Below are 40,652 nucleotides of genomic sequence, written 5' to 3' on the forward strand. Positions count from 1 at the left end.
TAAAACTACACTCGCTGCGTTGCTCTGTCAGCGAGGTGCGCATTCTACAGGGGTTAACCAAATGGTCAAGCCAGAAGCGCCACTGTTACAAAATAATTACATTTGCAAACTTACGCTTACCTACTTGCGCCACTACTGTTAGCCCTTTGGACAACTGTAAGTTTCTATCTGTCACTTTATCGCTATTCAATTTCACGCCGCCTTGCTCAATGGCACGATAGGCTTCTGAGGTGCTTTCTACCAAACCAGCAAGTTTGAGTAGCTGCGCAATGCCGACATTTTCACCTTCTATGTTGATAGAAACTTCTGGTACGTCATCTGGGATTCCGCCTTTGGCACGCGTTTGAAAATCAGCCAAGGCTTTTTCTGCGTCCGCTTTACTATGGAAGCGTGCGACGATTTCTTGCGCAAAACCTACTTTAATATTGCGTGGATTTTCACCCGCAGCCACCTGAGCTTTCCATTGTGCAATGGTTTCCAAGCTCTCAAATGAAAGCAACTCAATATAACGCCACATCAATTCGTCTGATATAGACATGATTTTTGCGAAGATAACTTCGGGCGCTTCGGCGATACCTATATAGTTGCCAAGTGACTTGGACATTTTATTGACGCCATCTAAACCCTCTAACAAGGGCATGGTCAGCACGCACTGTTGAGACATACCCGCTTGCTTTTGTAGCTCACGGCCCATTAAGAGATTGAATTTTTGGTCGGTACCGCCCAGTTCAACATCCGCCTTCAGTGCCACGGAGTCATAGCCTTGTAATAGTGGATACATAAACTCATGTATCGCAATCGGCTGATTGCTTTTGAAGCGCTTAGTAAAATCATCACGCTCCAACATACGCGCTACGGTGTGACTAGCGGCAAGCTTCAACATGCCTGCTGCACCTAGCTCATTGAGCCATTTAGAGTTAAAAACCACTTCGGTTTGTTCTGGTTTAAGTATCTTAAACACTTGTGCGGCGTATGACTTAGCATTCTCTTGCACTTGCTCTGCAGTTAAGGGTGGGCGCGTAGTACTTTTGCCTGTTGGGTCGCCTATCATGCCAGTGAAATCGCCAATCAAGAATAAGACTTGATGACCAAGCTCTTGAAATTGACGTAGCTTATTAATGAGTACGGTATGACCCAAATGCAAATCAGGCGCTGTAGGGTCAAATCCTGCTTTAATTCTAAGCGGCTGACCTTTTTTTAGCTTTTCTATTAGCTCAGCTTCTATTAACAACTCATCCGCACCACGTTTAATCACGGCTAGCTGTTTTTGTATATCTGCACTTACGGTGTCTATAGTCACTTAAATTACGTCCTTAATCTTTACTGTAAGCGATTAACATTTACAGTTCATTTACTTGTTCTAATTGAGTTTTCTGTTATTATCCAAAGTCGTATTAACCCTTTTAAAGGTCAGCCCGTGGATATTAACGAGCCTAATCAACATCACGCTGAATTTAATTATTCAACCAAACAGAATTTAATACCAGCTTATGAGCAAAGCGCTATTTTAGCGCAAATCGCCGATAAAGCTGAGCGCAAGCTTAAATTGCGCTGGATTTTAGCTATTTCTTGTCTACCATTATTTGGCATTTACGCTGCTTTTGGTATTGCGCCACAAACGATGACCAGCACTATCGCGACAGCGACCGTGGTTGAAGAGATTGCCCTGCCTGATGTAGCAAACACTCAAGCAAGTATTGCTGAACAACATTTTTGGTATAAAGATCATGTACGCCGCGATGATACATTGAACAATCTATTGTCTCGCTTAAACGTTCATAACCGAGATGCAATTAACTTTATACGTAGCGATGCTGTTGCCAGCGAAATCACCTCTGCTTTAAAACCTAGCCATAACATGGAAGCACAAACGGATGGTGATGGTAATTTGATTTCATTGGAGTATCAATTAGATACTGACCAGTTTATTAATGTGACTCAAACACCTTCTGGCTATAGCGCCAGCAAAGTCACTCACAAGCTAGAAAGTCGCCCAATTTTAAAATCAGCAAAAATCAAAAGCTCCTTGTTTGGCGCAACTGATGACGCCAACATTCCGGATAGCGTAGCGATACAAGTAGCTGAAATGTTTGAAAGCCAAATTGACTTTAATACAGATTTGCGTCGTGGTGATCACTTCAACGTAATTTACGAAGGTAGCTACGATGAAGGTGAGCTGGTAAAAACTGGTGATGTGTTGGCCGCTGAATTTGTGAACAATGGTAAGACATACCAAGCCGTTGGTTATCGTGATGCAACAGGTGAAATGCAATATTACACACCTGATGGCAAAAGCCTGCATAAATCGTTTTTACGTTCACCGTTAGAGTTTACGCGCGTCAGCTCCAGCTTCAGTACGGGTCGTTTTCACCCGATTTTGCAACGCATCAAAGCACATCAAGGTGTTGATTTAGCTGCACCTACAGGCACTCGCGTTAAAGCTTCTGGAGATGCTATTGTTGATTTCGTTGGTCAAAAAGGCGGCTATGGCAACGTCATTGTCCTGAAACATGAAAATGGCGTCAGCACAGTGTATGGTCATTTATCACGCTTTGCTGATGGTTTACACAGAGGCGAAAAAGTTGCACAAGGCGATGTGATTGGCTTTGTGGGAATGACGGGCTTAGCCACTGGGCCTCATCTACATTATGAGTTTATGGTCAATGGTGAACATAGAGACCCTATGACAGTGGCTTTACCTAAGGCTGACCCAATTACAGGTCAGAATAAAGTTGCATTTGATGCCATTAGCCGTGAATTAACTGCGCAAATAGATTTGCTTGGAAACAGCAATATTGCCGCACTAGAATAATCAAGCTTAATAACTCACTCTAAATATCATGGCTGGCGCACTTTTCATTGGGCTGATGTCTGGCACCAGCCTTGATGGGGTAGATGTTGCGCTAGTCGAATTTCAAAGCACAGTCCAGCCCAATGTGTTGCAAACACACTTTTTAGCCTACCCTCCTGAACTTCGCACGCAAGTTTTAGCACTACAACACCCAACAGAAAATGAACTAGAAGCTACCGCGCTACTGGCGAATACATTAGCCACGCTCTATGCTGATGCGGTCAATCAATTGTTAACTATCGCAACACTCTCTTCCGATAGGATTTCTGCTATAGGCTGTCATGGACAAACCATACGACACAGACCAGAGCTGGGATTTACCCTACAAATTGGCAATCCAGCGCTGCTTGCCGAACTAACAGGTATCACTGTAGTTGCCGACTTTAGAAGTCGAGACATTGCCGCTGGCGGCCAAGGCGCGCCTTTAGTGCCCGCCTTTCATCAAGCAATATTTGCACATCCCCAACTCAACCGCGCAATTATCAATATCGGTGGTATTGCCAATATCACCTACCTTGCCAGCAACAGCGACCTAATCGGCTTTGATTCTGGCCCAGGCAATATGCTGCTTGATGCGTGGATTAAGCAGCATAAAAACTTAAACTATGATGCCAATGGCGCATGGGCTAGTACGGGAAAGCTAATCGCTCCCTTATTATCAGACATGCTCGCCGAGCCTTACCTAGCATTAACGCCACCTAAAAGTACAGGACGAGACTTGTTTAACGATGCATGGCTTGCTGAACATTTGGTAGATAAGCACTATTCCCCTGAAGATGTTGCATTTACTTTAGTCTCGTTTACAGCTCACACTATTCATCATGCACTTTTACAGCACTGTCGCGACGTTGATGAAGTTTATATATGCGGTGGCGGTGCGCACAATGCATTGTTAATACAGCAATTACAAAGCTTATTAGGTGAGATAAAAATAGAAACTACGAATGCACTTGGTATCGGGGTAGATTGGGTAGAGGCAATTGCCTTCGCATGGTTAGCTAAACTCTGCCTTAACCAGCAAACAGCCAGCTTGCCCAAAGTGACTGGCGCAAAAGGTGCGCGGATATTGGGTGCTATCTATCAGCACTAATTAGCGATTAAGATTTAATTTACGTCAATCTTCTTGTAATTTAGCTAGGTTTGATTAAGCAATTATGCAACGCTATAAAGTATAATTAATTTAACTCTAAACTAACCTACAAGGCGCGCCAACATGACGAAACCGACCAAAGCCACCCTTACATTTAATAACGGTTCACCCCCTATAGAATTGCCAATTCTGTCTGGCACTCTTGGTAACGATGTTATCGATATTCGCAGCCTAGGTAAACACGGTGTATTCACATATGACCCTGGCTTTTTGTCTACCGCTGCCTGCAACTCAAACATTACTTTTATTGATGGTGAAGAAGGTCTACTTTACTATCGCGGCTATCCGATTGAGCAGTTAGCCGAACATTGCAACTTCATGGAAGTTTCATACCTGCTACTTCACGGCGAGCTTCCAAATGCTACACAAACAAAAGAGTTTACTGACACAATCAGTGGCAGCACCATGCTACATGATCAGCTAAGTAATATCTTTCGTGGCTTCAGGCGAGACGCTCACCCAATGGCGGTCATGGTTGGTGTAGTAGGCTCGCTCTCTGCTTTCTATTTTGATGCAATGGATATTCGTGACGCGAAACATCGTGAGATTTCTGCGCATAGATTATTGGCAAAAGTACCAACTATTGCGGCTTGGAGCTATAAATACAACCTTGGCCAGCCTTTTATGTACCCGCAAAATCATCTTAACTATGCTGAAAACTTCATGCATATGATGTTTGCCACGCCATGTGAAACCTATGTCCCTAACCCTGTGCTAGCCAAAGCATTTGAGCGTATTTTAATTCTGCATGCTGACCATGAACAAAATGCCTCCACCTCAACAGTAAGGTTGGTTGGCTCAAGCGGCGCCAATCCATTCGCCTGTATTTCTGCGGGAATTGCCTCGCTATGGGGCCCGGCTCATGGTGGCGCAAACGAAGCCACACTCAAAATGCTAGAGGAAATTGGAGATGTTTCACGTATAGGCGAGTTTATTAAACGTGCCAAAGACAAAACTGACACCTTCCGCTTAATGGGCTTTGGACATCGTGTTTATCGCAATATGGACCCACGCGCAAAAATTATGCGCACCACTTGCCATGAAGTGCTGGATGAGCTTGGCTTGCACGATGACCCTATGTTTAAATTGGCGATGGAACTAGAGAAAATTGCACTCGAAGATGAATACTTCGTTTCACGCAAACTTTATCCAAATGTGGACTTCTATAGCGGTATTGTGATGCGTGCGATGGGAATTCCTAATTCTATGTTCACTGCGATTTTTGCTTTAGCCAGAACTGCAGGCTGGATTGCGCAATGGTCTGAGATGATTTCAGATGATGAACACAAAATCGGCAGACCGCGTCAGCTCTACAAAGGAAGTTTACGTAGAGATTTAGTCCCTATGGACAAACGTTAATCCATACTTTGACATGGCGACTGTAAGCAAACACTTGTAGTCGCTATGTCTTAACTAAATTGAACCTTTAATTTTCTTTAACTATCCTACATTGCATGTTAAAACGTTTTTCACATATTGCTATTTACCTACTACTGGTTTTAATACCATTACAAAGCATCGCTGCGGCAAACATGCTTGTATGTAATAGCATGATGACTATGGATAAAGTCGGTGAGAAATCGCAAATGATGCCGTGCCATGAACAAATGAACAGCACAGCATCAAATAATACAAATCAAAAACATGACAGCGATGCCAGCAGTAAATATAAAGATGCCTGCAAAGCCAACTGCTCTCAATGCGCTAGTATGTGTGCAATGGCTGCTTTGCCTAGCCATTTGGAATCTACCGCTTTAGAAACCTCATCACAAACGTTTAGCTTGGCGCACCAAGCTTACGCCTCAATCACGCTCCCCAACCTGCAACGCCCGCCCATACGCCTTTCTTAGATGACGCCTTGTCACGCCTGTAGCATTGTTATAGGCGTGATTTTTTAGCTATTCGTAAGAAAGGACAATCATGTTTGTCAAACCATTAAGCGTAATAATGCCTTGCTTGGCAATTTTACTGAGCTATCAATCCACCGAAGCTGCACCTATGGGATTTAGTGAATCCACCATGGCAATGGGTGATTTTAATAATAACTGGCGTGAAGCATTTATCAACTATGCCATTACGCCACGTGATGCATTTGGCGTGAGCGCGACCTATATGCGCGCTGATGACAAGACCAAAACGCGCACTTTAGAAGAGCTTACTTATACGCGCTTACTGAAACGCTGGAATATGCCGCATGCCCAAGCCAACCTATGGTTCATGGGTGGGCTTGGTATGCTACAAGGTGAGGACAAACAAGCAGGTAACGACCAAAGTTTTGACGAAATAATGGTCACCCCTGGGGTGCAGTTTGATTATGAAACCACTCGCGTTTACCTTGCCGCAACGCATCGATTCTATCGTGCATCAGACATTAACCATGATTACAGCGCGGTACGTGCTGGTTTTTCATTTTATGAGACTGAGTATGACAGAACCCAGCCTTGGTTCATTGTGGAAGCGCGCAATATGAACGGCCTATCTGAGAAAATTGAAATCACACCCATGCTGCGTTTCATTAACAAAAACTTCTTTATTGAGGCTGGCGTGAATAACTCGCGCGAACCACGATTTAACTTTATGTATATTTTTTAAAACATTCAAAACAACTAGTTAAGGATTTTTATCATGAAAAAACTATTATTCACTTCACTCATTTTATCAACGTTATTAAGTAATGTCGCTTTTGCTACACAAACCATTAAAGCCAATGTTAACGGAATGGTGTGTGCGTTCTGTGCGCAAGGGATTGAGAAAAAAATGCGCGCACTTTCGCAAACTAAAGATGTGTATGTTAATTTAAAACAGCGTGTTGTTGCAGTGGAGCTTAAGGACGGCCAAACCTTATCTAATGACACCGTAAAAGATTTGATTAAAGATGCGGGCTATGAAGTCACTTCTATCGAAGTTAGTGAGCATCCTATCGCGCAGATTAAAGCGGGCTATGAAACCATGGAAAAGGAGAAAAAGTAAATGGGAGTAAATAGCGCAGATGAAATGAACAGCCTCAAACAAAGTAAAGCGGCATCTGTATTATCACTATTTACTAGTGGTGGTACCTTGATATGCTGCGCACTACCTGCCTTACTGGTTGGCATAGGCGCTGGCGCAGCAATGTCAACCTTGGTATCGAACATACCGCAGCTTGTTTGGTTTTCAGAACATAAGCTCGGTGTATTTACCTTTGCTGCATTGATGTTAATTATTTCAGGCATCATGCAGTGGCGAGCAAGAAGCTTGCCTTGTCCAGTAGATCCAGCATTAGCTGCAACTTGTATAGCAACACGTAAAACTTCGTTTAGAGTTTACTTATTCTCTGTATTGATATTTTTAGTAGGTGGATTCTTTGCATTTATTGCACCGCTGATTTTTTAAATACGCTGATTATGGCAACAAAAAAGCCAAGCATCCGCTTGGCTTTTTTATTAACAACTACAACTTATCATTAAACTGAGAATGATGATCCACAACCGCAAGTTGTCGTCGCCTGTGGGTTACGAATGACAAATTGTGAACCCTGTAAGCTATCTTGATAGTCAATTTCAGCACCCATCAAATACTGCAGGCTCATTGGATCAATCAATAGTGTCACGGTGTCTTTTTGCACTTGTGTATCATCGTCATTCACTTCTTCTTCAAAAGTAAATCCGTATTGAAAACCTGAACAGCCGCCGCCACTCACGAATACGCGCAGTTTAAGATCTGGAGAACCCTCTTCTTCAATCAGCTCTTTCACTTTTTTCGCAGCATTGTCAGTAAACACTAGTGGTGCTGGCATTTCACCTAAGTCTAAATTTTGTACATCAGTTACTGTATTCATTACGTACTCCTAAATTTCTTAATAAAATCATTTATAGATCTATAGTGCTACTGTGCGGTAGCAAGGTCAATCAATATTTAAAATCAATCTTAACTCACACTGGCATCTTGCTCTTGGGCACTCTCACCTAAATAGACTAACTTACCTTCAATCACCGCACCTGTGTGCATTTCTAAGGATTTATAGTAAACGTCGCCAGTAATATGCGCTTTGGGTTGCAGCTCAATAAACTGGCCAGATCTTACTGGCCCAGTCACTTTGCCATTGATTACAATTTTAGAGGCGCTTACCGCACCTTCAATAGTGCCATGCTCACTGAGTATTAGTGTACTCGGACTAGCAATTGGTTCACTGACCTTACCGCGAATCACACCATCAATACGCAAGCCGCCAGAAAAATGAATGTCACCTTCTATACGTGTATCCGCACCAATAAGGGTATCTATGCTATTTTGAATGCGATTGCTTTTTTTAAAAAACATTTAATTTCCTATTTTAATTCAATAGCTTGATCCTAATCTTGCCAAGTCAACTAGGTGTTTATTTTTTACCCAACATATTCTTATAGAACAACAAATCTTCTTTAAGTTTGATGTTTTCATCATGCACAAGCTTAAGCTCTTCATTAAGATTCTTTTGTGAGGCTTGCTCAATTTTAATTTGCTGCTCCACTTGTATAATCTTGGTCTGAAACCCCTGATTTTCAAGTATAGCCTGATTTAACTTTACAGTTAAATTTTCACCGCCAGTAAACTGCCAATAGGCGGCAACATAACCTATAAGGACAAACAGCGTGGCCACAACCCACTGAAAATACCAAGGTCGCTGTGAGCGCACAGCCACCTGCTTGGCGGTCAAACCAAAGTGTCGACGAATTCTTCTTCTAACAGGCTTCATTGGCTATTATGACAACGCTTATGGTAAAAGTGGCACAACTTCTAAGCCAGTATTTTCAGCTAGATTAAACATAATATTCATATTTTGTATAGCCTGACCAGCAGCGCCCTTCACTAAATTATCCTGCACCACAACGAGTGTTAAATAGTCTGTTCCGACTTGCCTGTGCAGCGCGATACGAATCTGATTAGAGCCACGTACTGAACGTGTTTCAGGCAAAGCGCGAGCTGGCATCACATCGACAAAACGCTCATGCTGATACCGTTGCTCAAACAGTGCCTGAAGATCGAGTGTTTTTGCCTTTTCTGACAGTTTAACGTAAATGGTAGAAAGCATACCGCGTATCATCGGGATCAAATGCGGCACAAAAATAAATGGTACATTTTCACCCGCCAATTGCGTAAGTTGCGCGTGAATTTCTGGGTGATGCCTATGTCCACTTACACCATAAGCTTTCATATTATCGCTAGATTCGGCAAACAAAGTCGCCACTTCAGCTTTTCTACCCGCACCAGAAACACCAGATTTCGAGTCAGCAATAATTGGTGCAGTAAAATCTATCAAGCCTTGCTCTAACAAGGGCGCCAAGCCTAATAGTACAGTCGTCGGATAACAACCTGGATTGCCTATCACATGCGCTGATTTAATCTGCTCACGATACAACTCTGGGACTCCATACACGGCTTTTTTAAGTATATCAGGGCAGCTATGTGGCATTTTGTACCACTTTTCAAAAGTGGCTGTGTCTTGCAAACGAAAATCTGCCGCTAAATCAATCACCTTCACATTCGCTTCTAATAACGCTTGAGCTTGGCTCATCGCCACGCCGTGCGGTGTTGCAAAGAACACCACATCACATTCGGCTAAATTTGATTGTGCCGGGTCTGTAAATTTTAAATCTACATAACCACGCAAGCTAGGAAACATATCAGCGACAGGCAAGCCAGCCTCCCCGCGTGAGGTGATGGCAACTAACTCAACATGCGGATGAATGCTTAATAGACGCAACAACTCAACGCCTGTATATCCAGTGCCGCCAACAATACCAACTTTTAATTTTTTATTCGTCAATTTTTTATCACTCATTAGAGCATCATAATAAACTTAGCATAACAAAACTGCACGTAAACACCAAAACAAAAAAGGCCGCAATAGCGACCTTTTCGTACCTCAACCGCCCAAAACTTATTAAAAGCTTAGCGTTTAGAGAATTGTTTACGACGACGCGCTTTACGGAAACCAACTTTTTTACGTTCAACTTCACGAGCATCACGTGTTACGAAACCAGCATGTGACAATGCACTTTTCAAATTAGCATCAAAGTCAATCAAAGCACGTGTAATACCATGACGTACTGCACCAGCTTGGCCAGATTCACCACCACCGATAACGTTTACCATAATATCAAAACTAGTTAGGTTATTAGTCAATTCAAGTGGTTGACGTAAAATCATACGTGCAGTTACACGTGAGAAGTATTCATCAACAGGCTTATCGTTAACAACGATATTACCTTTACCAACTTTCATAAACACGCGCGCTACTGAACTCTTGCGGCGGCCTGTACCATAATTATATTTACCGATCATCTTTATATACCCTTAGATTTTCAATGTTTGCGGTTGTTGCGCCGCATGTTCATGCTTGTCGCCAGCATAAACTTTCATTTTTTTGATCATTGCATAACCTAAAGGACCTTTAGGTAACATACCTTTTACTGCTTTTTCTAAAGCGCGACCTGGAAACTTGTCTTGCATTTTAGAGAAAGTTGTTGTGCTGATACCACCAGGATAACCTGAGTGACTGTGGTAAAGCTTACCGTCAGCTTTGTTACCAGTCACTTTTAATTTATCGGCGTTAATAACGACAATATAATCACCTGTATCAACGTGAGGTGTGTAAATAGTTTTATGTTTACCGCGTAAACGGTGTGCAACCGCGCTAGCTAAACGGCCTAGAACTAGGTCTGTGGCATCAACCACAAACCAATCGCGCTTCACTTCATGTGATTTTGCTGAAAAGGTTTTCATCGTGTTACCAATACTGTGAGCTAAAAAAATTAAGAGGCGGATTTTATGCTGAAGCCTAGTGCTTTGTCAAACAATATGTTCAGTAAATGAATAAAATTTATTAAATACTTTAGATTTAACGAGATTTGTAACGTGAAGTTAAGTCTCATTTGTGGAATTAATGAGTAACTACTTTTTCACTGGAAAATTTCACTAAAATGATCAGTGAATTTCATTCAAAAAAGTATAACCCTTTTGGGTGTTTTAGCCAGCATTATTATATTGTTTTACGTGACTTATGCTAGGATATTAAAATAATATTTAAGTTTGTAGGTAAAGTAATTCTTTATACTCATCTTTAATCTAAGTAATACACACTTTTGGAAGCATACTTAAAATTGAGATTTTTCACGCTTTTATCATTATTTTGTTTTGCAAACCTGAGTTTCGCCTTAGGTTTGGGTGACGCTGAACTTAAATCTAACTTAGGTGAAAAATTTTTAGCACGAGTAAATGTAACAGATATTGAATCCGCACCTGATTCTATCTGCTTTAGTGCAACCGATCTTGGTGAGGTTCCGGCTTTCAAAAGAGCATCAGTCAATCTGAGGGAAATCAATGGCAATTATCAGCTGATGATTAGCAGTAATGATGTCATAACAGAGCCGATTGTAAATTTACGCGTGTCATTTCATTGCGAGCCTAATGTAAATCGTGAGTATGTGTTACTTCTCGATCCAGCGCCAATCTCAGCTGCAGAGAAAGTGAACATCAGTGATGACAGCGCTAATATTGAACCAAGCGCTAGTGATACAAAAAAGTCGAGTCGCAAATCACCTCAAAGTAGTAACAAAAAATTACACGCCTCCGAAGTCGCAGAACAAGCTGACGAAGCCACACCAGAGCAAGCTACAGTAAAAAAATCGCCTAAGAATAAGAAACCCAAGAAGTTCAGTTCAGTTGATGAAAAACTTAACGAAGCTTATATAGGCAAACAAAATACCAGTCCAACCCCTCAATCTAGCTCAAGCGCGGAAAGTAAAGTCAATGCTGATGTGCGTGAGCACAAGCCCTCAGCCGATAAACCATTTTTGGTGATTTCTGCGGGCAACACCAATGCAGCTGAAGTAAACGAAAAACCAGGCTTATCACTTAGATTAGCCACTGAAATTGATGTGGCTAGGCCAGATGAAGTGGCAGCCACGCAAACTGCCACTGATACGATGGATGAAGTGACAGTCATGTCCAATCGTTTAGCGCACTTAGAAAAACAAATTGCTAGTTTGCAATCACGCAATGCTCAACTGGTAACAGAAGCTCAAAAATCTAAAGAGGAAAGTGAGCGTTTTGACTGGTTAAAATTCTTGAAAATAGCGCTTGGAATACTAGTTGCTATAGCCCTTCTTGAACTACTGCGTCGCAAATTTACTAATCGAGAAACTTACGTTAAAGATACTTGGTTTGACGATGAAGATCCCGATGATACTGATCATAAAGTAGGTGCGAACTCTGCGAACGAGTTTAATGCGCAGCATGCAAATACTCCGTCTTTCGACGAACCTAATTTTAATCAAACGCCAATGCATCACCTGAATGCTACTGACGCCCAAGCAATGGGTATCGCAGAAAAAGAAGAACACAGTAGCATCATTGAAGACGCAGACGTATTTATTGAACATGGGCGGCCTGCACTAGCTATTCAACTACTACAAAACTATTTGACCAATTCACCTGCAGACTCACCGGCAGTTTGGCTAAAACTGCTTAATTTGCTGTCTAAAGAAGATTCAGAAACTGAATATGACTCAGCGGTCATTGAATGTAACAAACATTTTAATATTAAGGCCGCCAATTTTGGTGATGACTTAGCTGCAGACGATTCATCGATAGAGGACTACCCACACATTGTCACGCGCTTAGAAGGCGTTTGGGGTTCTCCTTATGCAGTTGGGTTTTTAAATGACCTCATTTTCAATAAACGTTCACAGCCTAGAGAAGGCCTCAATCAAGGTGCATTTAATGACCTTTTCTTCTTGAAAAATATCGCTAAAAACTTGGAGTACGCTAATCCTACGATATTTAAAGCTAGCTCAGATCAGCCAGATTCGAATCAACTTAAATTAAATCAGCCAAGCGTAGCTGCTATTAATATTGCAAATACTAGCTTTAATGATGCATTGTTTACGGATATTGAACCACTGACAGATGTCAGCGCTGATTCTAAAAACGCGCTTAACGACACACAGCTTGGCACTAAATCTAACTTTAGCTCATTCAATGATGAAACATCGTACGAAGTGAATATGATACCGCATGATGAACCATCGCCAACTCTCAGCACCAAAGATGATGCATTGGAATTTGAAATGCCTGAGAGAACTGCTATCTCTAAAGATGATGAGTCATTGTTTTCGGCGGAAGAAATTAACTTTAGCTTACCTACAGAAAAAGTTGAATATGCGACAGAGCATAAGGCCAATATGTTCAACGAAGAGATTGTATTAGACGATAGCGAAAAAGTGGTTACTGATAAAAACAGTCTCTTAGATTTTTCTTTAGAGTTTCCAAGTGAAGATAAACCGAAAATCAAGAGCAAAGCCAAAGCTAGCGCTGCTGAAAATCAATCTGAAGCAAACGAGATTGAATGGGACTTACCAACAATTGAGCCAGAATTAAAGCCTAAGAAATAAAACCTAAGTCTGATCAGTCATTATTTTAATAAATACTGCAAACCAAAACCTGCAAACACCGCAAAACCTAACCAATTGTTATGTAAAAAAGCTTTAAAGCAATTAGATTTTTCACGTGTTCTTATCAAATAGTAATGGTAAACCGCAATTGCCGCCGCGGTTATTAGGCCAAGATAATAGGCATACCCCATGACTAGCCAAACCCCACACATTGCAAGTATGAGCAATGTAATCGCATAGCAAATCATCACGATGACTACGTCAAACTGACCAAAGGTAATAGCAGAAGATTTAATGCCAATTTTTAAATCATCATCCCTATCCACCATGGCATATTCAGTATCATAAGCCACCGCCCAAAAAACATTAGCTAATAGTAACAGCCATGCCACTGGGGGCACGTAGCCCAAAATAGCAGCGAACGCCATTGGGACTCCCGCGCCAAAAGCGATGCCCAAATATGCCTGTGGAATCGCAAAAAATCGCTTGGTAAAAGGGTAGCTTGCGGCCAACAACAAAGCCAAAAATGACAGCTTAACTGTCAATGCATTAAGCATACACACCAAACCGAACGCAACCAGACTTAAGCCAGCTGCCAATAGATAGGCCTCTTTCTTGCTCACTTCATTATTCACTAAAGGTCGATGCCGCGTGCGTTCTACCAAGCCATCGTATTGACTATCCGCAATATCATTCATCACACAACCGGCGCTACGCATCAGCACGGTGCCTGTGAAAAATATCATCACTATTATCCAGTCAGGCTTGCCATGCCCAGCAATCAGCAGCGCCCAAAGCGTTGGCCATAGCAGTAATAAAATACCAATAGGCTTATCTAAACGCATTAAGCGTTCATAGACGTCTAGTTTTTTGATAATAGTTTGTAGGTTCATGTTGAGGTTATTTAGCGTTCCGGTTTAAGTGAAAGTTCAAGCTTGTCGACGATTTTAATTAAACACGCTTAGTAACAAGCAACTGAGGTAGAAAGACTTCAGTGACCATAATATTAGCGCAACTTAAACTAAAAATAGAACGTCGCGCCCACAAGTAACTGGGTTTTCGCACCTCAGGCTTTTGCGTTAAATGTCGGGTTGCATGTTGGTAAAGTGCGTGGTTTGGTGTGAGTTTTTTGTAGCTCAAAGTCGTGCGCTTCACTTTTGGATTAGCAAACAAAGTCGCTCCTAGTGGCTTATTGCCTAGCCTGCCAAGTCCATGCCACGCGCCTTGCAGGCTAGTTCTTGGTAGTATGCTATGCGCAAAGACTACTGGCTGTTGATCGCTAATAAGTAATACCTCGCGTATTAACGAAATTTGGTAATTTGGTTGGTGCAATAAAGCAGCTTCATCTTGAATTAATTTGCCATATTTTACGACGGTAGGCTCCACTGCAAAGGTACTGAAATGCTGCTGCAAACGCGCGGTAAGAGAGCCATTATCGATTAACCAAGGTTGCAGCTTATTAGCCTGCATAGGCTTGTTAAGCCAGCGCTGGCGGGTACTAGCAAGATTTTTTTGAATTTTCACGAGAGGAATTATCGCATAAATGAGAAGTCATGCGAGCCAATACCCACACGGTTCGCTGGACCTGTGTTTTTCAGCTTAAACCTTAACCAATTCATCTGCTCGACCCATCCATCTTTCTAAATGCTTTTCTACAGCAGACGGATGCTCCTTAATTAAGCGATCAGCTATATTTTTAGCGGCATTTAATAATTCTACATCACGATTCAGATCGGCTATTTTCAACATAGGCACGCCACTCTGACGTGTGCCTAAATACTCACCTGGGCCACGTAAATTAAGATCAGCTTGGGCGATGGCAAATCCATCACTGCTTTCATAAATCACTTTTAACCTGGCACGCGCTGTCTCAGAAAGTTTATTTTGATAAAGCAAGATACAAGCACTTTTTGCGGCGCCACGACCGACGCGACCACGCAGTTGATGCAACTGACTCAAACCCATACGTTCAGCGTGTTCTATGACCATTAAACTAGCATTAGGGACATCTACGCCAACCTCAATCACTGTAGTTGCTACTAGCAATTGCGTTTCGCCTGCGCTGAAGGCGGCCATCACGGCTTGTTTTTCTACGGGCTTCATACGACCATGCACTAGCCCGACTCTTAATTCTGGAAATTCGTTTTGCATTAACGCGTACGTGTCGTTGGCTGTTACCAGTTGCAAAGCTTCAGACTCTTCAATCAGCGGACATACCCAATAGGCTTGATTGCCTTGTGTGCAGGCTTCGCGCACACGCTGCAGAATTTCATCTCGACGCACATCAGATACCAGCTTAGTGGCAATGGGTGTGCGGCCTGGTGGCAACTCATCAATCACCGACACATCTAAATCTGCGTAGTAACTCATGGATAAAGTGCGTGGAATTGGCGTGGCAGTCATCATCAACTGATGTGGCTCTGGTTGACCTTTTTGTCGCAAAGCCAAACGTTGATGTACACCAAAGCGATGCTGCTCATCAATAATTGCTAAACCTAACTTTTTAAACCGCACCGCTTCTTGAAACAGTGCATGCGTGCCAATCACTAACTGCGCGCTGCCATCGGCAATGATTTGCATCGCAGCGTCGCGGTCTTTTTTAGACTGACTACCAGTGAGCCATGCGATTTTTATATTTAATGGCGTGAGCCAGCCTATCATTTTGCGAAAATGTTGCTCTGCCAAAATTTCCGTTGGCGCCATTAGCGCCACTTGCCAACCGCTTTCTATACTCTGCAATGCCGCCATACACGCAACAATGGTTTTACCGCTACCTACATCGCCCTGCAATAAACGCTGCATCGGGTGCGGCTGCGTTAAATCGTTCTGAATTTCTACCGCCACTTTTTGCTGGGCTTGCGTTAAGGCAAATGGCAAGCTTTTAAGCAAAGCCGAAACCAATTGCTTGGATTGTTTAAACTGTGGCGCATCCACACTGCGACGACGCGCATAATGTTTACGCATAGAAAGCTGCTGCGCCAGTAGTTCATCAAAAGCAAGGCGTTGCCATTCTGGGGTAGTTTTTTCTTCTAATCCCTGTAAATCAGCATCTGGCGGTGGATTATGTAAAGCTTTTAAACTTGCAGAAAAACTTGGAAATTGAAATGGCTGGTACACACCCATTGGCAAAGTTTCGGCTAATGGATTTTGTTTTGAAGTGTCTAGCTCCTTCCCCATTTCAGGGAGAAGGTTGGGATGGGGGTAAGAGTTTTGACTGACGCGAGATTCTACCCCCACCCTGGCCCTCCCCCTACCTGGGGGAGGGAAAATGTTACTTAAGTTTAATGCAGTGGCAATCGCCTTGCGCAAATTGCCCTGCGTCAGCCCAGCCACCGTTGGGTAGACAGGCGTTAAGGTTTCAGCCACAGTGGTTTTTTCGCCAACGGCTTTACAAGTGGGATGCACCATCTCATACCCAAAAAAACCACTACGTACTTCGCCATACACCCGCAATTTATTCCCCACTTTAAGCATGGAAATTTGGCTAGGATAAAAATGTAGGAAACGTAAAGTGAGTTGCCCGCTCGCATCTTCCAGCCTTGCGATTAAAGCTTTACGCGGCTTATAGGTCACTTCCGTATGAACAATTTCACCTTCAACCTGCGATGGTTCGCCAACCCGTAAATCACGCACACTAGTCATGTGCGTTTCATCAATGTAGCGCAAAGGTAAGTGTAACAATAAAGCTTGAATAGTATGGATGCCAAGCTTATTCAGATTGGCCACTAGCGGCTTGCTAAAGGTTTTTATTTCAGACAGATTGGTCAAAACAGAAACTATAGCTGGATAAACCAAGCATTATTGAGAAGATTTTTTTGCACCATTGCCAGCAGCATTACCCTTAGTTCGGTTAATGCGCACCACATCAGGTATTTTGCGTAAGCTACGCATCAGCTCAGCTAAATGAATACGGTCTTTCACTTGCACAGTGAAATACAGATTAGCATAAGCGCTGCCATCCTCTTCTTCAACACTCACGTTATCAATGTTAGAGCCAGCTTCGGCAATGCCTGAAGCGATTTTTGCTAACATACCAGGCTGATTTGCTACAGTTAGATTCAGGTTGGTTTTGTATAGACGCTGACTTTCTGGCTCCCACTCCACATCTAGCCACTTATCTGGATCTAAACGGAATTTACGTATCGCCGGACAATCGTGCGTGTGTACCACCAAACCTTTATCTTTATTAATGAAGCCTAGAATTGGGTCGCCAGGTATCGGTCTGCAGCATTGCGCAAACTGTACCGCCATCCCTTCTGAACCACGTATGGTAATGGTATCTAATGGCTTAACCGTTTTACCGAAAATTTTGTCGAAGAACTTACCGCCCAAGAACTTACCTATAGCGCCCTCTTCTGGCTCCTCTGGTGCGCCAAGCATCGCTAGCAATTGGTGCGCCACCATGACGTTTTGGCGTTTACCTAAGCCGATTTCAGTCAATATTTGTGATTTCTTTTTCAACCCATAATCACGTATCAGCTTTTGCCAATGCTCTTCAGTGATTTGGCTAGGCTCAACATGTAAAGCACGCAACGCTTGATTAAGCATGCGCTCGCCAAGGTGGGCTGACTCAGTAGATTGTTGCGATTTTAAAAAGTGCCTAATATGTGCGCGTGCTCGGCCTGTCACCACATAGTTCAGCCAAGCAGGGTTAGGTTTAGCGAGTGAACCCGTAATAATTTCCACGTGATCGCCATTATGTAACTCTGTGCGCAGTGGCGCCAATTCTTGATTAATCCGCACCGCTACGCAACTATTACCAATGTCTGAATGAACAGCGTAGGCAAAATCAACTGCTGTTGCACCCTTGGGCAAAGCAAAAATCTTACCTTTAGGTGTAAATACATACACTTCATCTGGGAACAGATCAATTTTAAGATGCTCAAGAAAATCGAGTGAATCCACACTTTCACTTTGAATCTCTAATAAACGCTGTAACCACTGATGGGTTTGCTGCTGCAATGCGGTTAACTGCGCATCACTAGCTTTATACAGCCAATGCGCAGCCACGCCTGCATCAGCAATGTTATGCATCTCAGTACTGCGAATCTGCACCTCGATAGGCGTACCAAATGGGCCAAATAAAGTGGTATGTAGCGACTGATAGCCATTAGCTTTTGGAATCGCGATATAGTCTTTGAATTTACTGGGGATAGGTTTGTATAAAGCGTGCAAAGCGCCTAAGGCTAGATAACAACTCGATAAATCTTTGACAACGACTCTAAAACCATAAATGTCGTAAATTTGCGAGAACGCCGTGGTTTTACCCGACATCTTCTTATAAATGCTGTAAAGATGCTTTTCTCTTCCTGATACCTCCGCATCAATATTCAACGTAATCAGTTGCTGCTTAATGGACTCTAATATCTTACTAACAACTTCTTTACGGTTACCGCGTGCCGCTAAAATGGCTTTTGAAATTGCCCTGAACCGCATTGGGTAAAGGTACTGAAAACTTAAATCTTCAAGCGCTTGGTATATATCATTCAAACCAAGACGATTGGCAATAGGCGCGTAAATTTCTAGTGTTTCTTTAGCGATAAGCTTTTGCTTTTCAGGTCGCATGGCTTCCAAAGTTTGCATATTGTGCAAACGATCAGCCAGTTTTACCAAAATAACTCGCACATCTTGCGACATGGCGAGCAGCATTTTTCTGAAATTCTCTGCCTGTGCGACACTCGCGCTTTGAAACTCGATTTTATCTAGCTTGGTTACACCATCAACCAATTCGGCCACCTGCAGGCCAAATTTTTCTTTAATGTCGTGGGTAGAAATATCAGTATCTTCGACTACATCATGCAATAAGGCCGCGAGCAGTGTGGGTACGTCTAAGTGCAAGTCAGCCAAAATACAAGCAACCGAAACGGGGTGCGTGATATAAGGCTCACCCGTTTTGCGCACCACACCGTCATGTGCCTGATAGGCATAGCGATACGCCTCCCAAACTAGGGCAATATCTTGTGGTTTTAAATATTCTTTAAGACGTAAACTAAGCGCCGAATCCTCACTGTCCGCAGGCAGCAAGGGGGCTGAAGCTAGTGCTGAACTAGGCTTGAACAACTCCGCGTTTTGATTGGTTGCGGTTTTTGACATACCACTTTCACTAGGCTTTTTCTAAGAAATTAGATAGATAGTATTCTAAGATAAGCCAAATATTAAGGATGAATGCGTGCAAGAAGCTCTACGCCAATTTTACCAGCAGCGATTTCACGCAGCGCTAATACAGTTGTTTTATCACGCAAACCTTGTGTGTTAATCAACGGCTCTGCGCCATTGTGTAGTTGACGTGCGCGGTACGCAGCCACTAAAGTCAATTGAAAACGATTTGGAATTTGGTCTAAGCAATCATCTACTGTAATACGTGCCATGATGGTGTTTCCTAATTAATAATGAGAAATAAAGCTTCTAAATTGAAGAATCTAATGCGCTTCAATCTAGAGTCTTATGTAAGTGTTTGAATTAAATCCGCATAACGTTGTAGTTGAACTGAGCCTAAAAGCCGTTGTGCTCGAATGATTGCGGTAATGTCTTGTAGTGCAACATCAAAATCATCATTGATTGTAACATAATCGAACTCGCTCACGTGGCGCATTTCAGTACGCGCAGCAGCTACACGCTTAGCAATGACCTCTGCACTATCTTGACCGCGGCCATTCAGCCTGCGTTCCAACGCCTCGATGGACGGCGGCAACACAAAAATACTCACAGCATGCGGGTACAAACGACGTACTTGCTCTGCACCTTGCCAGTCAATTTCTAAAATAATATCAAAGCCCGCCGCTAGTGGTGCCTCTATAGCCGACTGTGAAGTGCCATAACGCGCATCATGCACTTCTGCACTTTCTAAAAATTGCGCCTCACCCAGCATACGCAAAAATGTCACATCATCCACAAAGTGATAATCCACGCCATTCGCCTCGCTAGGACGCGGCTTGCGTGTAGTGTGAGAGATTGAAAGTTTCAAATGCTCGTCTTTGACCAGCAAAGCTTTAATCAAGCTAGTTTTGCCAGCGCCAGAAGCTGCAGTGATAATAAAAAGATTGCCTATAGTCATATTTGTATTTTATTCTAAATTTAACTGAATCATCTATTTTGCTTATTCAATATTTTGAATTTGCTCGCGCATTTGCTCAATAAGTACTTTCAACTCCATGGATACTTGGGTGGTTTGTACTGAAACAGACTTTGAACCCAAGGTATTCGCTTCACGATTAAGTTCTTGCATCAAAAAGTCTAGACGTTTTCCTGCAGGTGCCTCGCTACTCAAAATCCGTTTCACTTCAGAAATATGGGCAGTTAATCTGGTAAGCTCTTCATCAACATCAATACGCTGTGCAAACATCACCAGTTCTTGCGCGACACGCTCTTGGTCGATATTTTTTAAGTTTTCTTGCAGCTTATTTTCGAGTTTAGCTTGATACTCTTTGGTCAGCGCAGGTAATAACGGTTTGACTTTGACCACTAAAGATTCAATTTGGCTTAATCGTTCTAGCACCAGCGCTTTTAATTTTTCGCCTTCACGAGCGCGAGATGCATTCAAGTCTTGCAAACCTGCTTGCATTAAGTTTTTCACATCTTCCAATAGTGAATCTTGGCTCAAAGAATCATTGAGCACTACGCCTGGCCAGCGCAAAATATCCGCCACACTGAGCGGGCGGCTCTGTGGGAAATACTGCTGTGCTTTTACTTGCATCGCAGCCAATTGCTGCATTAACGCATCATCCAACTGGGTTGCATGCCCTGCTTGAGTACGCTGAATTAAATTAACTTTACATTCAATTTTACCGCGACTTAGTTTTGCACTAATCAGTTCGCGAATAGCTGGCTCAAAGCTTCTTAAATTTTCATCCAGCTTAAAATGTAGATCTAAATAGCGGCTATTTACCGCGCGCAGCTCCAGTATTAAAGTTGCATTATCTATAGGTGAATTGATGGATTGCTCAAGAGCTGCAAAGCCCGTCATACTGAAAGTCATAATGAAAATTCCTGAAACTACGTTAGCTAAAACTAATAAATTAACAGCATGTTATCAAATACAAGCCAATAGATGCCAAAATAAACCACTAAATAACTTTAAGTACAATCAATTACGCGTTATATTGCTGAATATACTCTAAGTCTAAATGCATTATTTAAATTAATTTACCCTTAATAAAACAAGTAAATAGAAAAAATATATAGTGTCATCTACTGAAAATTTAGCGTTACCTACTGGCTACCAGTTACAAGATTACGAAATTCGAAAAGTCTTGAGCTCTGGTGGGTTTAGCTTCGTCTATTTGGCACGCGATAAAGATAAAAACACGGTCGCCATTAAAGAGTATTTACCTACCTCAATTGCCTTGCGCACCGACAGTGCAACAGTTCAACCTAATGCTGACGACGTCGCCTTATTTAGACGCGGCTTAAAATGCTTTTTTGATGAAGGTTTATCGCTCGCTAAAATTGACCATAAGAATATCGTTCGAGTGCTTAATTTCTTCCGCGCCAATGAAACTGTTTACATGGTGATGCAGTATGAACGTGGGAAATCATTACAAGAATATATTTTAGGGCAGCAAAACTTAGTTTCTGAGCAATTTATCAGGCGTGTTTTTGGTGAGCTCTCCAATGGTTTAAGAGAGGTGCATACTCAAAAGCTTTTGCATTTAGATATTAAACCAGCCAATATTTATATTCGGCTAGATGGTTCGCCTGTGCTACTAGATTTTGGCTCAGCAAGACAAGCTTTGAGTGAGAATTTAGCAAAATTCTCACCTAGTTACACACCGGGCTTCGCTTCACCTGAGCAATATTACGATAGAAAACTACTTGGGCCTTGGAGCGACATTTACAGCATAGGGGCCACCATGTATTCATGCTTAACACGCACTTCGCCGCCCGCTGCTAATCAACGGATTAAAAATGATTTGCTCGTTCCAGCAGTCAAATTGGGTAAAGACCATTACTCGCAAAGCTTGCTTGAAATTATCGACAGCTGCTTGAGTTTAGATTATCTTGAGCGCCCACAAAGCGTGTTTTCGCTGCAAAAGGCTTTGCTCGAATCTAAGCCGCTTCCTAAGAAAAAATCTAGCTTGGTCAATAAAATAGTGCTTGCGCTCAATAAACCTATTTTGATGAAAAAAACACCCCCTCAAAAAGCACCTATTACGCACACAACCACTAATTAACGCGCATCAACCATCATGAAATTTACTATTTTTCAAAATAGCCGTCAGGGTCCACGGCAATATAATCAAGACAGACTTGCGTACTCTTACAGTAAAGATGCGTTATTGCTGGTGGTAGCTGATGGCATGGGTGGTCATCGCCATGGCGAAATAGCCGCACAATTAGCAGTGACTACGATGACAGATGCTTTTCAACGGCTAGCAGTGCCTACACTTCCTAGCCCAGCTAAGTTCTTAATTGACCATATGCAACAGATTCACGACATGATAGACCAGCTCACGCAAGAGCGAGAGTTGATGGAAGCGCCCCGCACTACTATTGTTGCGGCGGTCGTGCAACGCGGTGTATTGTATTGCGCTCATGTCGGCGATTCACGCCTTTATCATTTTAGAGATGGGCATTTGCTATACCGCACCGAAGACCATTCGATTGTTCAATCTCTTTATTCAAAAGGGATGATCAATAAAGATGAGATGTCTACGCACCCTTATCGACACAAAGTTTACAGCTGTTTAGGCGGCGATGTCCCCCCGAAAATCGACCTTTCTGATCGACAGGAATTGGCTGAAGGCGATACCATTTTATTGTGTACTGACGGTGTTTGGGGTGCGGTAACAGACGAGCAAATTAAACGCGTACTCAATAGCCCATCTATCACTGACGGAGTGACTACCTTGTTAGATGTCGCAGAGAATACTAGCCAAGAGCAAGGCGATAATATGAGTGCTATCGGCTTGCAATGGGGTGATAAACAAAGCAATGGTCTTGCCGTTTCAACTATCTCTATGGCGATGGGTTTGACAACTACTATCATGAATCCAACGACCTACCCTAGCGGGCAAGATGCGGCATTGGATGGCGATTTTACTGACGATGAAATTGAAAATACCATCGCAGAAATTCAACAAGCTTTGCTTAAATCTAAACGAATATCAAACTAAACGTATAATAACTAGCTCAAAAGATTAATCAGGATTTATCAAGCATGCAATCAAGCAATTCAAGACCCAGCCAACGCGCTAATAATCAGTTACGTAATGTCGAGATTATTCGCCATTACACCAAGCATGCTGAAGGTTCAGTATTGGTAAAGTTTGGTGATACACACGTGCTATGTACAGCCAGTGTAGAAGAAAAAGTACCTGGCTTTTTAAAAGGCAAAGGTCAGGGTTGGGTGACTGCTGAGTACGGTATGTTGCCACGTTCTACTGGCAGCCGTATGGATAGAGAAGCTGCAAAAGGCAAGCAATCTGGTCGTACGCAAGAAATTCAGCGTTTAATCGGTCGCTCATTACGTGCCATTATTGATTTAGAAAAGCTAGGCGAACGCAGCATTCATATGGATTGTGATGTGATTCAAGCCGATGGTGGCACGCGTACTGCCAGCATCACTGGCGCTTTTGTGGCCTTACATGATGCCATTTCAACCTTACTAAAAAACGGCAAGCTCACTGAAAGCCCGTTAAAGCAAGGCGTGGCAGCAATTTCAGTAGGCGTTTATAAAGGTATACCAGTACTTGATTTAGACTATATTGAAGATTCAGACTGCGATACCGACATGAACGTCGTCATGACAACCGATGGCGGTTTTGTGGAGATTCAAGGCACAGCTGAAGGCGAGCCATTCAGCCGTGATGCCATGAATGCCATGCTAGATTTAGCCGCGCACGGCATCAATCAACTCATTATCAAACAGAATGAGGCATTAGGTGTTTAGCAAGCTCGTCATCGCATCAGGCAATAAAGGCAAGTTGCGCGAAATTGAGCACATACTTGCGCCACTAAAAATTGAAATTATCCCGCAAAGTACGCTTAACGTACCTGAGTGTGAAGAGCCATTTTGCACTTTTATTGAAAATGCGCTTGCCAAAGCACGCCACGCCAGTAAACACACAGGCTTGCCCGCTCTGGCAGATGATTCTGGCTTATGCGTAGACGCGCTACAGGGCGCACCCGGTGTGTTATCTGCAAGATATGCAGGTGAGCCCAGCCTTCCAAAAGAGAAACAGGATGACGCTAACAATCAAAAATTGTTAGAAGTGCTTAAGGGTGAAAAAAATCGCCATGCGCATTTTTACTGTGTAATGGTGCTAGTGCGCCATGAGCATGATCCAGAACCTATCATTGCAGAAGGCCAATGGGTAGGCGAAATATTAAGCGAATATCGTGGCAATGATGGCTTTGGTTACGATCCTTTATTTTTAGATGCTAACACAGGTAAAACTGTAGCCGAATTATCAATGGAAATTAAAAGTCGCATCAGCCACCGTGGGCACGCGATGGCAAAGTTATTGCAAAAAATAGAGCGATTAAACGCATGAGTAAAGACGAAAAAGAAGCATGGCCAAAATGGGTGCGTGACGACAATAGCGTTGTTGCATGCACAGAAAAAGTCAAAGTCATGACTGAAAACTTTGATGAAATTAAACAAATCGCCCAAGATGCATTTGAAGATGGCTTGCTAATGGAAGTCTCTGAAGAGCAGATGCGCGAAGCATTGCATCGTCTTGTTAAGATGCTGGTGAATCCTTATCAAAAAAATCATTGAAATAAAACCTGCGGCATCGTTTTATCCAAAGCCGATTAACACCATTGCACCACTAGCAGGCGAGGCAACATTATCTGGTCTAACCAACCCGCCGCCGCTGTCTTTATATATCCATATTCCTTGGTGCGTTAAAAAATGTCCCTATTGCGACTTTAACTCGCATGAGAGTCGACATAAAGATGGCGAAATTCCCGAAAGTGCCTATGTCGATGCCTTAATCGCGGATTTGGAGCTTGCCACGCCGAAAGTGTGGGGGCGGAAAATCAAAAGTGTATTCTTTGGCGGTGGCACACCAAGCTTGTTTTCTGCGGAATCGATAGACCGAATTTTAAGCCATGTGCGCATGCTTACGCCGTTAGAGGTTGACGCCGAAATTACGCTAGAAGCCAACCCTGGCACTGTAGATACTGCTAATTTTGTCGGTTACAAGCAGGCTGGCGTGACTCGGCTGTCACTTGGTATACAAAGTTTTAATAGCGATTATTTAAAAGCTTTAGGACGTATTCACGATAGTGAGCAAGCGTTTGCAGCAGTTGAGCTTGCAATGAAAACCTTCGAGCAGGTCAATTGCGACATTATGTATGGCTTGCCCAAGCAAAGCTTGGAAGATGCCATGCAAGACGCACAAACCGCAATGCGTTTAAGCCCTTCACATCTATCGTTTTACCATTTAACCTTAGAACCGAATACACCGTTTTACCGCACGCCGCCTAGTCTGCCAGATGATGATACGAGTAGCGATATGCAAATTGCCATTGAAGCACTATTAGCTGAAAATGGTTATGAGCATTACGAAACGTCTGCTTTTGCCAAAAAAGGTAAGCAGGCTAAACATAACCTTAACTATTGGCAATTCGGTGATTATTTAGGTATAGGCGCAGGTGCGCACAGCAAGCTCAGTTATCACGATAAAATCACCCGCGAAGTTCGCCCCAAGCATCCCAAAGCTTATATGGAGCAAGCGTTACAAGGCAAGGCTGTTGAGCGTGAGTGGCTGATACCGCAAGATGAGCTTGGTTTTGAGTTTATGATGAATGCGCTAAGGCTGATGGATGGCGTGCCTGTGGATTTATTTCAGCAACGCACTGGTTTAAATATTCGCACGCTAGAAGCCGCGATTAAAACCGCGCAAAGCAAGGGATTGCTAATCATTGAATCTGGCAATATGCGGCCTACTTTATTAGGACAGCGCTTTTTGAATGAGCTTTTAGAACTGTTTCTGCCTTAATTAAAGTTTAAATTAAGCACTATTCTTGATGAGAAAATTTGTCGCGAAGATCCAAAATATCACGCAAAAGCTTAATTTCTAACAGCACTTCTAAACCAAAACCGCCACGCTCACTGTCACGATTATCTGTTAGTAGATTATCTAAATAAATCTTTGTTTCTACCAGTTTTTCTAAGCTCTTATCGCACTCAGCCCAAAGCCTCATCAAAGGCTCAATAATATGCGGGAACTCTAACAAACTGGTCGCAATGACCATCGGTAGCGGTAAATTATCCCAGGTGGGCTGAATCACATTAAAGGTTTGATGTAATTGGTGTGCGCTTTCTAAAAACTCTTCTTTTTGCTTGGTTTTTCTGTATATATCTAACAACGCCAGCCAGTGATCTAGTGACGCTTTAGGCGCAGATTGAATTTGCGCTTTCAAGATTAGAATCGCTTCTTTTTCACGGTCAATATTGACGTAAATTCTAGCTTGCTCAAGCACCAAATCACCCTCTTCTTTGTTTTTCAAAGACATGATGGCATCTAAGTCGTTATCTGAAATACTACCTGAGAACTCACTGGAGCTTAAAGAAAAATCTACTGTAGAGGGTGAATCATCCACTTCATCCAGAGCACTTATGAATTCTTTTTTATCCATAGGTTCAAGTTTATCTGCGGTGAAATAACTAAAAGCTTCTGTTTGCTTACGTCTATATCGATAGGCTGCAAATATTGAACCTAACACAAATAAGGCTAAAAGAATTTGTAAGCCATATTGAGAAGTAATGGATTCTTGCTCTGTAATTGATGCAGTTGTTGGGCTAGCAGGTGTTTGCACAACTGGCGATACCATGTGTTTAATGGCTCGAGGCTTTGCAGGTTCTGGCACGTTTGCAACAGCTACGGGCACAGGGGCAACAACCTGCGGGTCTGTTGGTGTTGGTGTTGGTGTTGGTGTTGGTGTTGGTGTTGGTAATACGTTAACGGTTTGAGGTGCAGCTGGCAAGCTTTGCACACGTTTAGCTTCTACGTTAAGCGCCAACATGACTTCTTGCAAATGCGCCAACTTTGCATTGAGCTTTTCTAAATCTTGCTTAAGCTGCTCATTTCTTTTCACCAAATCTTCATATTTGGTCTGCATTTCAGGAGTGAGCGCAAATTGACTAGCATCTTTCAGCCCATAACTCATGTGCAATTCTGGTTGAGTGGCTGGCTTACTGTGATGCACTATTTTTTTAGAGGCATGCCTAATTTTGCCGCTATGCTTAGCCAAATATTTAATATTTGGAATAATAATCAGACTTGCTTGATTGGTCTTGGTATAAGCTGTTAAATTAGGGCGAATTTCTTGGCTTAAATGCAGTGTTCTCTGAATAAATAAACGCTGCATTCTTTTGTTTTTTGGGTAAAACAAAGTTGATAAACTTTGTACACTTTCACCAGATAACAATGGCCAAGTAATGGTCGTCGATTCACGGTCATCTGTTTGCAAGGCGCTATCTTGCTCTGCAGATACTTCTTGAGGTATGTCTTGTGCCAGCAAAAAATTAGTATGCATTGCGACTAATAAAGCCAATGCAAAGTTAGTTTTTTTAAATTTTTTTTCGCTAAAAATCAATTCACACCTTTAATTTTACAATCTTTTAACTCATTGATTTTCTAACGCGAGCAATGGCTGCTTTAACTTGCACAGGGGCAGTGCCACCAATATGGTTGCGGCTGTTTAATGATCCTTCTAAAGTTAGCACAGCATAAACATCTTCACTGATTTCAACTGCAAATTCTTGTAAAGTTGTCAGTGGTAAATCACTTAAATCTACTTTCTTATCTACTGCATAACGCACTGCCAAAGCAACAGCCTCGTGCGCATCTCTAAACGGCATGCCTTTTTTAGCTAAATAGTCAGCTAAATCTGTAGCAGTCGCATAGCCTTCAAAGGCAGCTTGGCGCATATTGTCTTTATTGACAATAAAGCCTTTTTTAACCACCACTCCGTTTTCTATTACTGGCAAACGCAACATATCTGCGTAAATTTGTAAGGTAACTAATAAGGTATCAGCTGTATCAAATAGCGGCTCTTTGTCTTCTTGATTATCTTTGTTGTAGGCTAGTGGCTGGCCTTTCATCAAAGTGAGCAGTGCGGTTAAATGCCCGTAAACTCTACCCGTTTTTCCACGTACCAACTCTGGTACGTCTGGGTTCTTCTTTTGCGGCATGATAGATGAGCCTGTGCAAAATCTATCGGCAATATCAATAAAGGCGAACCTTGGAGAACTCCACAAAATCAGCTCTTCGGATAATCGTGATAAATGCGTCATGACCAATGAAGCGGCAAAGGTAAATTCAATGGCAAAGTCACGGTCAGAAACCGCATCTAGTGAATTCTCACAAACGCCATCAAAACCCAATTTTTTTGCAACTAACTCTCTATCAATCGGGTAGCTTGTACCCGCTAATGCCGCGGCGCCCAAAGGTAATTTATTGATGCGCTTTCTGCAATCAATGAAACGTCCAGTATCGCGTGTAAGCATTTCAACATAAGCCATTAAATGGTGACCAAAGGTGACTGGTTGCGCTACTTGCAGGTGTGTAAAACCTGGCATGACTGTATCAAAATGCGCTTCGGCTAAATCTAGCAGACTCAGTTGCAGGCCTTTTAAACCTGCGATGACATCATCTGTGGTTGCTCGCAACCACAACCTGACATCGGTTGCTACTTGGTCGTTACGGCTTCTGCCAGTATGTAAGCGCTTACCTGCGTCACCTATTTTATCGGTTAAACGCTTTTCAATGTTTAAATGCACGTCTTCGAGATCTAACAACCATTCAAATTGGCCGCTCTCGATTTCTTGCAAGATTTCAGCTAAGCCTGTTTCGATTGATTTAACATCATCCAAACTAATAATTTTTTGTGCACCCAGCATTTGGGCGTGAGCAATAGAGCCTTGAATATCAAATGCCGCCAAGCGTTGATCAAAGCTAACAGAGGCGGTGTATTTCTTGACTAACTCAGCGACAGGCTCGTTAAATCTTCCTGACCAACTGGTATTTTTTTTGTTTAATGCGCTTGTCTTTTTTGTCACTTTTACTTTTTCTTTCTTATCGTACGGCTTTAATATCTATTCAATATTTAGGATTAAATTTTAGAAAAGAATGGGTCACACCACTTTTAATCACTACTTTGACTTTCTATATCAATTATTGCTTAATAATAATACACTTATGTGATTAGTATAATGCATATACAAAGATTACGATTTAACTAATGCTCAAAAAAGACCAAACAACACAATCGTATGAGCATGAATCATGCCATGAGAAAAAGTAACCGCCTACCTAACTTGCGTAACCTAGGCGTAGCGTTACGTATTCTAGTGATTACCAATGCATTATTGGCACTCATTGCAATCATTTTAAGTACCAATGCTGCTGAGTTTGTATCACTTGTGACAAACATCTCAGCAATTGCGCAACCTATGTTGTTATTAAGCTTGTTATTGTTATACGCAAGCTACCCACTACTCAAAAAACTACGTTACTGGCACGGCATCATCGCCATCTTTGGCATCGTTTTACTCACTTGTTTTGGTTTACATTGGCTACTGACACAAGCCTTAATATTCGACAATCTATTATCGACTAAACGTACAGTTTTTTATGCATTTATTGTGTGCACTATCACCTTGTATTATTTCAACCTTCAAGAGCGCGCCTATTCACCAGCGGTTGATGAAGCAAGATTACAAGCCCTGCAGGCACGTATTCGCCCACACTTTTTGTTTAACTGTATTAATGCAGTGTTATCGCTGATTCGTAGCCAACCAAAACGTGCTGAAACAGCACTGGAAGATATGGCGGATTTATTTCGTGTGCTGATGGCAGATAATCGTGATTTAGTTCCATTGGCACAGGAAATCGCTTTATGTAGACAATATTTAGCCTTAGAAAAGCTACGTTTAGAAGAGCGACTGATCATTGAGTGGAAAGTGGATGACATGCCGCCTGACGCCCTTATACCGCCATTACTATTGCAGCCACTGATTGAAAATGCCGTCTATCACGGCATAGAACCATTAGCCACTGGTGGCAAAATTACCATTCAAATCTACACCAAACGTAATGAAGTTCACTTAGTACTCAGTAATCCTTACAGCATCAAAAACACTAGACATATTGGCAACCAAATGGCGCTTAATAACATTAAGGAGCGCTTAACTTTGCATTTTGACCTTGAGGCATCCTTGAAAAGTAGCTTGTCAAATGGTGAATATCAAGTCCATATTACTTTGCCACATACGACTAAATGACCGACACATTAAAAATATTAATCGCAGATGACGAAGCGCCAGCTCGTAACCGTTTACGTGAGCTTTTGAACGACATGAGCAATATTAATATTGTTGCTGAAGCTAAAAATGGACAAGAAGCGCTCAATTTAGCCAACACACATCAGCCTGACATAGTTTTACTCGACATTCGTATGCCAGGCGTAGACGGTATTGAAGCTGCCCAACACTTGCAAAAAATGGCTAAGCCACCAGCCATAATTTTTACCACCGCTTTTGATAGTTACGCCATGCAGGCTTTCGATATGAGCGCGGTAGATTATTTATTGAAGCCCATTCGTTTGGAGCGCCTGCAAACCGCCATACAAAAAGCGCGCGCTTTATTACCCAGTCAGCTTGAGGCAATCGCGCCGCTGAGTCAGCAGAAAACACATTTCAGTATTTCTGAGCGTGGTCGAATTTTATTGATTCCCGTGGCCGATGTGATTTACTTACGAGCTGAACTTAAATATATCACCGTGCGCACGGCAGAAAAAGAATACCTTCTTGAAGAGTCTCTGAATAATTTAGAGCAGGAGTTTTCTAATACTTTTATTCGTTTACATCGTAATTGTTTAGTGGCAAAAGCCTATATTTTGGGCTATGAAAAACGCCATCAAGAGTTCGATGAAGATGGTAATAAAAGCAGTGAAAAGCACTGGGTCGCCTTATTAAAAAACACCGATGAGACGATTGCCGTCAGCCGTCGTCAACAGCATCTCATCCGCGCAAACTAAAGCGATAGTGCTGCTTGTGTTAAAATAGAAACCACCATTTAAACTGCCTAATATAAGCTTATGAACACTTCTAGTCCTACTTCCATTCAAGCACCTGATATTCAACCCCCAATTAAACTTGTGATTGCCTCACGCGAAAGTCCATTGGCAATGTGGCAAGCCTTGCATATTCAAAGCCGTTTGCAGGCGCTTTACCCTTCTACTATTGTAGAAATTTTGGGTATGACCACCACTGGTGATCAAATTTTAGATACGCCTTTGGCAAAAGTCGGCGGCAAAGGTTTGTTTGTAAAAGAGTTAGAAACTGCGTTGGAAGATGGCCGTGCCGACTTGGCTGTCCATAGCATGAAAGATGTGCCGATGAACCTGCCAGAAGGCTTTATGATGGCCGCCACTGGCGAACGCGAAGATCCTCGTGATGCTTTTGTTTCAAATGATTTTGACTCACTTGAAGACTTGCCTGAAGGTAGTATTGTTGGTACTTCTAGCTTGCGCCGTCAAAGCCAATTGCAAGCACGTTTACCGCATTTAAAAATAGAATCTTTGCGCGGTAATTTGCAAACGCGTCTTCGTAAACTCGATGAAGGTCAATATGCTGCCATTATCCTCGCTGCTGCTGGTTTGATTCGTTTAGGACTTAACGCCAGAATTCGCAATGTAATTTCACCTGAGTTGAGCATTCCTGCGGTTGGGCAAGGGGCTTTAGGCATTGAAATCAATGCGAATCGCCCAGATTTACTCGCTGTTTTAGCGCCGTTAAATCACCCAGATACGCAAGTGTGTGTGGAGGCAGAACGTGCCATGAGCCGTGCGCTTGCAGGCAGCTGTACCGTGCCACTTGGCGCTTATGCGACATGTAAAGGCGAGGATATTCACATGACTGGCTTTGTAGCGAGTGTAGATGGCAAACAAATGCTAATAGAAACAGCCAGCGGCAATAGAAACCAAGCGGATGCTTTAGGTAAAACGTTAGCTAATCAGTTGTTGGCGAAAGGTGCTAACGACATTCTCTCTGCGCTTGATGGTCATAAGTAATTAACGAAAGTAGTCATTATTCATGATGGCAGATAATTTACTAAAAGGTTTGCATGTAGCGGTCACCAGACCTGTGGATCAAGCTGAGAGCATCTGCGAGGCGATTCATCATCATGGTGGTGTTGCGATTTTATTTCCACTGCTCGCCATTTCACCATTAGATGATTATCATGCATTTGAAAGTGTAATTGCCGACCTTGAGCGAGCTGACTGGGCAATTTTCATCAGCACCAATGCGGTTGATCATTCATTACCGAGAATTCTCAAAAGATTTGGCAATGCGCCTGAAAATCTGAAATTTGCCGCCATTGGTCATCAAACGGCAAAAGAGCTCAGTCTGTACGGGGTTCACCAGGTGCTAATACCGCACACCCGTTTTGACAGTGAATCCTTATTGGCACTTGCTGAAATGCACGATGTTGAGAATAAAAACATCGTCATCTTTCGTGGGGTTGGTGGGCGCGATGTATTGGCAGAGATGCTTAAATCTCGGGGTGCAAATGTCGCATTTGCAGAAAGTTACCGTCGAATTAACCCGCAAATAGACACACAATTTCTAAATGGTGAATGGCAGCAAGGTCATCTGAATGCCGTCATCGTGACGAGTAGCGAAGCCATGCGCAATTTGCTAGACATGGCTGGCGAGTCAGAATGGCTGCGTCATGTCACACTGTGCGTTAATCATGCCAGAATTGCCGAATTGCCTCGGCAGTTTGGCTTTAAAGTATTGGTTGCTGAAGCGCCAGGTGATGATGCGATGATTAAATGCTTGTCGCAATTAGCTTTACCTCAAGTAGTGAATTAAACAAGTGATTAATTAAAATGGCTGACACTTCAAACATACCAACTTCAGACAGACGTAAGCCCTCACTCTTCGCCAATACCGCGTTGATACTGGTTGTCATCGCTTTACTGACACTAGCTTGGCAATGGTTGAATACACGCCATCGATTTAACGAAGTGGAAAAATCACTCAGCCAAAAACTTGAAGCTTACCAAGCCAACAATCAACAAAGCTTGGCACTTGCTAAACAAGCAGAGGAACGAAGCACTGAGGCCAACGCACGCACGGTGATTTTGGAGCAAAAGTTAGAGGAATCGCGTGACCAGCAAGATGTATTGCAAACACTTTATGACCAGCTCGCTGAGAGCCGCGAAGCCACAGCTGTGGCTGAAGTGGAGCAGTTATTAACTATTGCTAACCAACAGTTACAACTTGTAGGTAATGTTAAAACCGCTCTATTAGCTTTACAAGCCGCCGATAAACGCTTGGAGCCGCTCAATTTACCGCGCGCGAATCAATTGCGAGAAACGCTTGTGCTTGAAATTGAAAATCTACGAAAATTACCGCAAGTTGATGTAGTCGGCATGAGCGCTCAGCTAGATACATTGGCCGATTTGTGTGCAACCATACCGTTAATCAGTGAGCGCCAGCCTACACTCAATGCAAAAGCTGCTCAACAAAATGAGGCTAAAACTACGCACCTAAGCGCCTTGCAAAAAGTCACTTACCCCATTTGGAATGATATTAAAAATTTAGTCACGCTAGAGCGCATTGATAAACCCGAGCCGCCACTATTATCAACCGACCACGCATTTTATCTGCGCGAGAACCTAAAACTGCGACTGCTCACAGCCAGAATTGCTTTATTGCAGCATGACGAAGTCAGCTATAAAGCGGATCTTGCTACCGTTACAGCATGGATCAATCAATATTTTGATGCTAAACATCCAAATGCCATACTAGCGTTTAAGCAATTAAAAAAACTATCTGGCAACAACATTGATATTCAGTTGCCACAGCTGACCGAAAGCATTGCGGCAGTTAACCGTTACAAACTCAGCCTAGAAAAAACAGATTAAATCAGCCAACTATCATGATAAAACGCAAAATATTTTGGTGGTTACTCATGGCGTTACTGCTAGTGATCGTGGTGTGGGCAGCCAGTAACAATCAAGGCTACGTGCTGATTGTACGCCCACCCTATCGGCTGCAATTTTCATTTAATTTTTTACTGATGTTGATTGTATTAAGCTTTTTACTACTACATTACTTTTTAAGATTTGTGCATTTTCTACGATTCTTACCCGCCAATAGACGCAACAAACAAGAAGCGCAACGCCTAAAAGCCAGTAACGACTGGCTGCTTGAAGGCATGCATGCCCTCGCAGAAGGTGATTTTGAAAGTGCTGAAACTGCCATTACAAATGCACATGATTTAATTCAAAATGCCGACCATGAAAAGTTACTGGCTGCGCTAGCTTTAGAAAAAAATAAGCAAGGATTTTTATTTAAGTAGCTGAGTAGAAAATTGAAGGTCATAGGTAATGACAAACATCGCGACTTAGGTTTTAGCAGCCAGTAGTTACAACAATGTTTATCTTACTAGAAGCGATGCTCTTCAAAACAGATGGGATGTCGAGTGTTTAGTAAATAGCTTTGCTTTCAAGTAACTAACCATTATTGAAAGTCCTAACTTAATCAAATTAAGGTTCTCTCCGAAATATTTTGTAGAGTTCAAACCACAAAACACTTGTTAAACCCACAAAGAAACTTAAAGCGAATGCTTGAATGGTGATAGGTGCAAAATGAAAAACATCGCGCAAAATTGGTAGCAATAGCGCCAGTATTAGAAAGATGAAGGCGCCTATGATGACCCACCATAATGCTGGATTTCGAATACCCAAAGTACGTATTACTGAATGTCGCCATGAACGGTTGACTAGTATTAAACCTAAGTTCCCAGTGACCAGTGTGGTAAAAGTCATCGCTCTGGCTGCGTCTGCTGAAGCCCCATGATTTAAAGCATAGCCCATCACAATCAATGACGGCACTAAAAGTGAAATTCCTTGTAGCAAGCTAATGAAAAAAACATGTTTGCTAAATAATAACTCTTTAGAAGAGCGTGGTGGGCGCTGCATGATATTTGATTCTGCGGGCTCCGCCTCAAAGGCGATTGAACAGGCTGGATTAATTATCATTTCTAAAAATACAATATGAACTGGCGCAAACATTGCGGGCCAGCCGAGTATTAAGGGCACAAGCGATAACCCAATAATAGGAAAATGTACCGCGAATATATAGGCCATGCCTTTGCGCAGATTATCGAAAATGCCACGACCTAAGCGCACGGCGTGCACGATGGAGGCGAAATCATCATCAAGCAACACCAGCGCTGCCGCTTCGCGCGCGACATCGGTGCCTCGCCCACCCATAGCAATGCCAATGTGTGAAGCTTTAAGCGCTGGTGCGTCATTCACACCGTCGCCAGTCATTGCAACGATTTCGCCATTCGCTTTTAATGCATTCACTAAACGCAGTTTTTGCTCTGGCACCATCCGTGCAAAGATGTTGCTGTGGCGAATCCGTTCACGCAGGGTTGGTTCATCCATCTGAACGAGCTCAGCCCCTGTGATTATGCCTCCACTTCCTACAGGAAGCCCTATCTGATCAGCAATTGCAGCAGCAGTAACTGGGTAATCTCCTGTAATCATCACAACGCGAATACCTGCGGCATGACATTCCTTTAGCGCTGGCGCCACGTTGGGACGCACAGGGTCAGCAAGCCCAATCAACCCAAGAAATACAAAATCAAAATCATGCTGAATATCTGGCCACTCGCTGCCTGAGTGTTTGGCTCTTGCCACACCAAGAACGCGCATGCCTTGTTCTGCTAGTCTATTTATTTGTTTTGATAATGTTTCAATTTGCTGTTGATCAAGATGACATAAATCAGCAATAGCTTCTGGTGCGCCTTTGGCTGCCACCACATATTCATCACGGTCTAACGCTTTCCATACATTTGATAAGGCAAGCAACTCTGGAGACAAGGAGTATCCATGCGCTAGCTGCCAATCGCCATGCAAATGTTCAGTATCAACCAAATACTGTTGACCCATTTCATGAATGGCTTTTTCCATCGGATCAAAAGGTGTTGTCTCACTAGCAAGAATGGCAAATTCTAGGACTTCGTGAAAATTTTCAGGTAATAAATTATTGATAGGGTCATGCTTCGATTTGCTAGAATGAGCTGCACTGAACACAAGGTTATGAGCCACTAATTGCTGCACAGCCATACGGTTAAAAGTGAGCGTACCTGTTTTATCAACACACATGACAGTGGCTGAACCAAGTGCTTCAACAGTATGCGCACGTCTTGTCAGTACTCGATGTTTAGAAATTCGCCATGCGCCCATTGCCATAAATACTGTCAAAACCACTGGATACTCTTCTGGCAGAATCGACATTGCTAATGTGATTCCAGACAATAAACCATGTAACCAATCGCCATGCGTGAGCCCATAAATCACAAATAACAATAGGCTTAAAAGCGTGCCTATAATGGCAAGATTACGCACCAGCAAGCGAATCTCTTGCTGCAAGGGCGTAATCTCAACATCTAAGCCCTGCAAAGCTTTACCGATTTTGCCAATCTTGCTTCGTAGCCCTGTTGCCAGCACCTGCGCCACTCCACGACCTTGCACCACTAATGAACCTGCGTAAACAAATGACAAACCATCACCACCAGGAGGCGTAATTTCAATATCAGGTAGCGTTTCAGACTCAACTTGTGCAATCTTACGCACAGCAACGGACTCTCCCGTAAGCAGTGATTCATCAACAGCAAAATGATTGCAAGAAATCAGCACCGCATCCGCTGGAACGCGATCACCTTCTGATAGCATGAGCAAGTCACCTCGCACCACTTCACGCCCTGCAATGCGTTGCTCTATGCCACCACGAATAACTAAAGCACGTGGGCTGGTTAAATCGCGCAGAGCTTCTAGTACTCGCTCAGTTTTATTTTCTTGATAGATAGTGATTGCCATCACAACACAGACAAAACCTAGCAACATCAGCGCATCGCTCACATCACCCAGTATCAAGTAGATTGCACCTGCCGCCACTAAAAGAAGAAACATCGGCTCGCGTATGACCTCTAGTGCGATCCCAAATAAATTCCGGTGGCCAGAAGCTGGGAGTTCATTCATACCATCAGACTCAAGCCTTTTTAACGCTTCTGCATGAGTCAAGCCAATTTGATTTTTTACATCAATCACAAAAGTTACCATAGTTAAAACTCGGTAAGCAAATGCTCACCACCATCAGATTTTGCATCTATACTAAGTAATGGGCCAAATCACTTGCACCAACAAACCCTCACCTTTCTCGTTGCTGCTTAGCTCCAATCGTGCACCATGCAAATCTGCAATGCGCTTTACTATAGACAGTCCGAGTCCACTACCCTCTTCCCCACTACCCGTAATGCGGTAGAAACGTTGCAGCACTTGGTCGCGCTCTATTTCTGCAATTCCAGGACCTGTATCACGTATCTTTAAGTGCATGCCGTTAAGATCACTCACGCTGACTGAGACGAGACCACCAGCAGGTGTGTAACGGATAGCGTTATCTAACAAATTACGTAGGAGCAAGACTAATTGAGAGTCATCGCCAAGTACATTAGCAGCTTGGCCTTCCTCCAAAAACAACTCTATCTGTTTTGTATGAGCTAGAGGCTCTAGATCAGCCATTACGGATGCGGCTAAAGCTCGTAAGTTCACCTGTTTAAAGCTATCCACTGCTGTTTCTGGATCAACTCTCGCCAAAGTTAGCAACTGCTGCACAAGCCTAGCGGCACGATCTACACCGCGCAAAACATTCTCCAAAGCTGTATTGCGTTCTGCTCTGTCGCTAGAACGCATTGCTACTTGCGCTTGAATCTTAAGCGCTGCCAAGGGTGTGCGCAGCTCGTGTGCTGCATCGGCAGTGAAGCGGCGCTCACTTTCAAATGCACTATCCAAGCGCGCAAATAATTCATTTAAAGCTTTGACTAAAGGCACCACCTCTTCTGGTACACCTTGCATTGCAAGAGGAACTAGCTGGTTCGCAGTACGTTGTTTTACCTCTTGCTTGAGTTGTTTCAGAGGTCGCAAGCCTGCACCAATGCCTAGCCATATCAGCAATGCGAATACAGGCAAAGCAATGAAGCTGGGAATAAGCATTTTGAGCGTAATATGTCGCGCCAATGATTCGCGTTTAGCTAAAGGCTCAGCAACTTGAATCATAAAATCGTGACGCGCGTCCCAACGCGTGAGCACACGCAGCGCTTCGCCATTGATGGTTGTTTCGCTATAGCCTTCTTTATCACTTGCCATCGCTTTGGTTGGTGCAATCGCTGAGCGAAGTAGTAACGCTTCACCACTCCAAATCTGAAAGGCCAGTTTTTGCTCATACTCATGAGAAACTGAAACTTCATTATCTCCATGCTCCATCTGCTCATGTAATTGATGCGGTACGGTCTCCAGCAATACTTGCGCGGACTGCGCTAACTGCGCATCAAAAAGCTGATTAATCTCTTCTTGTGATTCAATATGAGTAAACCATGCCGCCACAAGCCAAGCAGCGCCAAGGCTAAGAGATAACCACAATACTAAGCGTAAGCGTAAAGAATTCATCACCGAGTATTTTCTTTATCGATCACATAACCGACGCCTCGCAAGGTTCGAATCAACTCAGCACCAAGTTTTTTACGTAAATGATGTATGTGCACTTCCACTGAGTTGCTCTCCACTTCTTCGCCCCAGCCATATAAATTCTGTTCTAACTGCTCGCGTGATTGCACACGGCCGACATGCAATAGAAGCTCATGCAACAAAGTAAATTCGCGAGCCGAAAGCTCTACCGTTTGCCCACTTTTACTCACATGATGCGTAGAAGGTGTTAATTCAATATCCCCATGTTGCAATGTAAGCGTCACTTTTCCTGCGCTGCGGCGCAATAAAGCATTCAGTCGAGCAATCAGTTCATCTAAGTCGAATGGCTTAATAAGGTAGTCATCGGCGCCAGCATTCAAGCCACCTATACGGTCAGCTACTGTATCACGAGCGGTGAGAATTAAAACTGGAATGGTTGAGACTTGCGTACGTAGCCATTTGAGTAAGTCTGTACCACTTAATTTTGGTAAGCCTAAATCTAAAACTACAAGTGCATATTCTTCAGTTTCTAAGGCGAGTTTAGCTGCTTGGCCATCTTGCACCCAATCCACAGCAAACCCCGCCTGTTTGAGACCAGCTCGTACGCCATCACCCAGGAGGGTATCATCTTCAACCAGTAGAACTCTCATACCTGAATACTAACGTGGAATCTTCACTTGCGACTCAGAAAAGTCAGCTTTTTCTGCACCCTTATGACAGGCGACGCAATTCGATGCACTGCCAACGCTTTTACGTTTAAAAGTATTTGGTGAAACCTCATCGTGCTTAGAAGTGAAATAGCGCGTTTCGCTGATGCGGATTGGCGTTTCATTTGCTGGAATCGACTGATTAATGCGGCTTGATCGACGATTATTTTGTTTATCCGCGCTATTTGCAGCCAAAAATTGAGTAATTTCATCATGCGTAGCTGCATCTAAACTGGCATTCTCGCCAAAGTGTTTATCCAAGCCTGTCATTACTTTTTTCCATGAACGCTCTGGCAATAAACTTGGGTGATAAACCATATGGCAACTACCACACTCTGTCTTCCATTTTGCATTGGTAACAGCTGGCATAGTACTAACACCATCGCCTCCTTCACCAAATCCACCACTCGCCAATAGAGTACTAGCGGATGTAATGCTGGTGATTAATACTAAAATTTGCATCCATTTTTTCATCATATTTTCCTTAAGGGTGCTTCTATAAATTCAAGTTTCTAAGCTAAACAAGGCGCGAACAAAAAATTGCGCCGCCGCATATAGTTGATATGTAAGAAGTAATTTTTTGTGAGCAACGCAGTGTGGCAACGAAAATTGGATTTATAGAAGTGCCATTAACACTGAGCGTGCTATTTCACGCTGATTAAATACTGTATGTAATCGCCTTTTTCTTGCGCGGTACAAACGCGTTCCAACACGTCTTTACAATTGCGACCAAACCATTTTTCTACCTTAGCTGCATCAGTAAACCTTTGAGGATTGGCAATGGTCGCCATCGGCTCAATTAACTTATTCGCCCGAGTTTTGCCTTGGTTGCGTGGGTCTGAAGTGTGACAAGTTGCACAACTCACTTTTTTGCCATTGCTATGCATATGTTCTGCTTTAAAAAAGTTAGCGCCTCGTTCAGCAGAAAATCCCGCAAACGCTGCATTCTCCTGCTTAGCTTGCGCCTCATATTGCTTAAGGGCATCTCTAAAAATCCACCATAATTTTGCAAACTGAGACTATGTGTGGCT

41 protein-coding genes are annotated in these 40,652 nt (G+C 42.9%); 20 read left to right on the top strand and 21 right to left on the bottom strand.

The window, feature by feature from the left end:
- Nucleotides 1–85: 85 nt before the first annotated feature.
- Complete coding sequence (tyrS, locus tag PSU78_RS03725) at nt 86–1,300, bottom strand: tyrosine--tRNA ligase (protein WP_300384466.1); 1,215 nt, start codon at nt 1,298–1,300, stop codon at nt 86–88.
- 117 nt (nt 1,301–1,417) lie between these two features.
- On the opposite strand from tyrS, the gene PSU78_RS03730 reads away from it, so the two are divergent.
- The 7 genes from PSU78_RS03730 (at nt 1,418) to PSU78_RS03760 (ending at nt 7,373) form a co-directional block, all read left to right on the top strand.
- Nucleotides 1,418–2,812, top strand: coding sequence for a M23 family metallopeptidase (locus PSU78_RS03730; protein WP_300384469.1), 1,395 nt, complete (start codon nt 1,418–1,420; stop codon nt 2,810–2,812).
- A 28-nt stretch (nt 2,813–2,840) separates the two neighbouring features.
- The gene (locus tag PSU78_RS03735; RefSeq protein ID WP_300384472.1) at nt 2,841–3,941 is read left to right on the top strand and encodes an anhydro-N-acetylmuramic acid kinase; all 1,101 of its coding nucleotides are present in this window, start codon (nt 2,841–2,843) and stop codon (nt 3,939–3,941) included.
- A gap of 123 nt (nt 3,942–4,064) precedes the next feature.
- Nucleotides 4,065–5,360, top strand: a complete 1,296-nt coding sequence (gene gltA / locus PSU78_RS03740; RefSeq protein ID WP_300384474.1) for a citrate synthase — start codon at nt 4,065–4,067, stop codon at nt 5,358–5,360.
- A gap of 95 nt (nt 5,361–5,455) precedes the next feature.
- A complete protein-coding gene (locus PSU78_RS03745; RefSeq protein ID WP_300384477.1) occupies nt 5,456–5,851 on the top strand; it encodes a CopL family metal-binding regulatory protein in 396 nt (131 codons plus the stop codon).
- Nucleotides 5,852–5,921: 70 nt separating this feature from the next.
- Entirely contained in the window at nt 5,922–6,593 is a 672-nt protein-coding gene (locus tag PSU78_RS03750; RefSeq protein WP_300384480.1) for a hypothetical protein, read from the top strand.
- Nucleotides 6,594–6,626: 33 nt separating this feature from the next.
- Nucleotides 6,627–6,971 carry a heavy metal-associated domain-containing protein gene (locus PSU78_RS03755; protein ID WP_300384483.1) on the top strand — a complete coding sequence of 115 codons (345 nt, stop codon included), beginning with the start codon at nt 6,627–6,629 and terminating at the stop codon, nt 6,969–6,971.
- Complete coding sequence (locus tag PSU78_RS03760) at nt 6,972–7,373, top strand: hypothetical protein (protein WP_300384486.1); 402 nt, start codon at nt 6,972–6,974, stop codon at nt 7,371–7,373.
- 70 nt (nt 7,374–7,443) lie between these two features.
- On the opposite strand, the gene erpA is transcribed toward PSU78_RS03760, so the two are convergent.
- From erpA to rplM, 6 genes are all read right to left on the bottom strand, one after another.
- Nucleotides 7,444–7,818 (bottom strand): iron-sulfur cluster insertion protein ErpA, encoded by a 375-nt coding sequence (gene erpA, locus PSU78_RS03765; protein WP_013146802.1) that lies wholly within the window; start codon nt 7,816–7,818, stop codon nt 7,444–7,446.
- An 89-nt stretch (nt 7,819–7,907) separates the two neighbouring features.
- Entirely contained in the window at nt 7,908–8,300 is a 393-nt protein-coding gene (locus PSU78_RS03770) for a polymer-forming cytoskeletal protein (protein ID WP_300384492.1), read from the bottom strand.
- Between the two features lie 58 nt (nt 8,301–8,358).
- The gene (locus PSU78_RS03775; protein ID WP_300384495.1) at nt 8,359–8,715 is read right to left on the bottom strand and encodes a hypothetical protein; all 357 of its coding nucleotides are present in this window, start codon (nt 8,713–8,715) and stop codon (nt 8,359–8,361) included.
- Nucleotides 8,716–8,733: 18 nt separating this feature from the next.
- A complete protein-coding gene (argC, locus tag PSU78_RS03780; protein ID WP_300384498.1) occupies nt 8,734–9,801 on the bottom strand; it encodes an N-acetyl-gamma-glutamyl-phosphate reductase in 1,068 nt (355 codons plus the stop codon).
- Nucleotides 9,802–9,911: 110 nt separating this feature from the next.
- Nucleotides 9,912–10,304, bottom strand: coding sequence for a 30S ribosomal protein S9 (gene rpsI / locus PSU78_RS03785; protein WP_300384501.1), 393 nt, complete (start codon nt 10,302–10,304; stop codon nt 9,912–9,914).
- A 12-nt stretch (nt 10,305–10,316) separates the two neighbouring features.
- A complete protein-coding gene (gene rplM, locus PSU78_RS03790) occupies nt 10,317–10,745 on the bottom strand; it encodes a 50S ribosomal protein L13 (protein WP_300384504.1) in 429 nt (142 codons plus the stop codon).
- A gap of 377 nt (nt 10,746–11,122) precedes the next feature.
- Between rplM and PSU78_RS03795 the strand changes: the two genes are divergently transcribed.
- Entirely contained in the window at nt 11,123–13,414 is a 2,292-nt protein-coding gene (locus PSU78_RS03795; protein WP_300384507.1) for a hypothetical protein, read from the top strand.
- Nucleotides 13,415–13,434: 20 nt separating this feature from the next.
- Here PSU78_RS03795 and ubiA read toward each other — a convergent pair whose 3' ends face one another.
- The 7 genes from ubiA to PSU78_RS03830 form a co-directional block, all read right to left on the bottom strand.
- The gene (gene ubiA / locus PSU78_RS03800; protein ID WP_300384510.1) at nt 13,435–14,307 is read right to left on the bottom strand and encodes a 4-hydroxybenzoate octaprenyltransferase; all 873 of its coding nucleotides are present in this window, start codon (nt 14,305–14,307) and stop codon (nt 13,435–13,437) included.
- 58 nt (nt 14,308–14,365) lie between these two features.
- Nucleotides 14,366–14,938, bottom strand: a complete 573-nt coding sequence (locus PSU78_RS03805) for a chorismate lyase (protein WP_300384512.1) — start codon at nt 14,936–14,938, stop codon at nt 14,366–14,368.
- A gap of 75 nt (nt 14,939–15,013) precedes the next feature.
- The gene (recG, locus tag PSU78_RS03810) at nt 15,014–17,182 is read right to left on the bottom strand and encodes an ATP-dependent DNA helicase RecG (protein ID WP_300384515.1); all 2,169 of its coding nucleotides are present in this window, start codon (nt 17,180–17,182) and stop codon (nt 15,014–15,016) included.
- A 30-nt stretch (nt 17,183–17,212) separates the two neighbouring features.
- A complete protein-coding gene (locus PSU78_RS03815; protein WP_300384518.1) occupies nt 17,213–19,507 on the bottom strand; it encodes a bifunctional (p)ppGpp synthetase/guanosine-3',5'-bis(diphosphate) 3'-pyrophosphohydrolase in 2,295 nt (764 codons plus the stop codon).
- 62 nt (nt 19,508–19,569) lie between these two features.
- Complete coding sequence (gene rpoZ, locus PSU78_RS03820) at nt 19,570–19,782, bottom strand: DNA-directed RNA polymerase subunit omega (RefSeq protein ID WP_300384521.1); 213 nt, start codon at nt 19,780–19,782, stop codon at nt 19,570–19,572.
- 74 nt (nt 19,783–19,856) lie between these two features.
- The gene (gene gmk / locus PSU78_RS03825) at nt 19,857–20,468 is read right to left on the bottom strand and encodes a guanylate kinase (protein WP_300384524.1); all 612 of its coding nucleotides are present in this window, start codon (nt 20,466–20,468) and stop codon (nt 19,857–19,859) included.
- Between the two features lie 42 nt (nt 20,469–20,510).
- A complete protein-coding gene (locus PSU78_RS03830; protein ID WP_300384527.1) occupies nt 20,511–21,389 on the bottom strand; it encodes a YicC/YloC family endoribonuclease in 879 nt (292 codons plus the stop codon).
- Nucleotides 21,390–21,594: 205 nt separating this feature from the next.
- On the opposite strand from PSU78_RS03830, the gene PSU78_RS03835 reads away from it, so the two are divergent.
- Genes PSU78_RS03835 through hemW form a run of 6 tightly spaced genes read left to right on the top strand, consistent with a single transcriptional unit; the run spans nt 21,595 to nt 26,361 of the window.
- Nucleotides 21,595–22,584, top strand: coding sequence for a serine/threonine-protein kinase (locus PSU78_RS03835; protein WP_300384530.1), 990 nt, complete (start codon nt 21,595–21,597; stop codon nt 22,582–22,584).
- Nucleotides 22,585–22,599: 15 nt separating this feature from the next.
- The gene (locus tag PSU78_RS03840; protein WP_300384533.1) at nt 22,600–23,526 is read left to right on the top strand and encodes a protein phosphatase 2C domain-containing protein; all 927 of its coding nucleotides are present in this window, start codon (nt 22,600–22,602) and stop codon (nt 23,524–23,526) included.
- 44 nt (nt 23,527–23,570) lie between these two features.
- Nucleotides 23,571–24,302 (top strand): ribonuclease PH, encoded by a 732-nt coding sequence (rph, locus tag PSU78_RS03845; protein WP_300384536.1) that lies wholly within the window; start codon nt 23,571–23,573, stop codon nt 24,300–24,302.
- Complete coding sequence (gene rdgB, locus PSU78_RS03850) at nt 24,295–24,906, top strand: RdgB/HAM1 family non-canonical purine NTP pyrophosphatase (protein WP_300384539.1); 612 nt, start codon at nt 24,295–24,297, stop codon at nt 24,904–24,906. Before rph ends, rdgB begins: the two co-directional genes overlap by 8 nt.
- A complete protein-coding gene (locus tag PSU78_RS03855) occupies nt 24,903–25,133 on the top strand; it encodes a hypothetical protein (protein WP_300384542.1) in 231 nt (76 codons plus the stop codon). Before rdgB ends, PSU78_RS03855 begins: the two co-directional genes overlap by 4 nt.
- A gap of 34 nt (nt 25,134–25,167) precedes the next feature.
- A complete protein-coding gene (hemW, locus tag PSU78_RS03860) occupies nt 25,168–26,361 on the top strand; it encodes a radical SAM family heme chaperone HemW (protein WP_300384578.1) in 1,194 nt (397 codons plus the stop codon).
- 19 nt (nt 26,362–26,380) lie between these two features.
- Here hemW and PSU78_RS03865 read toward each other — a convergent pair whose 3' ends face one another.
- Both PSU78_RS03865 and argH read right to left on the bottom strand, forming a co-directional pair.
- Complete coding sequence (locus PSU78_RS03865; protein WP_300384545.1) at nt 26,381–27,901, bottom strand: hypothetical protein; 1,521 nt, start codon at nt 27,899–27,901, stop codon at nt 26,381–26,383.
- Between the two features lie 85 nt (nt 27,902–27,986).
- Complete coding sequence (gene argH / locus PSU78_RS03870; RefSeq protein WP_300384548.1) at nt 27,987–29,426, bottom strand: argininosuccinate lyase; 1,440 nt, start codon at nt 29,424–29,426, stop codon at nt 27,987–27,989.
- Between the two features lie 231 nt (nt 29,427–29,657).
- On the opposite strand from argH, the gene PSU78_RS03875 reads away from it, so the two are divergent.
- From PSU78_RS03875 to PSU78_RS03900, 6 genes are read left to right on the top strand one after another with little or no spacing between them, the layout of a single operon-like run.
- Nucleotides 29,658–30,650: a sensor histidine kinase gene (locus PSU78_RS03875; protein WP_300384550.1), complete on the top strand. Its 993-nt coding sequence runs from the start codon at nt 29,658–29,660 to the stop codon at nt 30,648–30,650.
- The gene (locus PSU78_RS03880; protein WP_300384554.1) at nt 30,647–31,405 is read left to right on the top strand and encodes a LytTR family DNA-binding domain-containing protein; all 759 of its coding nucleotides are present in this window, start codon (nt 30,647–30,649) and stop codon (nt 31,403–31,405) included. The genes PSU78_RS03875 and PSU78_RS03880 overlap by 4 nt, the downstream gene beginning before the upstream one ends.
- 60 nt (nt 31,406–31,465) lie before the next feature.
- A complete protein-coding gene (hemC, locus tag PSU78_RS03885; protein ID WP_300384557.1) occupies nt 31,466–32,440 on the top strand; it encodes a hydroxymethylbilane synthase in 975 nt (324 codons plus the stop codon).
- 22 nt (nt 32,441–32,462) lie between these two features.
- Entirely contained in the window at nt 32,463–33,245 is a 783-nt protein-coding gene (locus tag PSU78_RS03890; RefSeq protein WP_300384560.1) for a uroporphyrinogen-III synthase, read from the top strand.
- A gap of 17 nt (nt 33,246–33,262) precedes the next feature.
- The gene (locus PSU78_RS03895; RefSeq protein ID WP_300384563.1) at nt 33,263–34,303 is read left to right on the top strand and encodes a uroporphyrinogen-III C-methyltransferase; all 1,041 of its coding nucleotides are present in this window, start codon (nt 33,263–33,265) and stop codon (nt 34,301–34,303) included.
- Nucleotides 34,304–34,317: 14 nt separating this feature from the next.
- Entirely contained in the window at nt 34,318–34,740 is a 423-nt protein-coding gene (locus tag PSU78_RS03900; protein ID WP_300384566.1) for a heme biosynthesis HemY N-terminal domain-containing protein, read from the top strand.
- Between the two features lie 187 nt (nt 34,741–34,927).
- On the opposite strand, the gene PSU78_RS03905 is transcribed toward PSU78_RS03900, so the two are convergent.
- The 5 genes from PSU78_RS03905 to PSU78_RS03925 form a co-directional block, all read right to left on the bottom strand.
- Nucleotides 34,928–37,501, bottom strand: a complete 2,574-nt coding sequence (locus PSU78_RS03905) for a cation-translocating P-type ATPase (RefSeq protein WP_300384568.1) — start codon at nt 37,499–37,501, stop codon at nt 34,928–34,930.
- Between the two features lie 63 nt (nt 37,502–37,564).
- Nucleotides 37,565–38,896: an ATP-binding protein gene (locus PSU78_RS03910; RefSeq protein WP_300384581.1), complete on the bottom strand. Its 1,332-nt coding sequence runs from the start codon at nt 38,894–38,896 to the stop codon at nt 37,565–37,567.
- Nucleotides 38,896–39,564 (bottom strand): response regulator, encoded by a 669-nt coding sequence (locus PSU78_RS03915; RefSeq protein WP_300384572.1) that lies wholly within the window; start codon nt 39,562–39,564, stop codon nt 38,896–38,898. Before PSU78_RS03915 ends, PSU78_RS03910 begins: the two co-directional genes overlap by 1 nt.
- A gap of 9 nt (nt 39,565–39,573) precedes the next feature.
- Nucleotides 39,574–40,098: a diheme cytochrome c gene (locus PSU78_RS03920; RefSeq protein ID WP_300384575.1), complete on the bottom strand. Its 525-nt coding sequence runs from the start codon at nt 40,096–40,098 to the stop codon at nt 39,574–39,576.
- Between the two features lie 167 nt (nt 40,099–40,265).
- On the bottom strand, nt 40,266–40,616 hold the full coding sequence (locus PSU78_RS03925) for a DUF1924 domain-containing protein (protein WP_300384584.1): 351 nt from the start codon (nt 40,614–40,616) through the stop codon (nt 40,266–40,268).
- Nucleotides 40,617–40,652 lie beyond the last annotated feature (36 nt).

It is taken from the genome of Methylotenera sp. (genome assembly GCF_029945705.1).
Classification (GTDB): domain Bacteria; phylum Pseudomonadota; class Gammaproteobacteria; order Burkholderiales; family Methylophilaceae; genus Methylotenera.

Excerpts from the sequence above, each read along its gene's own strand:
- PSU78_RS03735 (WP_300384472.1), top strand. The coding sequence starts at position 2,841 with ATGGCTGGCGCACTTTTCATTGGGCTGATGTCTGGCACCAGCCTTGAT.
- gltA (WP_300384474.1), top strand. The coding sequence starts at position 4,065 with ATGACGAAACCGACCAAAGCCACCCTTACATTTAATAACGGTTCACCC.
- PSU78_RS03745 (WP_300384477.1), top strand. The coding sequence starts at position 5,456 with ATGTTAAAACGTTTTTCACATATTGCTATTTACCTACTACTGGTTTTA.
- PSU78_RS03750 (WP_300384480.1), top strand. The coding sequence starts at position 5,922 with ATGTTTGTCAAACCATTAAGCGTAATAATGCCTTGCTTGGCAATTTTA.
- PSU78_RS03755 (WP_300384483.1), top strand. The coding sequence starts at position 6,627 with ATGAAAAAACTATTATTCACTTCACTCATTTTATCAACGTTATTAAGT.
- PSU78_RS03760 (WP_300384486.1), top strand. The coding sequence starts at position 6,972 with ATGGGAGTAAATAGCGCAGATGAAATGAACAGCCTCAAACAAAGTAAA.
- erpA (WP_013146802.1), bottom strand. The coding sequence starts at position 7,818 with ATGAATACAGTAACTGATGTACAAAATTTAGACTTAGGTGAAATGCCA.
- PSU78_RS03770 (WP_300384492.1), bottom strand. The coding sequence starts at position 8,300 with ATGTTTTTTAAAAAAAGCAATCGCATTCAAAATAGCATAGATACCCTT.
- PSU78_RS03775 (WP_300384495.1), bottom strand. The coding sequence starts at position 8,715 with ATGAAGCCTGTTAGAAGAAGAATTCGTCGACACTTTGGTTTGACCGCC.
- argC (WP_300384498.1), bottom strand. The coding sequence starts at position 9,801 with ATGAGTGATAAAAAATTGACGAATAAAAAATTAAAAGTTGGTATTGTT.
- rpsI (WP_300384501.1), bottom strand. The coding sequence starts at position 10,304 with ATGATCGGTAAATATAATTATGGTACAGGCCGCCGCAAGAGTTCAGTA.
- rplM (WP_300384504.1), bottom strand. The coding sequence starts at position 10,745 with ATGAAAACCTTTTCAGCAAAATCACATGAAGTGAAGCGCGATTGGTTT.
- ubiA (WP_300384510.1), bottom strand. The coding sequence starts at position 14,307 with ATGAACCTACAAACTATTATCAAAAAACTAGACGTCTATGAACGCTTA.
- PSU78_RS03815 (WP_300384518.1), bottom strand. The coding sequence starts at position 19,507 with ATGTCAAAAACCGCAACCAATCAAAACGCGGAGTTGTTCAAGCCTAGT.
- rpoZ (WP_300384521.1), bottom strand. The coding sequence starts at position 19,782 with ATGGCACGTATTACAGTAGATGATTGCTTAGACCAAATTCCAAATCGT.
- gmk (WP_300384524.1), bottom strand. The coding sequence starts at position 20,468 with ATGACTATAGGCAATCTTTTTATTATCACTGCAGCTTCTGGCGCTGGC.
- PSU78_RS03830 (WP_300384527.1), bottom strand. The coding sequence starts at position 21,389 with ATGACTTTCAGTATGACGGGCTTTGCAGCTCTTGAGCAATCCATCAAT.
- PSU78_RS03840 (WP_300384533.1), top strand. The coding sequence starts at position 22,600 with ATGAAATTTACTATTTTTCAAAATAGCCGTCAGGGTCCACGGCAATAT.
- rph (WP_300384536.1), top strand. The coding sequence starts at position 23,571 with ATGCAATCAAGCAATTCAAGACCCAGCCAACGCGCTAATAATCAGTTA.
- PSU78_RS03855 (WP_300384542.1), top strand. The coding sequence starts at position 24,903 with ATGAGTAAAGACGAAAAAGAAGCATGGCCAAAATGGGTGCGTGACGAC.
- PSU78_RS03865 (WP_300384545.1), bottom strand. The coding sequence starts at position 27,901 with ATGCATACTAATTTTTTGCTGGCACAAGACATACCTCAAGAAGTATCT.
- PSU78_RS03875 (WP_300384550.1), top strand. The coding sequence starts at position 29,658 with ATGAGAAAAAGTAACCGCCTACCTAACTTGCGTAACCTAGGCGTAGCG.
- PSU78_RS03880 (WP_300384554.1), top strand. The coding sequence starts at position 30,647 with ATGACCGACACATTAAAAATATTAATCGCAGATGACGAAGCGCCAGCT.
- hemC (WP_300384557.1), top strand. The coding sequence starts at position 31,466 with ATGAACACTTCTAGTCCTACTTCCATTCAAGCACCTGATATTCAACCC.
- PSU78_RS03890 (WP_300384560.1), top strand. The coding sequence starts at position 32,463 with ATGATGGCAGATAATTTACTAAAAGGTTTGCATGTAGCGGTCACCAGA.
- PSU78_RS03895 (WP_300384563.1), top strand. The coding sequence starts at position 33,263 with ATGGCTGACACTTCAAACATACCAACTTCAGACAGACGTAAGCCCTCA.
- PSU78_RS03900 (WP_300384566.1), top strand. The coding sequence starts at position 34,318 with ATGATAAAACGCAAAATATTTTGGTGGTTACTCATGGCGTTACTGCTA.
- PSU78_RS03910 (WP_300384581.1), bottom strand. The coding sequence starts at position 38,896 with ATGAATTCTTTACGCTTACGCTTAGTATTGTGGTTATCTCTTAGCCTT.
- PSU78_RS03915 (WP_300384572.1), bottom strand. The coding sequence starts at position 39,564 with ATGAGAGTTCTACTGGTTGAAGATGATACCCTCCTGGGTGATGGCGTA.
- PSU78_RS03920 (WP_300384575.1), bottom strand. The coding sequence starts at position 40,098 with ATGATGAAAAAATGGATGCAAATTTTAGTATTAATCACCAGCATTACA.